Annotated in this window: 55 protein-coding genes (1 of these 55 running past the window's edge); 35 read left to right on the top strand and 20 right to left on the bottom strand. The window is 40.6% G+C overall.

What is annotated here, in order from left to right; all coding sequences use genetic code 11:
* Positions 1–62 carry the 3' end of an MOSC domain-containing protein gene (locus tag LMH66_RS15235; protein WP_229371006.1) on the top strand. It extends 379 nt beyond the left edge of the window, so 62 of the gene's 441 nt are visible here — the last part of the coding sequence; its start codon lies off the left edge, out of view; it ends in the stop codon at positions 60–62.
* Positions 63–424: 362 nt separating this feature from the next.
* On the top strand, positions 425–3,613 hold the full coding sequence (locus LMH66_RS15230) for an amidohydrolase family protein (RefSeq protein ID WP_229371004.1): 3,189 nt from the start codon (positions 425–427) through the stop codon (positions 3,611–3,613).
* A gap of 82 nt (positions 3,614–3,695) precedes the next feature.
* Here the strand turns inward: LMH66_RS15230 and LMH66_RS15225 are convergent, their stop codons facing one another.
* Entirely contained in the window at positions 3,696–4,256 is a 561-nt protein-coding gene (locus LMH66_RS15225; RefSeq protein ID WP_229371001.1) for a DNA-3-methyladenine glycosylase I, read from the bottom strand.
* A gap of 120 nt (positions 4,257–4,376) precedes the next feature.
* On the opposite strand from LMH66_RS15225, the gene glyQ reads away from it, so the two are divergent.
* A complete protein-coding gene (glyQ, locus tag LMH66_RS15220) occupies positions 4,377–5,282 on the top strand; it encodes a glycine--tRNA ligase subunit alpha (RefSeq protein WP_229370999.1) in 906 nt (301 codons plus the stop codon).
* 9 nt (positions 5,283–5,291) lie between these two features.
* Positions 5,292–7,361 carry a glycine--tRNA ligase subunit beta gene (gene glyS / locus LMH66_RS15215; protein ID WP_229370997.1) on the top strand — a complete coding sequence of 690 codons (2,070 nt, stop codon included), beginning with the start codon at positions 5,292–5,294 and terminating at the stop codon, positions 7,359–7,361.
* 98 nt (positions 7,362–7,459) lie between these two features.
* Here the strand turns inward: glyS and LMH66_RS15210 are convergent, their stop codons facing one another.
* Positions 7,460–8,536 (bottom strand): HDOD domain-containing protein, encoded by a 1,077-nt coding sequence (locus LMH66_RS15210; protein ID WP_420709431.1) that lies wholly within the window; start codon positions 8,534–8,536, stop codon positions 7,460–7,462.
* A 330-nt stretch (positions 8,537–8,866) separates the two neighbouring features.
* Between LMH66_RS15210 and LMH66_RS15205 the strand changes: the two genes are divergently transcribed.
* Positions 8,867–9,397 (top strand): RNA polymerase sigma factor, encoded by a 531-nt coding sequence (locus tag LMH66_RS15205; RefSeq protein WP_229370995.1) that lies wholly within the window; start codon positions 8,867–8,869, stop codon positions 9,395–9,397.
* 2 nt (positions 9,398–9,399) lie between these two features.
* On the top strand, positions 9,400–9,786 hold the full coding sequence (locus LMH66_RS15200) for a DUF6768 family protein (RefSeq protein ID WP_102529112.1): 387 nt from the start codon (positions 9,400–9,402) through the stop codon (positions 9,784–9,786).
* Positions 9,787–9,926: 140 nt separating this feature from the next.
* Here the strand turns inward: LMH66_RS15200 and gyrB are convergent, their stop codons facing one another.
* The 4 genes from gyrB to dnaA form a co-directional block, all read right to left on the bottom strand.
* Entirely contained in the window at positions 9,927–12,344 is a 2,418-nt protein-coding gene (gene gyrB / locus LMH66_RS15195) for a DNA topoisomerase (ATP-hydrolyzing) subunit B (protein ID WP_229370993.1), read from the bottom strand.
* A gap of 15 nt (positions 12,345–12,359) precedes the next feature.
* Positions 12,360–13,442: a DNA replication/repair protein RecF gene (gene recF, locus LMH66_RS15190; protein WP_229370991.1), complete on the bottom strand. Its 1,083-nt coding sequence runs from the start codon at positions 13,440–13,442 to the stop codon at positions 12,360–12,362.
* A 112-nt stretch (positions 13,443–13,554) separates the two neighbouring features.
* On the bottom strand, positions 13,555–14,655 hold the full coding sequence (dnaN, locus tag LMH66_RS15185; RefSeq protein WP_102529115.1) for a DNA polymerase III subunit beta: 1,101 nt from the start codon (positions 14,653–14,655) through the stop codon (positions 13,555–13,557).
* Positions 14,656–14,674: 19 nt separating this feature from the next.
* Positions 14,675–16,063, bottom strand: a complete 1,389-nt coding sequence (gene dnaA, locus LMH66_RS15180; protein ID WP_102529116.1) for a chromosomal replication initiator protein DnaA — start codon at positions 16,061–16,063, stop codon at positions 14,675–14,677.
* 448 nt (positions 16,064–16,511) lie between these two features.
* Here dnaA and rpmH point away from each other — a divergent pair, with 448 nt between their 5' ends.
* The 6 genes from rpmH to LMH66_RS15150 all read left to right on the top strand — a co-directional run bounded on the left by rpmH (position 16,512) and on the right by LMH66_RS15150 (position 20,968).
* Positions 16,512–16,649 carry a 50S ribosomal protein L34 gene (gene rpmH / locus LMH66_RS15175; protein WP_011867659.1) on the top strand — a complete coding sequence of 46 codons (138 nt, stop codon included), beginning with the start codon at positions 16,512–16,514 and terminating at the stop codon, positions 16,647–16,649.
* Between the two features lie 16 nt (positions 16,650–16,665).
* On the top strand, positions 16,666–17,022 hold the full coding sequence (gene rnpA / locus LMH66_RS15170) for a ribonuclease P protein component (protein ID WP_102529117.1): 357 nt from the start codon (positions 16,666–16,668) through the stop codon (positions 17,020–17,022).
* Entirely contained in the window at positions 16,989–17,243 is a 255-nt protein-coding gene (gene yidD / locus LMH66_RS15165; RefSeq protein ID WP_102529118.1) for a membrane protein insertion efficiency factor YidD, read from the top strand. Before rnpA ends, yidD begins: the two co-directional genes overlap by 34 nt.
* Before the next feature lie 3 nt (positions 17,244–17,246).
* The gene (gene yidC / locus LMH66_RS15160) at positions 17,247–18,875 is read left to right on the top strand and encodes a membrane protein insertase YidC (RefSeq protein WP_102529119.1); all 1,629 of its coding nucleotides are present in this window, start codon (positions 17,247–17,249) and stop codon (positions 18,873–18,875) included.
* A gap of 82 nt (positions 18,876–18,957) precedes the next feature.
* Positions 18,958–20,316 carry a tRNA uridine-5-carboxymethylaminomethyl(34) synthesis GTPase MnmE gene (gene mnmE, locus LMH66_RS15155; RefSeq protein ID WP_229370989.1) on the top strand — a complete coding sequence of 453 codons (1,359 nt, stop codon included), beginning with the start codon at positions 18,958–18,960 and terminating at the stop codon, positions 20,314–20,316.
* A 25-nt stretch (positions 20,317–20,341) separates the two neighbouring features.
* Positions 20,342–20,968, top strand: coding sequence for a PolC-type DNA polymerase III (locus LMH66_RS15150; RefSeq protein WP_229370987.1), 627 nt, complete (start codon positions 20,342–20,344; stop codon positions 20,966–20,968).
* Positions 20,969–21,061: 93 nt separating this feature from the next.
* Here LMH66_RS15150 and LMH66_RS15145 read toward each other — a convergent pair whose 3' ends face one another.
* Together LMH66_RS15145 and LMH66_RS15140 are read right to left on the bottom strand one after the other, a co-directional pair.
* Positions 21,062–21,796: a substrate-binding periplasmic protein gene (locus LMH66_RS15145; RefSeq protein ID WP_229370985.1), complete on the bottom strand. Its 735-nt coding sequence runs from the start codon at positions 21,794–21,796 to the stop codon at positions 21,062–21,064.
* A gap of 144 nt (positions 21,797–21,940) precedes the next feature.
* A complete protein-coding gene (locus tag LMH66_RS15140) occupies positions 21,941–22,588 on the bottom strand; it encodes a TetR/AcrR family transcriptional regulator (RefSeq protein WP_102529122.1) in 648 nt (215 codons plus the stop codon).
* A gap of 134 nt (positions 22,589–22,722) precedes the next feature.
* Here LMH66_RS15140 and LMH66_RS15135 point away from each other — a divergent pair, with 134 nt between their 5' ends.
* Positions 22,723–23,592, top strand: a complete 870-nt coding sequence (locus LMH66_RS15135) for a LysR family transcriptional regulator (RefSeq protein WP_229370982.1) — start codon at positions 22,723–22,725, stop codon at positions 23,590–23,592.
* 145 nt (positions 23,593–23,737) lie between these two features.
* Here the strand turns inward: LMH66_RS15135 and LMH66_RS15130 are convergent, their stop codons facing one another.
* The 3 genes from LMH66_RS15130 to LMH66_RS15120 form a co-directional block, all read right to left on the bottom strand.
* The gene (locus LMH66_RS15130) at positions 23,738–24,091 is read right to left on the bottom strand and encodes a cytochrome c3 family protein (RefSeq protein ID WP_229370980.1); all 354 of its coding nucleotides are present in this window, start codon (positions 24,089–24,091) and stop codon (positions 23,738–23,740) included.
* Positions 24,092–24,115: 24 nt separating this feature from the next.
* The gene (locus LMH66_RS15125) at positions 24,116–25,636 is read right to left on the bottom strand and encodes a flavocytochrome c (RefSeq protein WP_229370978.1); all 1,521 of its coding nucleotides are present in this window, start codon (positions 25,634–25,636) and stop codon (positions 24,116–24,118) included.
* 214 nt (positions 25,637–25,850) lie between these two features.
* Positions 25,851–26,726, bottom strand: a complete 876-nt coding sequence (locus tag LMH66_RS15120) for a LysR substrate-binding domain-containing protein (protein ID WP_229370976.1) — start codon at positions 26,724–26,726, stop codon at positions 25,851–25,853.
* Between the two features lie 129 nt (positions 26,727–26,855).
* Here LMH66_RS15120 and LMH66_RS15115 point away from each other — a divergent pair, with 129 nt between their 5' ends.
* Positions 26,856–27,986, top strand: a complete 1,131-nt coding sequence (locus LMH66_RS15115) for an S-(hydroxymethyl)glutathione dehydrogenase/class III alcohol dehydrogenase (protein WP_229370974.1) — start codon at positions 26,856–26,858, stop codon at positions 27,984–27,986.
* Between the two features lie 77 nt (positions 27,987–28,063).
* Positions 28,064–28,906 carry an S-formylglutathione hydrolase gene (fghA, locus tag LMH66_RS15110; protein ID WP_229370972.1) on the top strand — a complete coding sequence of 281 codons (843 nt, stop codon included), beginning with the start codon at positions 28,064–28,066 and terminating at the stop codon, positions 28,904–28,906.
* Positions 28,907–29,001: 95 nt separating this feature from the next.
* On the opposite strand, the gene LMH66_RS15105 is transcribed toward fghA, so the two are convergent.
* Positions 29,002–30,387, bottom strand: a complete 1,386-nt coding sequence (locus tag LMH66_RS15105) for an alanine/glycine:cation symporter family protein (RefSeq protein ID WP_229370970.1) — start codon at positions 30,385–30,387, stop codon at positions 29,002–29,004.
* Between the two features lie 112 nt (positions 30,388–30,499).
* On the opposite strand from LMH66_RS15105, the gene mioC reads away from it, so the two are divergent.
* The 18 genes from mioC (at position 30,500) to LMH66_RS15015 (ending at position 48,209) form a co-directional block, all read left to right on the top strand.
* The gene (mioC, locus tag LMH66_RS15100; RefSeq protein WP_229370968.1) at positions 30,500–30,940 is read left to right on the top strand and encodes an FMN-binding protein MioC; all 441 of its coding nucleotides are present in this window, start codon (positions 30,500–30,502) and stop codon (positions 30,938–30,940) included.
* A 478-nt stretch (positions 30,941–31,418) separates the two neighbouring features.
* On the top strand, positions 31,419–33,308 hold the full coding sequence (mnmG, locus tag LMH66_RS15095; RefSeq protein WP_102529130.1) for a tRNA uridine-5-carboxymethylaminomethyl(34) synthesis enzyme MnmG: 1,890 nt from the start codon (positions 31,419–31,421) through the stop codon (positions 33,306–33,308).
* Positions 33,309–33,427: 119 nt separating this feature from the next.
* A complete protein-coding gene (gene rsmG / locus LMH66_RS15090) occupies positions 33,428–34,051 on the top strand; it encodes a 16S rRNA (guanine(527)-N(7))-methyltransferase RsmG (RefSeq protein WP_102529131.1) in 624 nt (207 codons plus the stop codon).
* A gap of 57 nt (positions 34,052–34,108) precedes the next feature.
* On the top strand, positions 34,109–34,891 hold the full coding sequence (locus LMH66_RS15085) for a ParA family protein (protein WP_102529132.1): 783 nt from the start codon (positions 34,109–34,111) through the stop codon (positions 34,889–34,891).
* Positions 34,892–34,906: 15 nt separating this feature from the next.
* Positions 34,907–35,800, top strand: coding sequence for a ParB/RepB/Spo0J family partition protein (locus LMH66_RS15080; protein ID WP_102529133.1), 894 nt, complete (start codon positions 34,907–34,909; stop codon positions 35,798–35,800).
* 225 nt (positions 35,801–36,025) lie between these two features.
* Positions 36,026–36,409 (top strand): ATP synthase subunit I, encoded by a 384-nt coding sequence (locus LMH66_RS15075; protein WP_102529134.1) that lies wholly within the window; start codon positions 36,026–36,028, stop codon positions 36,407–36,409.
* Positions 36,410–36,421: 12 nt separating this feature from the next.
* Positions 36,422–37,243, top strand: a complete 822-nt coding sequence (gene atpB, locus LMH66_RS15070) for a F0F1 ATP synthase subunit A (RefSeq protein WP_102529135.1) — start codon at positions 36,422–36,424, stop codon at positions 37,241–37,243.
* Positions 37,244–37,276: 33 nt separating this feature from the next.
* Positions 37,277–37,534: a F0F1 ATP synthase subunit C gene (gene atpE, locus LMH66_RS15065; protein WP_012157432.1), complete on the top strand. Its 258-nt coding sequence runs from the start codon at positions 37,277–37,279 to the stop codon at positions 37,532–37,534.
* Positions 37,535–37,561: 27 nt separating this feature from the next.
* Complete coding sequence (gene atpF / locus LMH66_RS15060; protein ID WP_055025454.1) at positions 37,562–38,032, top strand: F0F1 ATP synthase subunit B; 471 nt, start codon at positions 37,562–37,564, stop codon at positions 38,030–38,032.
* Positions 38,033–38,048: 16 nt separating this feature from the next.
* Entirely contained in the window at positions 38,049–38,582 is a 534-nt protein-coding gene (atpH, locus tag LMH66_RS15055; protein WP_102529136.1) for a F0F1 ATP synthase subunit delta, read from the top strand.
* A gap of 14 nt (positions 38,583–38,596) precedes the next feature.
* Positions 38,597–40,138 carry a F0F1 ATP synthase subunit alpha gene (gene atpA / locus LMH66_RS15050; RefSeq protein ID WP_102529137.1) on the top strand — a complete coding sequence of 514 codons (1,542 nt, stop codon included), beginning with the start codon at positions 38,597–38,599 and terminating at the stop codon, positions 40,136–40,138.
* A 51-nt stretch (positions 40,139–40,189) separates the two neighbouring features.
* Positions 40,190–41,050, top strand: coding sequence for a F0F1 ATP synthase subunit gamma (atpG, locus tag LMH66_RS15045; protein WP_229370966.1), 861 nt, complete (start codon positions 40,190–40,192; stop codon positions 41,048–41,050).
* Positions 41,051–41,084: 34 nt separating this feature from the next.
* A complete protein-coding gene (gene atpD, locus LMH66_RS15040; RefSeq protein ID WP_102529139.1) occupies positions 41,085–42,476 on the top strand; it encodes a F0F1 ATP synthase subunit beta in 1,392 nt (463 codons plus the stop codon).
* A gap of 33 nt (positions 42,477–42,509) precedes the next feature.
* Positions 42,510–42,938 (top strand): F0F1 ATP synthase subunit epsilon, encoded by a 429-nt coding sequence (locus LMH66_RS15035; protein WP_102529140.1) that lies wholly within the window; start codon positions 42,510–42,512, stop codon positions 42,936–42,938.
* A gap of 183 nt (positions 42,939–43,121) precedes the next feature.
* The gene (gene glmU / locus LMH66_RS15030) at positions 43,122–44,486 is read left to right on the top strand and encodes a bifunctional UDP-N-acetylglucosamine diphosphorylase/glucosamine-1-phosphate N-acetyltransferase GlmU (protein ID WP_102529141.1); all 1,365 of its coding nucleotides are present in this window, start codon (positions 43,122–43,124) and stop codon (positions 44,484–44,486) included.
* A gap of 142 nt (positions 44,487–44,628) precedes the next feature.
* Positions 44,629–45,399 (top strand): DeoR/GlpR family DNA-binding transcription regulator, encoded by a 771-nt coding sequence (locus LMH66_RS15025; RefSeq protein ID WP_229370964.1) that lies wholly within the window; start codon positions 44,629–44,631, stop codon positions 45,397–45,399.
* Between the two features lie 57 nt (positions 45,400–45,456).
* A complete protein-coding gene (glmS, locus tag LMH66_RS15020) occupies positions 45,457–47,286 on the top strand; it encodes a glutamine--fructose-6-phosphate transaminase (isomerizing) (protein ID WP_102529143.1) in 1,830 nt (609 codons plus the stop codon).
* A 146-nt stretch (positions 47,287–47,432) separates the two neighbouring features.
* Positions 47,433–48,209, top strand: coding sequence for a sulfite exporter TauE/SafE family protein (locus tag LMH66_RS15015; protein ID WP_229370962.1), 777 nt, complete (start codon positions 47,433–47,435; stop codon positions 48,207–48,209).
* Positions 48,210–48,435: 226 nt separating this feature from the next.
* On the opposite strand, the gene LMH66_RS15010 is transcribed toward LMH66_RS15015, so the two are convergent.
* The 5 genes from LMH66_RS15010 to LMH66_RS14990 form a co-directional block, all read right to left on the bottom strand.
* Entirely contained in the window at positions 48,436–48,687 is a 252-nt protein-coding gene (locus LMH66_RS15010) for a hypothetical protein (RefSeq protein WP_102529150.1), read from the bottom strand.
* 136 nt (positions 48,688–48,823) lie between these two features.
* Entirely contained in the window at positions 48,824–49,573 is a 750-nt protein-coding gene (pstB, locus tag LMH66_RS15005) for a phosphate ABC transporter ATP-binding protein PstB (RefSeq protein WP_102529151.1), read from the bottom strand.
* Between the two features lie 69 nt (positions 49,574–49,642).
* On the bottom strand, positions 49,643–50,518 hold the full coding sequence (gene pstA, locus LMH66_RS15000) for a phosphate ABC transporter permease PstA (RefSeq protein ID WP_229370960.1): 876 nt from the start codon (positions 50,516–50,518) through the stop codon (positions 49,643–49,645).
* 2 nt (positions 50,519–50,520) lie between these two features.
* Positions 50,521–51,426, bottom strand: a complete 906-nt coding sequence (gene pstC, locus LMH66_RS14995; RefSeq protein ID WP_102529153.1) for a phosphate ABC transporter permease subunit PstC — start codon at positions 51,424–51,426, stop codon at positions 50,521–50,523.
* Between the two features lie 99 nt (positions 51,427–51,525).
* The gene (locus tag LMH66_RS14990; RefSeq protein WP_229370958.1) at positions 51,526–52,335 is read right to left on the bottom strand and encodes a phosphate ABC transporter substrate-binding protein; all 810 of its coding nucleotides are present in this window, start codon (positions 52,333–52,335) and stop codon (positions 51,526–51,528) included.
* Positions 52,336–52,879: 544 nt separating this feature from the next.
* On the opposite strand from LMH66_RS14990, the gene LMH66_RS14985 reads away from it, so the two are divergent.
* Complete coding sequence (locus LMH66_RS14985; protein ID WP_102529155.1) at positions 52,880–54,079, top strand: potassium/proton antiporter; 1,200 nt, start codon at positions 52,880–52,882, stop codon at positions 54,077–54,079.
* A gap of 32 nt (positions 54,080–54,111) precedes the next feature.
* Here LMH66_RS14985 and LMH66_RS14980 read toward each other — a convergent pair whose 3' ends face one another.
* The 3 genes from LMH66_RS14980 to LMH66_RS14970 form a co-directional block, all read right to left on the bottom strand.
* Positions 54,112–54,324, bottom strand: coding sequence for a DUF2061 domain-containing protein (locus LMH66_RS14980; RefSeq protein ID WP_102529156.1), 213 nt, complete (start codon positions 54,322–54,324; stop codon positions 54,112–54,114).
* A gap of 261 nt (positions 54,325–54,585) precedes the next feature.
* Complete coding sequence (locus tag LMH66_RS14975; RefSeq protein WP_229370956.1) at positions 54,586–55,488, bottom strand: 1,4-dihydroxy-2-naphthoyl-CoA synthase; 903 nt, start codon at positions 55,486–55,488, stop codon at positions 54,586–54,588.
* Between the two features lie 84 nt (positions 55,489–55,572).
* Positions 55,573–55,920 carry a hypothetical protein gene (locus LMH66_RS14970; protein WP_229370954.1) on the bottom strand — a complete coding sequence of 116 codons (348 nt, stop codon included), beginning with the start codon at positions 55,918–55,920 and terminating at the stop codon, positions 55,573–55,575.
* Between the two features lie 171 nt (positions 55,921–56,091).
* Between LMH66_RS14970 and ccoG the strand changes: the two genes are divergently transcribed.
* Positions 56,092–57,519 carry a cytochrome c oxidase accessory protein CcoG gene (gene ccoG / locus LMH66_RS14965; protein WP_102529159.1) on the top strand — a complete coding sequence of 476 codons (1,428 nt, stop codon included), beginning with the start codon at positions 56,092–56,094 and terminating at the stop codon, positions 57,517–57,519.
* Positions 57,520–57,671 lie beyond the last annotated feature (152 nt).

Here is a 57,671-nt window from a genome sequence, read left to right as displayed (position 1 = left end):
TTACCTGTAAAGTTGTCACAGAAGGGCTAATTCAAGTAGAGGATACAGTTCGTATTCGATAAGGTCACTTATTAATAAAAGCTGATTAATAAAAGCTGATTAACAATAAAACCGTTTAACAACACACTGGACCAAAAACGAAAACCCACAATATTTTTTATTCCAATCAGCATGCCCATTAATTATTCATCAAGCTAAAAACGACTCTTCAACGTCTAACCAATAAGCTAAACCATCAACCCCCTTCTGTATTAATCCTCAATAATTCAAATAGCTTTTGTACTGTCATCATTTGAAACAGAAAAACTGTTTAGTTCTTGGTTAATTTATGCGATAAATATCATCAGTTTTATAACTCGCAAACAACACTCGATTAATAAAAGTATAACTCGACCTTATAACGATAATCATAAATGGACTGTGCATGTTTACCTCAAAAATAAAACCTCTCTACACTGCTATTGCGCTTAGCTTAGCGAGTGCTTCTTTAGCTGTTAACGCAGCAGATGAAACCGAAAAATGGCAAGTGAATGCGCCAGCTAATGCGCCTTTAGAAAAACTACAAATTGATGTTACTGAAGGTACGTGGATGAATGTCAGCGTTTCACCTGACGGCAAAACCATCGTATTTGACCTATTAGGCGATATTTATCAGATGCCTATTAGTGGCGGAGAAGCTAAAAAGCTCGCCTCAGGCATTGCTTGGCAAATGCAACCTGTCTATAGCCCTGACGGCAAACAAATCGCTTTTACATCGGATGAAGATGGCGGCGATAATATTTGGGTAATGAATGCAGATGGCAGTAACCAAAGAGCAGTCACCTCAGAAACATTCCGTTTATTAAACAGTCCTGCATGGAGTCCTGACTCACAATACCTTGTTGCACGTAAACACTTTACCGCCAGTCGCAGCTTAGGTGCAGGTGAAGTTTGGATGTATCACGTTGCGGGTGGCGAAGGTGTAAAACTGACAGAGCGCCCTAACGATCAAAAAGATTTAGGCGAACCCGCTTACTCTCCTGATGGCCGATATATTTACTTCAGCCAAGATGCTACGCCAGGTAAAACGTTCCATTACTCAAAAGATTCTGTAAAAGGAATTTATAAAATTAAACGCTACGATACTCAAACTGGTGATATCGAAGTCTTGATTGAAGGTACTGGCGGTGCAATCCGACCTACGCCAAGCCCTGATGGCACTAAGCTCGCCTATATTAAACGTGATGGTTTCCAGTCGACGTTGTATTTATTGGATTTAAAATCAGGTAAACACACTAAACTTTACGATAATCTTGATCGTGACATGCAAGAAACATGGGCTATCCATGGCGTATACCCAACCATGTCTTGGACTCAAGATAACGAAGAAATCGTATTTTGGGCAAAAGGGAAAATTAATAAACTCAATGTTGAAGACAAAGAAGTCAGTAATATTCCTTTTTCAGTTAAAACAGAGTTAGATGTTCAACCTTCTGTTCGTTTTACTCAAAATCTAGATCAAGATGAGTTTGATGTAAAAATGCTACGTATGGCACAGGTATCACCTAATGGTGAAAAAGTGGTATTCGAAGCATTGGGTAAGCTGTGGGTTCGTGATATTGAAGACGGAAAACGTAAACGCTTAACTCGTTTAGATGACGATGTTAATGAACTATTCCCGCAATGGTCACGTGATGGTAAGAACATTGTCTTCACGACTTGGAATGACCAGGATCAAGGCACTGTCAGTATTGTCAGTGCTAAAGGTGGCCGTAGCAAAGAGTTAACCAGTGAGCCGGGCAAGTACGTTGAACCTACCTTTTCTCCTGATGGTAAAACGGTTGTATACCGCAAAGCCAAAGGCGGCTATATGACGCCTCGTACTTGGTCACAAGAACCAGGTTTATATAAGGTAGATTTAAAGAAAAAGAACAACATCAAAATAACCGCTAGTGGTTACCAACCGCAATTTGGTGCTGACTCAACACGTGTATTCTTCATGGATTATGGCGAAACACCTGAATTATCTTCTATCAGTTTAGATGGATTTGAAAAGCGTACTCATTATACCAGCGAGCATGCAACGGAGTTCCGTGTATCACCTAACGGTGAACATTTAGCATTTTCTGAACGTTTCCGTGTATACGTTACGCCATTTGCTAAACATGGTGAAACAGTTCGGATTAGCCCTAAAGCAACTAACCTACCTGTAACTCAGTTAAGTGTACGCGCAGGTGAAAGTATTAGCTGGAACAATAAGAGTAACGAACTTTATTGGACCCTTGGCCCAGATCTATATCAAGCCGCTATTGATACCCAATATGCTAAGACAGAAGATGAAGTTAAACCAAGCATTACTGCCATTGGCTTCAAAGAAAAAGCAGATGTTCCACGTGGAACAATCGCTTTTGTTGGCGGCAAAATCATTACTATGGAAAACGACCGAGTCATCGATAATGGTGTTGTCATCGTTACAGACAACAAAATTGTTAGTGTCGGTGATGCCAACGTGACAATTCCTAAAGATGCACAAGTTATCGATATTAAAGGCAAAACATTAATGCCTGGTTTATTCGATGCTCACGCACATGGTGGACAAGCTGATGATGAAATTATTCCTCAGCAGAATTGGCAACTATACTCTGGCCTGTCTTTAGGTGTTACAGCAATTCACGATCCATCAAATGATACCACTGAGATTTTTGCAGCTTCAGAGCAGCAAAAAGCCGGTAACATTGTTGGCCCACGTATATTCTCGACTGGTACAATTTTATATGGTGCCAATGCTCCTGGTTATACGTCTCATGTTGACTCACTGGATGATGCCAAGTTCCATTTGGAGCGCTTAAAGAAAGTCGGTGCTTTTAGTGTGAAGAGTTATAACCAGCCACGTCGGAACCAACGTCAGCAAGTAATCCAAGCTGCACGTGAACTTGAAATGATGGTTGTGCCTGAAGGCGGAAGCTTGCTTCAACACAATTTATCAATGATTGCCGATGGTCATACGACAATCGAACATTCACTTCCAGCAGGTTCAATCTACAGTGATATCAAACAGTTCTGGAGCCAAACTGAAGTTGCTTACACGCCGACATTAGTTGTCGCTTATGGCGGTATTTCAGGAGAGCATTACTGGTATGACAAAACTGACGTATGGGCTCATCCTCGCTTAAGTATGTACGTACCAAGTGATATCTTGAATGCTCGCTCAATGCGCAGAACCAAAGCACCTGATGAACATTACAATCATTTCAATGTCGCCCGTGTCGCCAATGAATTAAATGAAATAGGTATTCATCCAAACATTGGTGCTCATGGTCAACGTGAAGGTTTAGCAGCACATTGGGAAATGTGGATGTTTGCCCAAGGCGGGATGAGCAATATGGATGTATTGAAAACAGCCACAATTAACCCAGCGAAAACCTTTGGAATGGATCATCAGATTGGTTCAATCAAAGAAGGAAAATTAGCTGATATCATTGTTATTGATGGTGATCCACTAGCGGACATCAGAGTGACTGATAAAGTGACTTATACCATGGCAAACGGCAAATTATACAATGCTGAATCCATGAACCAGTTAAATGGCGATGAAGTTAAGCGTAAACCATTTTTCTTTGAAACCACTAAATAGTAACTATCCAGCTACTAGATAACAAAAAGGGATGTTCCACGTGGAACATCCCTTTTTTATATTAAGAGAATCGACCTAAAAATCACTTTCCATAACGAAAACAGTCTGTTGTATGGTCATTAATCATCCCTACCGCTTGCATAAATGCATAACAAATTGTCGGTCCGACAAAATTAAAACCGAGCTTTTTTAAGGCTTTAGACATGGCTTCAGATTCAGGCGTTTGCGCTGGCACTTCTGACATAGTAGCGAAGTGATTGATTTTCGGCTCACCTCCGACAAACTCCCACAGAAATTTTGAAAAGTCATTTCCTTGTTCCACAAAAGCCAAATAGGCTTTAGCATTTTTAATGATAGAATTCACTTTCAAACGGTTTCTAACTATCCCAGGGTTAAGTAATAACTTCTCTACTTTAGCATCGTCAAAAGTGGCAATGACTTTAGGATCGAAGTTAGCAAACAAATCTTGGTAATTATGCTGCTTCTTTAAAATAGTTATCCAAGATAATCCAGCTTGTTGGCCATCAAGGCACAGCTTCTCAAATAACACGATGGGATCATAAACAGGCCTTCCCCAAACGTTATCATGATAATCGATATAAAGCGGGTCGTTACTCAACCAAGTACAGCGTTTCAGATCCATTTGTATAGCCCATTTAAATTTTTAATCTCTACGTTAAAAAATAACCTACATCTGTATTAATCTACAAGGTATAATCAAAACCATTTTCTATTTTTAGCCTCAACCAGTAGATAAGCGGACATGACGACGAAACACGACGTAAAGACATTCCAGGGCTTCATTATGACCCTGCAGGAATACTGGGCGCAGCAAGGTTGCGCAATCGTTCAACCATTGGACATGGAAGTGGGTGCAGGTACATTCCACCCGATGACATTTTTGCGTTCATTAGGCCCAGAGCCAATGAGCAGCGCATATGTGCAACCATGTCGCCGACCTACCGATGGCCGCTACGGTGAAAACCCTAACCGCCTACAACATTACTACCAATTCCAAGTAGTGCTAAAGCCTTCTCCAAGTAACATTCAAGAGTTATATCTTGGTTCTCTAGAAGCACTAGGTGTGGATATGGGCGTTCATGACGTGCGTTTTGTTGAAGATAACTGGGAGTCGCCAACACTAGGTGCTTGGGGCTTAGGTTGGGAAGTTTGGTTAAACGGTATGGAAGTATCGCAATTTACCTATTTCCAACAAGTCGGTGGTATAGAGTGTAAGCCAGTCACTGGTGAAATCACCTATGGTCTAGAACGTCTTGCGATGTATATCCAAGAAATTGACAGTGTTTATGATCTTGTCTGGACTGACGGCCCGATGGGCAAAGTGATGTACGGCGATATTTTCCATCAAAATGAAGTGGAGCAATCAACTTATAACTTCGAACACGCTGATGTTGAAGTGCTATTTAAGCAATTTGATGATTGTGAAAAAGCCTGCCAGAAATTATTAACGCTAGAAAAGCCTTTACCATTGCCTGCTTACGAGCAAGTAATGAAAGCCTCTCATGCATTTAACTTACTTGATGCGCGCCATGCAATTTCGGTTACAGAACGTCAACGCTATATTTTGCGTGTACGTACTATGGCAAAAGGTGTTGCTGAATCTTATTACCAAGCACGTGAAGCGCTTGGTTTCCCAATGTGTAAGTAGAGGTAGAATATGAACGTTGAAAACTTACTCATTGAAGTGGGTACAGAAGAATTACCACCAAAAGCATTACGTAAACTTGCAGAGTCATTTCTAGCAAACTTTACCGAAGAGTTAACTAAAGCAGAATTAGCTTTTTCCGATGCTACTTGGTACGCAGCGCCTCGCCGTCTAGCTATTCGTATTGAGCAACTCGCTGTCGCTCAAGCAGACAAAGTTGTTGAAAAACGTGGCCCTGCAGTTGCTCAAGCATTTGATGCTGAAGGTAACCCAACAAAAGCCGCTATGGGCTGGGCTCGTGGTAACGGTATTACCGTTGAACAAGCTGACCGCCTTAAAACAGATAAAGGCGAATGGTTATTACATCAAGCAAAAGTGGTTGGTGTTGAAACTAAGTCACTTATTGCAACGATGGCGCAAAAGTCACTTGATAAGTTACCTATTCCTAAGCCTATGCGCTGGGGTAGCAATACCACACAGTTTATCCGTCCTGTTCACACCGTAACCATGTTATTAGGTGATGAGTTAGTTGCTGGTGAATTATTAGGTATTGAATCAGCACGCACGATCCGTGGCCATCGTTTCATGGGTGTGGATACCTTTGAACTAGACCATGCAGACAACTACTTAACCGAGTTAGAAACGCAAGGTAAAGTATTAGCTGACTACCAACGTCGTAAAGACATCATTAAAGTGAATGCTGAAATTGCAGCCAAACAAATCGGCGGCGTGGCAGAACTTGAAGATGAACTACTTGAAGAAGTCACAGCATTGGTTGAATGGCCGGTTGTGTTGACTGCAAGCTTCGAAGAAAAATTCTTAGATGTGCCAGCTGAAGCCTTGGTTTACACCATGAAAGGCGATCAGAAATACTTCCCAGTATTTGATAAAGCGGGTCAGTTATTACCGAACTTTATCTTCGTCACCAATATAGAATCTAAAGATCCACAGCAGATTATTTCGGGTAACGAGAAAGTCGTTCGCCCTCGCCTTGCTGATGCTGAGTTCTTCTTTGAAACTGACAAAAAACAGTCTTTAGAAACACGTTTATCCAGCTTAGAGTCTGTTGTTTTCCAAAAGCAATTAGGCACGATTAAAGCCCGCGTTGAACGTATTTCAGCTATGGCGAGTTTCATTGCCACCAGCATAGGTGCAAATAGCGAAGAAGCTGCGCGTGCAGGTTTATTGTCTAAGTCAGACTTGATGACCAATATGGTGATGGAATTTACCGACCTTCAAGGCACTATGGGCATGCATTACGCACGCTTAGACGGTGAAACTGATGCGGTTGCTGTTGCCCTTGCTGAGCAATATAAACCTAAATTCTCTGGCGATACTGTGCCTACAGCACCTATCTCAATCTGTGTCGCATTAGCTGAAAAGCTTGATACTTTAGTGGGTATTTTTGGTATTGGCCAAGCACCAAAAGGCGCAGCTGATCCATTCGCACTTCGCCGTGCTGCTATCGGTATTTTGCGTCTTTGTTTAGAGAACAATTTACCGTTAGATTTAGTTGATTTGATTGCTAAAGCAAAAGAATTACATGGTGAAAACCTGACTAACGATAAAGTATCTGAGCAAGTACTTGAGTTCTTTATGGGCCGCTTCCGTTCTTGGTATCAAGATCAAGGTGTGGGTGTTGATGTGATTCTTGCGGTCTTAGCACGCAAACCGACTGCCCCTGCAGATTTTGAAAGTCGCATTAAAGCAGTGGCTCACTTCAGAACTTTAGAGCAAGCATCAGCGCTTGCTGCTGCCAATAAGCGTGTGTCTAATATCTTGGCTAAAGTTGAAGGTGAAATCCCATCTACTATTGATTCAGGGCTTTTAGTTGAAAGTGCTGAAAAAGCATTAGCAGACAAATTAGTAGCGCTACAACCTCAGCTTGCTCCTTTATTTGCTGCCGCTAACTATCAAGAAGCACTAGCTTTACTAGCAAATCTACGTGAAAGCGTTGATACCTTCTTTGAAGATGTGATGGTAATGGCTGATGATGCAGCACTTAAGAATAACCGTTTAGCACTGTTAAATAGCTTACGTGAACAATTCTTACATGCTGCGGATATTTCATTACTTCAGTAATGAATATGTCTAATAAGCACTTATAAAAAACGCGCCTTTCGGCGCGTTTTTTATTGTTCATCAAGCATTAATCACGTCGAAGTTAGATCGACTTATGACTATAAACTCAGCAATTTTTGATGCAGCACTTCAAACTGCTCGGCATCTATTTTCACTTGAGACAAAAGCTGTCCCTGCGCCTCAACAGTTAATTTATTCACCTGCTTTAGCATAGAACATTCACTGACAATATTGGCTCGCCATACCGCGATTGCTAATGGATCACTAGGTTGATGAAGAGAGTTAGCCAGTTGCGCTAATGGCTGTTCAAATTGAGCTGGTAACTGCCAATGTTTAACCAGCAATGCACTTAAGCTTAATGATTTAGTGGTCATGACTTGCTTAAACAACACTGAGCTAGGCTGTTCACCCGGTTCTGCTTGTCGAAAAGCTTCAATCATCATTTTAAAAATGGCAATTTTACCCACATCATGCAATAAACCGAGAAAAAACGCTGTGTCACCATCCTCGTCAGCAAACGCCTTCGCAAGAAAGGCAACCTGCATAGAATGGCGCCAAATTTCGGCACCAAAACGCCTGAAGTAAATAGGCTTAATATTTATCATTTCTTTCATCAAACTAGTACGTACAAACAACTGCAGCTGCTGCAAACCAATTTGAACCACAGCTTGCTGTAAGCTAGTAATCTCTTTGTCAGAACGTTTAAAGGCACTGGAATTACATAGTTTTAAAACCTCGATACTCAAAACAGGATCTTGTTCAATCATGCCGAGCAAATCTTTAGTATCAATATCTTCTTGAGCCAACTTTCTATCTAACTCAGATAGACGGCTTGGCAATTTAAGTACCTTCTCTGCAATCACTTTTGGCGAACTAAAAGCCTGCTCAATTTTAGATAGAACATTGCGCTCTAAACTATTGGCCATAGCGCCAGTGTCTTGATCGCTTACAGGAAACAATAAGCTGTAGAACAAAGCTGAAGAGTCGACAGCGATTGCCATAGTTGCCGCTGGCTGATTTGTAGACTGGTGTGTCGCCGTTTTGCTCACCGCATGTGATGCGTTTACAGAAGCCGTTTTAGATAAAAGACTGTTTTGCGAATTTAATGCGCTAGCAGCATTCACCTCTTTCTTAGAGCGAATATTAAATATCTTATTAAATAATGCTTTAACCACTTGTATGACCTAAGTAAAAGTAATAACCACTAAACCGAGAGTAATCCTTTACTGTGTTCTAGTATAAAGTATAGCGACCGCAAGGGATCAAGAACGTAACCACTTCACACATTTGGAAATATAAAAAGATATCTCCCAATAATGTCTAAAAGTGAACGTAACATTATATCCAAACAAACAAATTTATTTTATCCCTTTAAAGGATAATGATTTATAACCCTTTGCTTATATCATTACCTCTATGAGTCATCACAGTAAAAATAAATAATAAAAAACCGAACCATTCAATGTTGTCTCTCGTCTTTACTCTACATCTTGTTAAAACCTTACATGGAGTATCTATTTATCCGACAAGCACAAATAGAACTTTGGGTACTTGAAGCGCAAGCTGGAAATTTAAAAGCGTTTGATCAGCTCTATCAGCACTTTTATCCGCAAGTATTGTCGTTTGCATATAGAACAACCAGCAACAAAGGGCTAGCTCAGGATGCTGTTCAAGAGGCATGGCTTAAGCTTTCAACAACAATGAATAGAATAAATGATCCTGCAGCATTTAAGACTTGGTTATTTAAACTAACTCATTGGCAAGTTTTAGATATGGTCAAAAGCAATAAAAAGCATATGTACACCCCACTTGATGCAGTAGGTGAGATAGCAGCAGAAACCAAAACCGATACATCAGAGTTAGCACAAGCAATGAAGCATTTAAGCTTAATTGAGCATCAGGTCATTCATTTATTTTACTTAGAAGGCTTCAGTCTCAGTGAAATAAGTCACATTTTAAACATTGCTTCAGGCACAGTTAAATCAAGATTGTTTCGAGCCAGAGCAGCGTTAAAACAAGTATTAGATAAGGATTAATTATGAGTTTAGATGACAAAATACGTGAACAGCTTGAGCATGAAAATGAGTTATTAAAAGCCCAAATAAATCGAGACCCCAATTTGTGGAGTATGCTGGCAAGTGCCTATCAAGGTAGGCTAGGTGGCTGGATGATCATATCGACTATTGTTGCATTTGGTCTTTCTGCTCTGATGTTGTGGTGTGGCTATGAATTCTTTTTTGTAGAGTCATCAATGGCAACTAAACTGCAATGGGGAGTGGGCCTACTACTGAGTAGTATGATGCAAATAGCAATAAAAATGTGGACCTTTAATGAGATGAACCGCAGTGCAACCCAAAGAGAGATTAAAAAGCTAGAAATTGCGATTCAGACATTGAGTCAGCAAATCACAGAGAAGCAGAAATAGGTTTTGTGCAAGTAGGTGTATGTGTATGTGTATTGGGTAAATGTATTGGGATGGGCATGCTTGAGTGTGACACTGAGATGTAGGCACAAAAAAGGGAAAGCAAAGCTTTCCCTTTTAATTTAAGACTTAACGAATAATTGTTACACGTCTAAGTTAGCTACGTTCAATGCGTTAGTTTCAATAAAGTCACGACGTGGCTCTACTTGATCACCCATTAACGTTGTAAATAGTTGATCAGCACCTACAGCATCTTCAATCGTCACACGCAACATACGACGTGTTTCAGGATCCATTGTAGTTTCCCACAATTGCTCTGGGTTCATCTCACCCAATCCTTTATAACGTTGGATATAAAGACCACGTTTAGCTTCGCTCATCGTCCATTCAAGCGCTTCTAAGAAAGTTTCCACTTCCTTCATACGCTCACCACGTTTGATGTAACCGCCTTCTTCAATCATACCGTCCAACGCTTTACCTAACTTGGCAATCTGCGAGTAGTCGTTTGACTGGAAGAAGTCATAACTAAACAAGTAATTCGTATCAATACCGTGCTTACGAATCGTTAAGCTAGGTAGATAAGCTTTACGCTCTGGATCTAATACTGGCTCAATGCTGTAAATCACACCGTCAGACTCAAGTTCAATTAAGTCTGCCACGAATGCATCACACCACTGCTTCATTTGACCTTCATCAGATAGCATTTCATTGCTCACACCTGGATGATGGATCATACGATTAGTAATAGACTCAGGGTAACGCTTAGCTAAACGCTCAATGATTGCTTCAACTTCACGATATTGGCTCACTAAACGTTCTAAAGGTTCACCAGTCATACCTGGAGCGCCTTGAGTCGGATAAATATGAGTGCCATCTAACGCTTGAGTAGTTAAGTATTCAGTTAACGCTGGCTCATCTTTAAGATACTGCTCTTGCTTACCTTTTTTAACTTTAAACAAAGGAGGCTGTGCAATATAGATAAAGCCACGCTCAATTAGCTCAGGCATTTGACGGAAGAAGAAGGTCAATAGCAAGGTACGAATGTGCGAGCCATCGACGTCGGCATCGGTCATGATGATGATGTTATGGTAACGCGTTTTCTCTGGGTCGTAATCGTCACGACCGATACCACAACCTAGTGCAGTAATTAACGTTGCCACTTCTTGCGAAGATAACATTTTATCAAAACGTGCTTTTTCAACGTTTAAGATTTTACCTTTAAGCGGAAGAATCGCTTGGTTTTTACGGTTACGTCCCTGCTTGGCAGATCCGCCAGCAGAGTCCCCTTCCACTATGTAGATTTCAGAAAGACCAGGGTCTTTCTCTTGGCAATCTGCAAGTTTACCTGGCAAACCACCTAAATCTAATGCGCCTTTACGACGAGTCATTTCACGAGCTTTACGCGCTGCTTCACGGGCACGTGCAGCATCAACAATTTTGCCAACAATTAACTTAGCATCAACTGGATTTTCTAATAGGTAATCATTTAACTGCTCACCCATTGTTTGTTCAACAGCGCCTTTCACTTCACTTGAAACCAATTTATCTTTGGTTTGTGAACTGAACTTTGGATCTGGTACTTTTACAGAAATAACTGCGGTCAAACCTTCACGAGCATCATCACCCGTTGCGTTGGTTTTGCCTTTCTTATTGAAGCCTTCACGCTCCATGTAGTTATTTAAGTTACGTGTTAATGCACCACGGAAACCCGCTAAGTGAGTACCACCATCACGTTGTGGAATGTTATTGGTAAAACAGAAAATGCTTTCTTGATAACCATCATTCCACTGCATTGCGACTTCAACGGTAATGCCATCTTCACGTTCTTGAGTAAAGTGGAATACGTCTTTGTTGATTGGTGTCTTGTTACGGTTCAAGTAATCTACGAATGCGCTAATACCGCCGTCGTATTTAAAGAATTCATTGCGCTCATCACGTTCGTCAACAAGACGGATACCCACACCTGAGTTCAAGAATGATAATTCACGTACACGTTTGGCAAGAATATCAAAATGGAACAAGGTATCTGAGAAGGTTTCAGCACTTGGCCAAAAACGGATATGAGTCCCAGTCTTTTCAGTATCACCAACTGGTGCGATAGGCGCATCTGGAACACCCATAGTGTAGAACTGTTCATAAATATGACCATCACGACGAATGATCATTTGCAGTTTTTCAGATAATGCGTTTACTACCGAAACACCTACACCGTGCAAACCACCAGAAACTTTGTATGAGTTATCATCGAACTTACCACCAGCATGAAGTACGGTCATAATCACTTCTGCAGCTGAAACCCCTTCTTCTTCATGGATTGCAACTGGAACACCACGGCCATCATCTGTAACAGATACAGAACCATCAGCATGAATGGTGATAGTAATGTCATTACAGTGACCTGCTAAGGCTTCATCGATAGAGTTATCGACCACTTCGAATACCATGTGATGAAGACCCGTACCATCATCTGTATCGCCGATGTACATCCCTGGTCTCTTACGAACTGCATCAAGGCCTTTTAAAACCTTAATACTCGAAGAATCATAACTATTCTCTGACATATTTCTCTCTCGTTTTTATTCAACTACCGTGACTTGCCCGTGTTCCACATGAAACATTTTACTTGGCGGGCTTGCCAGCGAATCGACTATTGCAACAGGATCAATCGCTGTGACAAAAATTTGTGCACCGGTTTCGGTTAACTGTTTTAGCAATAGCTGCCTATGTTGTGCATCCAACTCAGATGGAAGATCATCCACAAGGTAAATACTATGCTTGTTCTGTTGTTCTTGAAGCAATTTGCCTTGTGCAATACGCAGTGCACAGACTAATAATTTTAACTGTCCTCGGGATAACGCATCTTGCACGGGTAGGTTGCCAACACGTAATCGCAAATCTGCTTTGTGTGGTCCACTACCTGTATTACCCGATGATAAATCTCGGTGATATTGAGTTTCGAGTAACTCGGAAAAATCCGTTTTGCTATCCCAGCCACGAGTAAAGGAAACTTTAATATCAACTCGTGGTAAAAACTCTTCGATTATACCCTTAAGTAGCTCATTTAACGAGTCTACATAGTGATTTCGTATCGAAGTAACTTGTTCAGCATACCGCACCAATTCCTTATCCCAAAATTGAATTGTGGCATAAGAAGATCCATCTCTAAGTAGCTGATTTCTTTGTTTTAAAATTCTTCTCGTATTTACCCATGCTTGATAAAAATTAACGTCAGCATGAAAAGCGCCCCAATCAATGAATTGACGGCGGGCTTTTGGACCTTCAAATAGCAAAGAAAAACTTTCAGGGGTGATAACTTGAATAGGTAACGTTTCAGCTAAAACAGATAATCGCTTCACTTTATCGCCATTCATTTTGACATCAATGTCGCCATTTCTAAAACGTCTTAGGCCTAATTTCGCTTCACCCGACTCCATTTCGAGTTCGGCAAATAACGTTAGGCTGTCTTGCTCAATATTAATCACCCTTTGCGATAAGTGACTTCGAAAAGAACGCCCCATTCCCAAAAAATATATAGCTTCTAATATACTGGTTTTTCCACTGCCATTTTCACCATAAATCAAGTTTAAACCTGACGCTGGGATTAATGACGCCGAAAGAATATTACGAAACTGGGCGATATTAAGACGGGTTAAACTCATGAGTGGTAATTTCTCAAACCTATCAACAAAGACATAAAACTAAAAAAGGTGCCTTAATGTAGCACCTTCTTGGGATAAAAACGTTTCGGTAATCTATTTAGTTCAATAGAAACTATAAACGCATAGGCATCACGACATACATTGAATCTTCTTCGGCGTGGTTTTCTATTAACGCACTCGAGTTTCCATCAATAAGCGTGATTCTGACGTCGTCACTGGCTAAGTTATTCAATACATCTAGCAAATAGCTTACGTTGAAGCCAATTTCTAAATTTTCAGCGTTATATTCAACATCGATAATTTCTTCAGCTTCTTCCTGCTCAGGGTTATTGGCAGTAATGCGCAATAAACCAGGCTCAAGCTGAATACGCACCCCACGGAACTTCTCATTAGATAAAATAGAAGCTCGTGTTAATGCTTGTTTTAAGTGGTTTCGACTAGCAACGACAATCTTATCACCACCTTTTGGCAATACCCGGCGATAATCAGGGAAGCGTCCATCAACTAACTTACTGGTAAATACTGCATTGTCAGTGGTCGCACGTATAGCACTATCGCCAATAGCAATATTAATTTCTTTGTCTTCACTTTCTAGCAAACGAGACATTTCTACCACACCTTTACGCGGCACAATGACTTGCTTTTCAGGTAGTGCAATACCAATGTCACGATGACTTAATGCTAAACGGTGTCCGTCAGTCGCAATCGCTTTTAATGAAGTACCAGACGTTTCAAATAACAAACCATTCAGGTAATAACGCACATCTTGGTTAGCCATTGAAAATTGAGTTGAATCAATAATCGACTTAAGCGTGCCTTGTTTAAGGCTAAATTCTATTTCAGCTTGGAATGCTTCAACATTCGGGTAATCGGATGCTGGTAAGGTTGCTAAAGAAAATCGGCTTCGGCCTGAGCGCAATAACCATTTGTTTTCTTGTTGCTCAATCTTGATTTCGACTTGTTCTGGAAGTGACTTAACAATGTCTAATAGCTTTTTAGCAGGAACTGTCGTACTGCCCACTTCAACTTCACCTTGAATAGGAGCTTGACCAACAAGCTCAACCTCTAAATCCGTACCTGTAAGCTTAAGTGAGTCCTCACTAACTTCGATTAGCAAGTTGGATAAAATAGGTAAATTGTGACGTCTTTCTACTGCGCCACACACTAATTGAAGTGGTTTTAATAGGGCATCCCTATCAATTGAAAATTTCATTCGACTCAATTTCCTGATATTAAGAAGATAATGTACGTATCAAGTTAGCATAATCTTCTTTAATGTCATGACTTTCTTCACGCAATTGGGCAATTTTTCTGCATGCGTGTAATACGGTAGTATGATCACGACCCCCAAAGGCATCCCCAATTTCAGGTAAGCTTTGGTTTGTTAGTTCTTTTGATAATGCCATCGCGACTTGACGAGGTCTCGCAACACTGCGAGAACGACGCTTAGATAACATATCAGCCATTTTAATTTTGTAGTATTCAGCAACCGTCTTTTGAATATTATCAATGGTCACTAATTTTTCTTGCAGTGCTAATAAATCACGTAATGCTTCACGGACAAAATCAATTGTGATGGGTCTGCCGGTAAAGTTAGCGTTGGCAATCACGCGGTTTAATGCGCCTTCCAATTCACGAACATTAGAACGTAAACGCTTAGCAATAAAGAAAGCCACTTCATCAGGAAGGTTAATACCACTCTCTTCTGCTTTACGCATTAAGATTGCCACACGGGTTTCCAGTTCTGGAGGCTCAATCGCCACCGTTAAACCCCAACCAAAACGTGATTTTAAACGATCTTCTACCCCATCAATTTCTTTAGGGTACTTATCAGATGTCAGAATGATCTGATGATTACCTTCTAATAGTGCATTGAAGGTATGAAAGAATTCTTCTTGTGAACGATCTTTATTGGCAAAGAATTGAATGTCATCAATAAAGAGTGCATCTACACTACGGTAATAACGCTTGAAGTCTTCAATTGCATTATTTTGCAATGCTTTAACCATATCCTGAACAAAACGCTCAGAATGCATATAAACCACTTTAGCATTGGGATTATTTTTAATAATGCCATTACCCACAGCATGTAATAAATGGGTTTTACCTAAACCGGTGCCGCCATATAAAAATAATGGGTTGTATGCTCCACCAGGATTTTCTGCTACTTGCAGTGCCGCCGCTTTACCTAATTGGTTTGATTTACCTTCAACAAAATTATCAAACTGGTAAGTTGGGTTGATGTTACTGCGATGGTTCGCATGTTCAACTGGCTCTGCTTGCGTATTAAATGCAGTGCTAACACGTGGCTTAGCTTGAGTGCTTTGCGGTTGTCTTACCTCTGCCTTTACAGGTGCAGGTGTTCTGACCGCTGACGGACGGCTACCAATATCAAAGCGCAGCTTAGGGGCATTTCCACCTAACTGTTCGGTAAAAAATTGATTGATGATATTGATGTACTTATCTCGAACCCAATCGAGTACAAAACGATTAGGTGCATAAAGTACCAAAGTATCGCCATCCATTTCAGCCTGTAACGGACGGATCCACATACTGAATTGCTGCGCAGAAAGTTCGTCTTGCAGCCTGCCGATACATTGTTGCCAAAGTGAAACCGCCACTTAAAATTCCTTAATATCGTTTGTTGAAGGAGGGGTATTCTATCGTTAGATCTCAATGATCGCTATCGATAAAAAAATATTTATCCCCAGCCTGATCATTGTATGTGGATATCTGTGATCTTTAAAGATCAAAAACGATCCAATTAATCGTATTTGTTCGCAGATCCTGCTTTATTAACCGATCACTCTTGATCTATAATAGCCACAGTTTGATCTCGTAAAACTGCCTTTGATCCACTACATGTAGTGTTGATTCACAGAGTTATCCACATCCTGTGGTGCATTTTTGGCGTTTAACGAAAAACTAATTAGGTAAAAATTGTTCATATAGCTACTTTCCTTGTTGACGGTAGTGATTAAAGTGATTACAATTCGGCCTCTTTTTTGCCCTTACCTCTTATTTTAAGAATGTAAGGTTTATTAACTACTAAATATACGGATTGCCAAAATGAGTAAACGTACTTTTCAACCAAGCAACCTGAAGCGTAAGCGTTCTCACGGCTTCCGCGCACGTATGGCCACTGTAGGCGGCCGTAAAGTGATTGCACGTCGTCGTGCAAAAGGTCGCGCTCGTTTATCTGCTTAATCGGTAGATATTCATAGTGACTAGCTATGCTTTTACGCGGGAGTTACGTTTGTTAACTCCCGCGCAATTTAAATCTGTATTTTCAAATCCCATCAAAGCATCTTCTGCTGAAATAACTCTGCTCGCTATACCTAATTCAGAACAACATCCTCGTATTGGATTAACAGTTGCTAAACGTTTTGTTAAAAATGCCAGCGACCGTAATCGTATTAAGCGAATAATCAGAACAAATTTCCGTTTAAGTCAGCATGACATCCCAAATCTTGATATTGTAGTCTTGGTTCGAAATGGCGTGGTCGATATGGAAAATGCAGAACTACATAAATTAACAGAGAAGTTATGGCGCAAGCTCAGTCGCCGTTACAATGGCTAGCCACCAAGGCTATTCGTGGTTATCAACTTCTTATCAGCCCCATGCTGGGACCTCGCTGTAGATTCAACCCAACGTGCTCTTATTATGCAATTGATGCAATAAAAACGCATGGAACTGCGAAAGGTTGTTGGCTTGCAGCGAAACGCATACTAAAATGTCACCCTTTACATCCCGGCGGAAGTGATCCCGTCCCCCCTAAAAACGACAGGTGTAACAAATAGGCTATGGAATCTCAACGCAATTTAATGCTTATCGCACTACTGTTTGTCAGTTTTTTACTTTGGCAAGCATGGCAAGACGATAAAGCACCACAACCGACAGCAACACAATCAGTTGTTCAAACGAATAACGTACCTTCGTCAAACATTGGCGATGTACCCGATGCTGATTCAAGCATGCCTGTTCAATTACCGGCGACGCAAAACCTCATTTCAGTAAAAACTGATCAGCTAGATATCAAAATCGACCCTGTCGGTGGTGATATTGTTTACGCAGCGCTGGTTGACCATAAAGTTGAAATCGACAGTGATGACTCATTTGTTCTATTAGAGCAAAACGGTACATTCAACTATATTTCTCAAAGTGGTTTAATCGGTCGTGATGGTATTGATAGCAGTACTCATGGACGTGCGCATTTTTCTGCTGAATCAGAAGAATATGAATTAGCGGCTGGCCAAGACTCTTTATCTGTACCATTAAGCTATGTAGATGCAAATGGCGCAAGTTACACCAAAGTATTTACCTTCACTCGTGGCCAATATGATGTGACTGTTGATTACAACGTAAACAACACCACTGCAGCTCCGCTTCAAATGCAAATGTACGGTCAAATTAAACAAACCGTTCAAGCATCTGAAAGCAGCATGATGATGCCAACATACCGTGGTGCAGCATTCTCTACTCAAAACGTGCGTTACGAAAAGTATGATTTTGAAGATATTGCTAAAAGTAACCTGAACCAACAAACACTGGGTGGTTGGGCTGCAATGCTTCAACATTACTACGTGTCAGCTTGGGTACCACCAGCAACTGATTCAAACACTATTTTCACTAGCATGAGTGCGGGTGGACAAGCGAACATTGGTTTCCGTGGTGCTGTTCATGATATTGCTCCTGGTACACAACAAACCATCAGTGCGCAGTTCTTTGTAGGTCCTAAAGACCAGAAAGCCCTTTCTTCTATTTCAGAAACCCTGAACTTAGTGGTCGATTATGGTTTCCTTTGGTGGTTAGCTATTCCAATTTACAAACTACTGATGTTCTTCCAGTCGATTGTAACTAACTGGGGTTTGGCAATTATCTTAATTACGCTTTCTGTTCGTGGTCTGTTATATCCACTGACTAAAGCGCAATACACCTCAATGGCAAAAATGCGTAACCTACAGCCAAAACTTGCTGAACTGAAAGAACGTTTTGGTGATGACCGTCAGAAGATGGGTCAAGCAATGATGGAGCTTTACAAGAAAGAGAAAGTTAACCCAATGGGTGGCTGTCTTCCTATCTTGCTGCAAATGCCAATTTTCATCGCATTATACTGGGTATTACTAGAAAGTTATGAATTGCGTCACGCACCATTCATGCTTTGGATTGACGATTTATCGGTTCAAGATCCTTACTACGTACTACCGTTACTAATGGGTGTGTCAATGTGGTTAATGCAGAAAATGCAACCAATGGCACCAACCATGGATCCTATGCAAGTTAAGATGATGCAGTGGATGCCGGTTATCTTTACTGTGTTCTTCCTATGGTTCCCATCAGGCCTAGTACTATACTGGTTAGTGGGTAACTTAGTGGCGATTACACAACAAAAGATTATTTATGCAGGTCTTGAGAAAAAAGGCTTAAAATAAGTCATAGCTCAAACTGATATAATTTTTAAAGGCGGCTATTAAGCCGCCTTTTCCTTTACTATTTTCAACAAGGTTTTCCTCAATGACAGACACTATCGTGGCACAAGCAACCGCACCAGGTCGTGGCGGCGTCGGTATCATTCGTGTATCAGGTGATAAAGCAACTGAAGTCGCGCACAGCGTTCTAGGCCACTTACCTAAAACTCGTTATGCCGATTACTGTGACTTTAAAAGTGCTTCTGGAGAAGTCATTGACCAAGGAATTGCCTTATTTTTTAAAGGACCTAATTCCTTTACTGGTGAAGATGTATTGGAACTACAAGGCCACGGCGGTCAAATCGTACTAGACATGCTGATTAAGCGTGTGATGGAAGTTGAAGGACTTCGTATTGCTAAGCCAGGTGAGTTTAGTGAACAAGCCTTTATGAACGACAAGCTTGATTTAACCCAAGCTGAAGCCATTGCCGATTTAATTGATGCCACCAGCGAACAAGCTGCTAAAAGCGCCTTAAACTCGCTCCAAGGTGAATTCTCAGATGAGGTACATCAACTCGTAGAGCAAGTCACCAACTTGCGCTTATACGTTGAAGCAGCGATTGATTTTCCCGATGAAGAAGTCGATTTCTTATCAGACGGTAAAATTGCCAACTCACTGTATAAAATCATCGATAAACTTGATTCAGTCCAAGCGAGTGCGAAACAAGGCTCAATTATCCGTGAAGGCATGAAAGTCGTTATTGCAGGCCGTCCGAATGCGGGTAAATCGAGTTTACTGAATGCATTAGCAGGTAAAGAGTCTGCCATTGTGACTGAAATAGCAGGTACGACTCGTGATGTGCTACGTGAACATATTCACCTTGATGGTATGCCACTGCATATTATCGATACTGCGGGTTTACGTGACACCGTTGATACCGTAGAAAAAATAGGTATTGAGCGAGCTTGGGATGAAATAGCCACTGCAGATAGAGTGTTATTTATGGTTGATGGCACAACCACTACTGATGTTAACCCTCATGATATTTGGCCTGACTTTATCGACCGTCTACCATCAAGACTTGGCGTCACTGTTGTACGTAACAAAGCTGATTTAACCGGCGAGCCCGTTATGACCACAGATGAACATGGTTATAACGTTTACCGCATTTCTGCTAAAACAGGTTTAGGCGTTGAAGAACTTAAACAGCACCTTAAGACATTAATGGGTTACCAAAGTAACCTAGAAGGCGGCTTTATCGCCCGTCGTCGCCATTTAGAAGCATTAGACTTAGCATCAAGTCACTTACAGCTAGGTAAAGAACAGCTGGAAGTGTATTTAGCAGGGGAGTTACTGGCAGAAGAACTGCGCATGGCACAAATGGCGCTATCTGAAATTACCGGTAAGTTCACCTCTGATGATCTATTGGGTAAAATCTTTAGCTCATTTTGTATTGGTAAATAAGTTCCACATTTAAAAGAGAAATTCAGTGTCTATAGCATCAAGCACATTAGCAAATACCGTCATCGTTCTCGACTTTGAAACCACAGGTTTATCACCAGATAATGGTGACCGCGCAATTGAAATTGGTGCCGTAAAGCTAGTTGATGGTGTGGTAGTTGATTCATTTCAAGAATTGATGAATCCAGGTCGCCGTGTAAATAGTTTTATTGAAAACTACACAGGTATTAGTAATCAAATGCTGCAAACAGCCGATGACTGCGAAACGGTCATGGCGCGGTTTGCTAATTTTATTGAAGACTTCAACCTTGTAGCCCATAACGCTAGCTTTGATAAGAAGTTTTTAGATGCTGAATTCGAGCGAATTAATTACCAATACTCTGGACAGTTTGCTTGTTCTTTATTGCTATCACGCAGAATTAACCAAGATGCGCCCAATCATAAATTAGGGACCTTGGTGGATTATCATCAATTACCCAATGATGGTGTATTTCACCGCGCGTTAGCCGATGCCACCATGACAGGCCATTTATGGCTTCACCAGCTTGAAACGATTGAGCTACACCGTCCACATCAAGTCATAACGTTCGATAATGTTCAAACAATCACTCGTTTACCCAAAGCCAAAGTGATGGATTTTATCAACAAAATATAATGACGAGTTTTTAATAAAAACACGATATCGTGTATTCAGTTTAGAATTTATGCCAGCTTGAATGTTGGCATTTTTGGGTTTTATCACTGTAATCTATTCAATAATTTGTTCAGGCACTTCTAATCCATATCGTTCAAAGTACTGATTTATCTTACCTGTGTCGCCATACTCTTTTATCAATCTAGCCACGTCAGAATACAATTTAACTGCTTTAGACTTTTTAGGTATGCTGATATACATAGGATTTTCAAAAGTATCTACAAGAGTAATTTTTTCAAACTTACCCTCAAATAACTCAACATTATGAGAAGCTGAGGTAACGGCAACATCTATACGATTCCTTTCTAACATTCCCACCAATTGCTGTGTTTTACCCACCAGAGTTAATTCCCTACTCTCGAAAGTTGAAAATGTTGGTGAATAAAAATTACCTCGAATAGCACCAACTCTATAATTATCGAGTTCTTTATATGATTTTATATCTATGTCTAACCTAGGAGATTTATAAAAATTCAGATTTCTTATGTAATAACCGTATGCGATTGGGTATAGAAATACTTGTCTTGCTTCAGTCATAGAATGGCGAACTAATAGATCTACCTTGCCACTTTCAGCCTCTTTAATAGAACGGATCCATGGTACATTTTCCCAGTTAATCTGATGTCCTAGCTCAATAAAGATATCAGTCATCATTTCAGGAACGACACCTTTGCATTCGCCATTTTCAAAAAATAACTCAGGAGGGTAATTGCGGCAATGTGCAGTGAATGTTTCAGCAAAGATATTCGAGGAAAAAAATCCAACAAAACAAATGATCAATATTTTCATACGCCTCCTTTTTCATCTAATACTTGCAATAAAGTCACACTTAAACAGTGTAGTTCAAACAAGCTAATTAGGAATAATATGCGGAGACTTTATCAAGGCTAAGCCTGTATCGAGTGCAGAGTTTTACTCTCCCCCTTACTTAACCTATGCCGCACACTGTTGCTGCGGCATGTTATTTAACCACTCTTGAAATTTAGCTATCCCAGGTAAACGCTTATCTGAATGCCCCAATAACTGCACAATGGCGTAGCAATATTGATAATATAGTTGAACATCATTACCATCTTTATCGGCATCATCAGTGTTAATTATTGCGCCGCGTAAATAGTTAATCACTAACTCACCTCGATTAAAGCCTTCAACTTTACCAATTCTAGCAATCATCTCATTGAACCATACAAAGTAAGCATCGTAGCTTTGCTTATATGCTAACTGATAAACTTCACTTGCCTGTGATAGCACCTCAGAGTTAGGCATAACTCTTTCAATAACAAAAGTCTTATTCACTAAAGTGTCGTGTAATCGCCAACATTGATGAGCTAAAAATTGAATGAGAGGATCTTGATAATCCTGTTTATCAAGTTCAGCTTGAGCACTCCAGCGATTTAAATCATTAATAGCAACCGCGACCATTAAATCAGCCTCTGTCGGAAAGTGATTATAAATAGTCCCTTTTGAAATCTGGCTCGCTTTGACTAAATGTGAACGGCATAAATCAAAAGTTTTATGTCCTTTTAAGCATCGTTGTGACACTTCAACTAGGTATTCACCTCTTTGTTGCCAACTTCCCATGTTACATTCCTTACTTCATATCAAAATTATGTTATCAGTTCACATTCACACGATAACAAGCTTTTTACGACTTCGATATTAAGTAATACTGATACCACTATGAACATTATCAATAGCCAGTTTTTCTACAGCCTATGTTAAAAATTGAATTACTAGAAAGCTTCATTGCCGTGGCTGAAAATGGCAACCTTTCGAAAGCAGCTGAGCAAATTTGTCGAACTCAATCAGCATTGAGTTTGCAAATAAAAAAGTTGGAAGAGAGTGTCGGCCAGCCATTATTAATACGCGATAATAAAGGGGTAACACTGACAGAGTCTGGTGTCACTTTACTCAATTACGCCTATAAAATGATGCAACTGAATTCACAAGCTTTAGATGATTTAAAAGATAGTCAAAACCGTGAAATCATCCGTCTTGGCGTGCCAACAGACTATATAAAACGTTATCTAAGTAGCTGTTTACTTGAATTTATTCGTGAATTCACTCGTATAGAATTAGTGATTGATACAGACGTGAGTGGCAACCTTTACAAACGCCTAAAGCAAGGTGAGTTTGATGTGATAGTCGCGACACATTGGCAAACACCGGCCAACGGTGAATTACTGTTTGAGCGACGTTTTCATTGGGTTGCTGCTAAAAATGGTAATGCTCATAAACGTAGTACGATTCCAATGGCTTTATACCCAGAAAACTGCCCTATTCGTGCCCAAGTATTTGCTAACCACCAACTGACAATGCGCTCGATCAACGTATTACTTTCAACGCCCTCACCGCAAGCCTTATGTATGGCGGTTGAAAATGATCTGACTATTGCACCCGTTGCCGAATTTAGGATCAACGATAAAATGCAAATATTAGATCCCGTTGAACATGGCCTACCCATTTTACCTGTGTTCAATGAAGCGCTATATCTCAATCCAGATACTCAAACAGATGCTACCCAGCAACTGATCACTCTAATCAAAGCCAATGTTGAAAACTTAGCAGAAGTGGCTGATAGCTAATAATTCAAAACGATTAAAAAACAAAAAGCCCCTAACCAGATAGTTAGAGGCTTTCAGAAGACTTCATAAATGAATTTAAATGGGGAAATTAATAACTCATTATTTGTACTAACTCAATCTTCTTTTGAGGCGTGACAATTAAGTATTATTTTTTGTGCTTATCATACTTAAACGTATGACAGTCACTACAAATCGGCTCTTTCGCTTTATGTTCACCATGACATTCCTGACAAGGTAACTCTTTACCGTAATGTAAGTTGCTATGTGGGTTTTGCCACTTATCCTCTTCACTACGGGCAGTTGTTTCAGCTAATTCATCCACATCATGACATTGTTGACACGCTTGGTCTGATGGAAATTGTTTAATACCATTGTCATGACAAGCTTTACAATCTTTGCCGATAACGTCTTGATGGTAAGCTCTGATTTCTACCGCTTGTACTGTTGCACTACTTAAGCAAAGTAATCCCAATGCAAGCATCATCTTTAATGTTTTCATCAATAATTCCTCTTGTTAATTGGGTTAAGCTTTCATTGTGCTACGGGCGGCTGTCATACCCATAACCATACATTCAGGGATAGAACAACTACCTAAACGGCTCACACCATGGATACCACCACACACTTCACCTGCGGCATATAACCCCTTGATAGGGTTACCTGTAAAGCTATCTTTCACTTCAGCTTTAGTAGTAATTTGCACGCCGCCTTGGCAGTAATGCACTTTTGGCCATAAACGAACCACGGTAAATGGTGCTTCAATATACTTATCTTTCGCTTTGGTCATGTTCTTGCCAAACTGAGTATCTTCACCAGATTTAACGTACTGGTTATATTCTTCAATTTGGGTTTTAAGTGCTTTTAATGGCACTTTGAAATGCGCAGCTAATTCTTCGACAGAATCAAACTTCCAGCCGATGTTATACTTAATGACCTTTTTAGTATTAGGATGCTTTTTAGAATCCTTATAGCTGGTAATTAAGATTGGTGGTAATGCATTGCCTTTTTCATCACGACAAGCTAACTCAGCATCAGCACGGGTTTTACGGTCGGCAATTTCATTCATGAAGCGCTGACCAGTTAAACGGTTAATCGCAATTGAATGTGGAAAGTTATAAATAGAGTAGTTAGACACATAGCCAAATCCACCTTCATCAGGTGATGCCCAAGGGCCAGATTGAATATGCGCTAAATGGACAGGTACCGCGCCTAAGCGGAACATTTCATACATCCCCTCACCTGTAGCACCAGGCGCATTGGTACAACCCACTTCAGAGGTTAATGTTGGATCTTGCGCCATACGTAAATTAACGTTTTGAGCAAAGCCGCCAGTTGCCATTATCACACCGCGTTTTGCGCGGATATTAATAATTTTTCCAGGTTGATCTTCGCCAAAGTGGTAGTTATCACGCATTTTAACGCCTACAACTTCACCTTTATCACCAATCAAGAAACCTTCAAATTTCGAGCGATTATGGGTATGAACACCCAATTCACGACACTTATGTAATAAAGGCTGAGTGATACCCGCGCCACAACTCACAGTTGTTTGGTAAGTACGCGCAACCGAGTGACCGCCAAGTTGCTGTAAATATGGATGGTATTCAGACCCCGCATCAAAGGTCATTTGCAACGCTTCCATTGCATGTTCTGCAACATGGCGTAATAAAGCTTCATCAGCGATACCACGTCCAGCAGCCATTTGATCAGCAACCATGCGCTCTACTGAGTCATTCACGCCTTCTTTAGATTGCATTGGCGTACCAGGGGCGGCAAACAAGCCACCATTAATCGCCGAATTACCACCAAAATAAGACATTTTCTCGAAAATATGGACATCTTTAGCGCCTAGTTTAGTCGCTTCAATTGCGGCGGCTAATCCTGCGAAACCCGAACCAATAATGACAATTTCAATTTCCTTGTCCCACTTAACACCGTCTGCCTTTTCAGAAACAGCCATCGCAGGTGCTACCATTGCAGCCCCTGCTGCTACACCTAGTCCAGCAATAAATTTACGGCGTCCTAACAGATCTACATTACTCATAGGTCATCACCCTTTGTTTAAATTGACCCTTTCATCATAAAGATGGAATCAATTCCAAAAAGGGAATTAGGCAGCAGTTAGCTATATCTAAAGGAGTAGATATTCGAAAATAAAATGTAGCTCATAATTTAATCAAATATGGATGTGAGTTACCGATTTGGAATAGGTTCCAAATCGGTAACTCACAATAAAATCGAGGGAAATAACAAGTAAATTACTGCTGAGTAAGAGAAACTGTCAATTTATCTACTAACAACCTTACTTTAGGAGACAAATGACGGTTTTGTGGGTACAAGGCCCAAATACCTTCTTTTTCTTGTTGAAACGGTGCCAGTAATACCGTTAACTTATTATCGTTAATAGACTGCTGAACGTAATATTCTGGCAGTTGTACAATACCTAAGCCTTTTAATGCCGCATCAAGTAAACTAATGCCACTACTACACTGCAAGTTCCCTTGCACTTTTATACTTCTATTTTTACCTGATTCAGTAAAGTGCCAATGGGATAGTGAGCCGATTAAGCAATTATGCTGGCTCAGTTCTGATAACGAATAAGGTGCACCAAAACGGCTAATATACTCAGGCGAAGCGCAAACAAATTGTTCTCGGCTAGTTAATCGTTTAGCCATCATGCTTGAGTCTGCTAATCGGCCTAAACGAATAGCAAGATCATAGCCGCCTTCTACCAAATCTAATTGTCGATTGGTTAACTCACATATAACTTCTACATCTGGATATTGCTGCATATAGTCAGTCACAATCGGCATAATAAATTTTTCACCGTAAGTTACAGGCGCTGTCAGTTTAATCAGGCCTTGAGGCTTATTCTGTAAACTGGTTATCGCCCGCTCAGCTTCTTCAAGACCATCGATAACTTGACGGCAATGACGATAAAAAACCTGTCCTTCTTCGGTTAACGATACTTTTCGTGTCGTGCGATAAAACAGTTTGGTACTTAGTCTATTTTCAATTTGACTAATTTGACGACTGACTTGTGCTGTTGAAATCGACAAACGCTTACCCGCAGCAGTAAAGCTATCCGTTTCAGCTACTGCAACAAATTCATAAACTCCTTCCCATGGCAACATTATTACTCACTCGTAAAAGTCATTTGTAATTTAAGCTTATTATCAACTGACAGAAAATAAATACAATAGACTTATCTTCTACACTGTGTAGATCCACATTTTTATCGTCACGCCAAAAGGACAAACACAATGTCAGCACAATATATAAAATCTAAAGCCGCTGTTGCATGGGGAGTGGGACAACCATTATCAATTGAAGAAGTGGATGTCATGTATCCAAAAGCGGGTGAAGTCATGGTTAAGATTATTGCTTCTGGTGTTTGTCATACCGATGCTTTCACCTTGTCAGGCGATGATCCAGAAGGTATTTTCCCGGTCATTTTAGGTCACGAAGGTGGCGGTATTGTGGAAATGGTCGGTGAAGGCGTTACCAGTGTACAAGTAGGTGACCACGTCATTCCGCTATACACAGCCGAGTGTGGTAAATGTAAATTCTGTACTTCAGGTAAAACCAACCTATGTAGCGCAGTACGTGAAACCCAAGGCAAAGGTTTAATGCCTGATGGTACGACACGCTTTTATAAAGATGGTCAGCCAATTTTCCACTACATGGGCTGCTCAACCTTTTCAGAATATACCGTGCTTCCAGAAATCTCTTTAGCAAAAGTGAATCCAAAAGCCCCACTTGAAGAAGTGTGTTTATTAGGCTGTGGTGTAACAACAGGTATGGGCGCCGTATTTAATACCGCTAAAGTGCAAAAAGGCGACACTGTGGCCATTTTCGGCCTAGGCGGCATTGGTTTATCAGCCATTATTGGTGCCACAATGGCTGGTGCGAGTCGCATTATTGGGGTTGATTTAAACGAATCAAAATTTGAATTAGCCACTAAATTAGGTGTGACTGATTGTATTAATCCCAAAAATTATGACAAACCAATTCAGGATGTCATTGTGGAAATGACGGATGGCGGGGTAGATTTCTCGTTTGAATGTATTGGTAACGTTAATGTCATGCGCAGTGCACTTGAGTGTTGTCATAAAGGCTGGGGCGAATCGGTTGTTATTGGTGTTGCCGGTGCAGGCCAAGAAATTTCAACCCGTCCATTTCAATTGGTCACTGGTCGAGTTTGGAAAGGGAGTGCATTTGGCGGTGTTAAAGGCCGTAGTCAATTACCCGGTATTGTTGAGCAATACTTAAATGGTGAATTTAAGCTGGATCACTTCATTACTCATACCATGGGTCTTGAAGGAATAAATGATGCCTTTGATTTAATGCATAGCGGTGAAAGCATCCGTTCAGTCATTCACTTCGATAAGTAAATATTATTGTTGTGTTGGATTAATATCATGCCCTTAACCTTATGCTAAGGGCATTTTTATCATAAGCGATCAATCAAATGACTTTAGAAAACGTCAGTAGTAATAAAATGTTCGGCGGCTGGCTAAAGCAATATCGCCACCATTCAGATACGCTAAATTGCCACATGCGCTTTGCTATTTATCTGCCGCCACAAGCCGCTTCACAAAAAGTTCCTGTGCTTTATTGGCTGTCAGGACTCACCTGCACCGACGAAAACGTCATGCAAAAATCAGGTATTCAGCGTGTTGCCGCAGAATTAGGTATCGCCATAGTTGCCCCAGATACCAGTCCACGTGGTGAGAATGTCGCAGATGATGAATCTGCAGCCTATGATTTTGGATTAGGAGCAGGGTTTTACCTCAATGCTACCCAAGCCCCCTTTAATACTCACTATCAAATGTATGACTATGTGGTGAAAGAGCTGCCAACATTAATTGAGCAGCATTTTCCTGTCAGTAACATGCGCAGTATTAGTGGTCACTCAATGGGCGGCCATGGTGCTATTTCGATTGGCCTTAAAAACCCTGAGAAATATCAGTCAATTTCAGCATTTAGTCCGATTTGTAACCCTATAAATTGCCCTTGGGGACAGAAGGCCTTTAATGGTTATTTAGGATCAGATCAAACCACCTGGGCTGAGTACGATAGTAGTGAATTAATGAAAAATTCGACGGTTAAACTGCCTATGCTGGTGGATCAAGGCACTGAAGATAACTTCTTAACCGAACAACTAAAGCCTGAAACCTTAGTTGATGCCGCCAAAACTCAGCAATCCCCACTGACATTACGCATGCAGGAAGGTTATGATCATAGCTACTTCTTTATCAGTAGCTTTATAGAAGATCATCTTCGGTTTCATGCAAAGTACTTATTAAAGTAAGTCATTATTTGTTATGACCGAACACAAAAAGGGAGTGAATAATCACTCCCTTTTTGATCCGTTATAATGAATATATTTTAGAATTCACGACACATTTATGAATTATTTTGCGCCAATTTTGCAAAGTACTTCTTAGAAGCAGCTCTGACTTTAGGGGCTAATAAAATTGCAGAGGTCATGGTTGGAATCGCCATTAAGGCATAAGCAGCATCAATAATATTAACGATTTCTTGAATTGTGGCTGTTGCAGCAAATAAGATCGCCAGCAAGAAAAAGCACTGATATAAACGTAGTCTTTTACGGCCAAATAAAAATGCAAAACATTGCCCACCGTAAAAAGCTTGCGTGAAAATGGTACTAATACTGAAAAACACCACACAAAGGATCAGTAAATAGGGACCAACGCCAGGCATAGTCACTTCAAATGCTTGAGCTGATAAGTTCACACCTTGCGCTTCCCCGCCTTGCCAAACCCCCGATATTAAAATGATCATAGCCGTTGCGGTGCACACAATTAATGTATCAATAGCAGGGCCTAACATGGCTACTAAGCCTTCTTTAACTGGTTCATTAGTTTTGGCACTCCCGTGAGCCATTACCTCAGTACCAATGCCCGCCTCATTAGAAAAAGCAGCTCTGCGGATCCCAATTAACATGGTACCTAATATGCCTCCTCCCACAGAATTAAGTGAGAAAGCTTCACTAATAATCAGCTCAAAATAACCGGGAATATCAGTTAAATTAGTGGCAATCACATAAAAAGCACAACCCATATAAATGAAGATCATTAATGGCACCACTTTAGATGCCACCGATGCTATACGTTTGATCCCACCTAAAATGACGCTTGCGACAATCAACATCACTACAATACCCAGGGAAAGATCGACCCAAAAAGTTGATTCACCAGCTGGAAAATGTCCCGGTTTCACGATTAGCCATTCACGAATGATCTGCACTAATTGATTGGCATTAAATAATGGAAAGTTGCCCACTAAGCCTACAACACAGAAAAATACCGCTAAAAAGTGCCATTTCTTAGACAGTCCTTGGGTGATAATGTACATAGGTCCACCTTGTACATCACCATTTTCATCTTTACCGCGATACATAATAGCCAAGGTACAAGTAAAGAATTTCGTCGCCATCCCCACAATCGCACTGATCCACATCCAAAAAATAGCACCAGGTCCACCCACCATTATAGCTACGGCGACACTACCAATATTGCCCATTCCCACAGTGCCTGCCATCGCACTGGATAACGCACCAGCATGTGTAATATGGCCTTTAGCCCCTTTTTCAGGGTATTTCCCTCTGACTATATTGATGGCATGACCAATATAACGAAATGGGATAAACCTAGAATAAATAAGGAAAAAAAGACCACCACCGACTAATAGAACCAGCATGTGTGGCCCCCATGCTAAATCAGCAATTTCAGCCGTAATAGAAACAAGAGACATAGATAAGTTACGCATTTGTTAAAAGTTATCTTTGAAAATACGGACAAAAAGCGCTTTGTGCAATGACAAATCTGCGTAAACTATGCTTAAAACTATGGTTAATCGTAGCCAAAAATAAGGTGTTCACATGGCAAAAGTAGAGATATTAGTCGGTACAACGCAAGGCGGAACCGAGTACGTAGCAGATGATATGGCGGCTCAATTGACCGATATAGGCCACCAAACTCAAATACATTTAAGCCCAAATCTAACTGATTTAGACCCAGATTCACTGTGGTTAATTGTCTGTTCAACACATGGAGCTGGCGATCTTCCAGACAATATTGAGCCCTTTTATCGGCAATTATTTGGTAATAATGGCGATCTTAAGTCGTTAAAATATGCTTTATGTGCCATTGGTGATTCAAGTTACGATACTTTTTGCCAAGGACCTGAAAAAATAATTTCTGAGCTAGATCGTTTAGATGCAAAGCCAATTGTGAATAAGATCCAAATTGATGTACAAAGGGATCCTGTGCCTGAAGATGCTGCTTTAGCTTGGTTATCTGAGTGGCAAGCAAGTATTTAATCAATCAACTTAGTTAATATCTTCATTTATACTCACAATATTACCCAATCTTATCCACAATAAGTTAATTTAGAAGATAACTATGTGGATAAGCTATTATTTTATCCGATCATAACTTTGTATTGATCTACACCCGATCTTGTTAATGATCCCCCCTGTGGATAACTAGGCGATCTATCCCCAAGTTATATTGAAATAGATCGCAGCTAGATCACAGGATCGTTTTGACGTTACCTAATGATTATAAACAAAAAATAAGGTTTTCCACAGAAAAGGGCGATCCTAATAGTAATAGTAATAAAAAGATCTATTTAAAGATCTTAAGATCTATTAAGCGAAGCGTGTCTGATCAAAATGAGAAAATTGATCATTCCCGAAAGGCAAAGCAAGTGCTAAAATACTCGGCTGAAACAGTCTTTCGATTTAAATTCTGATTTAACTGTAAATTAGAAAAATTACTTTTATCCAAGGTTACAAAATGCATTTTCATGAACGGTTTGATGTAATTGTTGTTGGCGGTGGTCATGCCGGAACGGAAGCGGCACTTGCAGCAGCAAGAATGGGATCAAAAACCCTCTTACTGACTCACAATATCGATACCCTCGGACAAATGTCTTGTAACCCAGCCATAGGCGGAATTGGTAAAGGTCATTTGGTTAAAGAAATTGACGCTTTAGGTGGAGCAATGGCAACAGCCACTGATTTCGCTGGTATTCAATTTAGAACCTTAAATTCAAGCAAAGGCCCAGCGGTAAGAGCTACTCGTGCACAAGCTGATAGAGCGCTTTATCGTCAAAAGATCCAACAAATTCTTCAACACCAACCTAATTTACGTATTTTCCAACAAGCAGTAGATGACTTAGTTGTTGAAAATAATAAAGTTATTGGTGTAGTTACTCAAATGGGATTAGCATTTGAGTCTCCAAGTGTTGTACTGACAACAGGCACTTTTTTAAGCGGAAAAATCCATATTGGATTAGAAAACTACAGCGGCGGACGTGCTGGTGATCCACCAGCTATCGCATTAGCAAACCGTTTAAAAGAATTACCAATTCGTGTAGGACGTCTTAAAACAGGCACACCACCAAGAATCGATGCAAACAGCATTGATTTTGACAAGATGCAAGAGCAAAAAGGTGACACGCCATTGCCGGTAATGTCGTTCATCGGTGATGTAAGCCAACACCCGCAGCAAGTCTCTTGTTATATCACTCATACCAATGAAAAAACACACGATATTATTCGTGGAGGACTTGATCGCAGTCCAATGTATTCTGGGGTTATTGAAGGCATTGGCCCAAGATACTGCCCATCGATTGAAGATAAAATTAATCGTTTTGCTGACAAGACTTCGCATCAAATATTTATTGAACCTGAAGGTTTAACGACTAATGAGATCTACCCAAACGGGATCTCAACCAGTTTACCATTTGATGTTCAGCTAAATTTAGTCCGATCAATTCAAGGTATGGAAAATGCTGAGATCATTCGACCAGGTTATGCCATTGAATATGATTATTTTGATCCACGAGATCTGAAGAATTCATTAGAAACCAAAAATATTGATGGTTTGTTCTTTGCTGGACAAATCAATGGTACAACCGGCTATGAAGAAGCCGGTGCACAGGGTTTACTTGCTGGTATGAATGCTTCATTACAAGTTCAAGGCAAAGAAGCTTGGTGTCCAAGACGTGATCAAGCTTATATTGGTGTTTTAGTTGATGATCTATCAACTTTAGGGACAAAAGAGCCTTACCGCATGTTCACTAGCCGTGCGGAATATCGATTATTGCTGCGAGAAGACAATGCTGATTTACGTTTGACTGAAAAAGGTCGCGAACTTGGCCTTGTTGATGATGAACGTTGGCAGAAATTTAATGAGAAAAGAGAATCGATTGAAACTGAATTACAGCGTTTACGCAGTAATTGGGTTCATAACAATTCACCTTTGTTAGATGTATTAAATCCTGAATTAAATACGCCTATTTCACGTGAAGCTTCGTTTGAAGATTTATTGCGCCGTCCAGAAATGGATTACCAAAAGCTCATGAGCTTAGAAGGTTTTGGCCCAGCGATTGAAGATCCACGCGCTGCAGAACAAGTTCAAATTCAAGTAAAATATTCGGGCTATATCCAAAGACAGCAAGGTGAAATCGATAAAGCCATTCGTCATGAAACCACTAGTTTACCGTTAGATCTTGATTATCAAGAAGTGGCAGGCTTATCTAATGAAGTCATCGCTAAGATGAATGAGCATAAGCCAGAAACCATTGGCCAAGCTTCTCGGATCTCTGGAATGACGCCTGCTGCGATTTCTATTTTACTTGTTCACTTAAAAAAACGCGGTTTATTGCGTAAAAGCGCCTAAATAGCAGTAAAAAGTTGTGTTTTAACTAATAAGGGAAGCTTTGAGGCTTCCCTTAGTCATTTCTGCCATTCATAATACCCGATGATTTATGATTCCCTTTGATTTTGAGGTCACTTAGCGTGCTAGCCGATCAACTTAAAACTTATCTAGCTGAAACCAATATTTCAGCGACTGAAACTCAACAGCAACAATTGGTTGGGTTTGTTACCATGCTAAATAAATGGAATAAAGCCTATAACCTGACATCAGTCAGAGATCCTGAACAGATGTTAATCCGTCATGTTATGGACAGCTTGGTGGTTTCTCCTTATCTTAAAGGGCAAAGGTTCATTGATGTCGGAACGGGACCAGGTTTACCAGGGATCCCATTAGCCATTTTAAATCCCGACAAAGAATTCGTATTACTGGACAGTTTAGGAAAACGGATCCGTTTTCAAAAACAGGTTCAGTTTGAATTAAAAATTAATAACATTACGTCAGTTGAAAGCCGTGTTGAGGCTTATGAGCCTGAGCAGAAATTTGATGGTGTGATCAGTCGTGCATTTGCGTCAATTGAAGATATGTTGACTTGGTGTCATCACTTACCAGCTGACAATGGTCAATTTTATGCGCTAAAAGGCCAATTGAGTGATGCTGAGTTAACCAGTATTCCTGCTGGGTTTGACGTGGTTGAAACAATCACGTTAACAGTACCAAGGTTAGATGAGCAAAGACATCTGTTAAAGCTAGTGAAGCAAAAATAGCACTAGCAATAGAATAAATATTATCGGACATCGTAAATATGTCCTTAGGGTGAACACGTGGGTAAAATCATTGCCGTAGCTAACCAGAAAGGTGGCGTAGGAAAAACAACAACTTGTGTTAATTTAGCAGCCTCACTTGCGGCCACAAAACGCAAAGTGCTGTTAATCGATCTTGATCCACAGGGTAATGCCACTATGGGCAGTGGTGTCGATAAGTACGAAGTTGAAAATACGGCTTACGAGTTACTTGTCGAAGAAAAGCCTTTTGCCGAAATAGTCATTAAAGATACGACGGGTAAATACGATCTTATTGCCGGTAATGGTGACGTTACTGCTGCAGAAATCAAACTCATGGAGTTTTTTGCCAGAGAAATTCGATTAAAGAATGCACTTGCAGAAGTTAAAGATGATTATGATTTCATCTTTATTGACTGTCCACCTTCATTGAACATGTTGACGGTGAATGCCATGTCTGCGGCAGACTCTGTATTGGTGCCAATGCAGTGTGAATATTATGCCTTAGAAGGCTTAACAGCCCTGATCGATACCATTACTAAATTAGGCGCAATGGTAAATCCTACGTTAAATATCGAAGGGATCTTGCGTACTATGTACGATCCTCGAAATCGATTATCAAATGATGTATCTGATCAACTTAAACAGCATTTTGGTGAAAAAGTTTATCGCACAGTGATCCCACGAAATATTCGTTTAGCTGAAGCGCCGAGTTTTGGTGCGCCAGCAATGTATTACGACAAGTCCAGTGCAGGTGCAAAAGCCTATTTAGCTTTAGCCGGAGAAATTATTCGCCGCGCTGAGCAACAAACAGAATCTAAGTAAGCGTAAGGGAATAAAATGACGTTAAAAAAACGCGGTTTAGGTAAAGGCTTAGATGCTTTGTTAAGCAACAGCAACGCTGCGAGCCGAAAAACTGAACAGACTCAAACAGAAGCAAAAGTAACCCAATCGCCACAGGAAGATGGCTTACTGATGCTCGATTTAGATTTATTGCAGTCTGGCAAGTATCAACCGCGTAAAGATATGTCACCTGAAGCGTTAGAAGAGTTAGCAGAGTCAATTAAGTCACAAGGGGTGATTCAACCTATTGTGGTGCGTAAAGTTGATGCTGAAAAGTATGAAATTATTGCTGGTGAACGACGTTGGCGCGCATCACAAATTGCTCAACTAGACAAAGTCCCTTGTATTGTTAAGCAGGTACCTGATGAGTCAGCGGTTGCTATAGCGTTAATTGAAAATATTCAACGTGAAGACCTAAATGCAATGGAAGAAGCGATTGCATTACAACGTTTACTCGAAGAGTTTGAATTAACTCACCAGCAAACTGCCGATGCGGTCGGTAAATCTAGAGCAAGTGTGTCTAACTTATTACGTTTAAATAGTTTAAATGAACCTGTGAAGCGTTTATTAGAGTATGGCGATATTGACATGGGTCATGCTCGCGCACTGCTGGCAATTGAAGGTGAAGAGCAAACTAATTTAGCTCGATTGGTCGCTTCTAAAGAAATGACAGTTCGAGAAACTGAACGATTAGTTAATAAAGCACTAAATCCAGCTAAAGAAGCTGAAAAACCAACTAAAGATCATGATGTAACCCGCTTAGAGCAACAGTTAATTGAAAAACTAGGTGCTAAAGTGGCTATTAATCATGGCACTAAAGGCAAGGGTAAAATTGTAATAAACTACCAAGATCTTGCTGAATTAGATGGAATACTTAGCAAAATTCACTAAATCCCTCAACAAAGTCATTTCAATAGTAACTTTGTAACAAGGCGTAATTTTGAGTTTTTAGAAATATAAAGCCAAATCACGCCTAATATCACTGTTTAACCTCTCATCAAAGTTGCAAACAAGGTGTGAAAAGGTATACTTTGCATGCTTTTTTTCCTGTCTGAGTCGTTAATGATCACATTAATGGCCTAGTGGAAAAATAAGTACTAATGCGGAGATTCAAAATTGAGTAAGGTTTTAGCGCGTCGTGGCCGGTGGTCAGCCTATCGAATAGTGTTGTTACAGGCGGCGGTAGCTGGGGGAACTTCAATTTTCTTTTTCGCTCTGTGGGGAGCTCAGTATGGCTTATCTGCTTTGGCAGGTGGTCTCATTGCTGTACTCCCTAATTTTGTATTCGCAACCCTTGCTTTCTCTCATGCGGGAGCTAAAGCGTCAGGAAAAGTCGTTTGGATGTTTTTCTTGGGGGAAGCGGTAAAGTTGCTGCTAACCATTGTGTTGTTTGCCATCGCATTTGGCATGCTAAAAACGCCATTTTTGCCGTTATTTAGCTGTTATTTGTTGGCATTACTAATACCTTGGACAGCCCCTTTATACTTCAAGCAAAATTAAGTGAGATTAATCATGGCGACAACTGGTGAAGCATTAAATGCTTCCGAGTATATCCAGCATCACCTGACTAATGCGAAAATGTGTTCTGCTGATGGCGGAATTGCTTTTAATCATGCATGTCAAGATGCCGGTTTTTGGACTTGGCACATTGACTCACTTTTGTTTTCAGTAGGTCTTGGGGTTCTATTTTTGTGGGCATTCTTCAAAGTAGGACAAAAAGCAACAACTGGCGTTCCAGGTAAATTTCAATGTTTCGTTGAAATGTGCGTGGAAGGTGTAGATAAAATCGTTAAAGACTCATTTCATGGGCGTAACGCTGTTATCGCACCATTAGGTCTGACTATCTTTGTCTGGGTTTTCCTGATGAATTTAATGGACTTAATTCCAGTTGACTTTGTACCTGAAGCCGCAAACAGATTTTTAGGTGTTCCTTACCTTAAAATTGTACCAACAACCGACTTAAACGTAACTCTAGGTCTAGCCTTGAGTGTGTTCGCGTTGATTGTTTTTTACAGTATTAAAGTAAAAGGATTTGGTGGTTTCACAAAAGAAATGACCTTACAACCTTTCAATCATTGGTCTTTGATTCCAGTAAACTTAGTATTGGAAACAGTGACTCTGATTGCGAAACCGATTTCATTATCGCTTCGTCTGTTTGGTAACCTGTATGCAGGTGAGTTGATCTTTATTCTGATAGCACTGATGCCTTGGTGGGCTCAGTTTGCACTATCAGTGCCTTGGGCTATTTTCCATATTTTGGTTATTGTGCTGCAGGCGTTTATCTTCATGATGCTTACGATTGTATATCTAAGCATGGCACATGAAGAACATTAATTTATTTAAAATTAGTTATTTATCGGAGATAAAATGGAAACTGTAATTAGCTTTACAGCAATAGCTGTTGCGATCATGATTGGCTTAGCAGCGCTAGGTACTGGTATTGGTTTTGCTATCTTAGGTGGTAAATTCTTAGAAGCTTCAGCTCGTCAACCAGAACTAGCTCCAGCATTACAAACTAAGATGTTCATCGTAGCTGGTCTACTTGATGCGATCTCAATGATTGCAGTTGGTGTTGCATTATTCTTCGTATTCGCTAACCCATTCTTAGGTCAATTAGCTGGCTAATCGCCCCCCTTAGAAGGAGTTGTCGTTATGAGTATTAACGCTACCCTGCTAGGCCAAGCGATTTCTTTTGCACTCTTCGTGTGGTTTTGCATGAAGTTTGTATGGCCGCCATTGATGAACGCTATCGAAGAACGCCAGAAGAAAATTGCCGATGGGCTAGCTGATGCAGGACGTGCTGCAAAAGATCTAGAGTTGGCTCAAGCGAAAGCTAATGAGCAACTAAAAGAAGCGAAGGCGACTGCTAATGAAATTATTGAGCAAGCTAATAAGCGTAAAGCTCAAATAGTTGAAGAAGCTAAAATTGAAGCTGATACAGAGCGTGCGAAAATCATCGCTCAAGGTCAAGCTGAAATTGAAAACGAACGTAATCGCGTTAAAGATGACTTGCGTAAGCAAGTTGCTACTCTTGCCGTAACTGGTGCAGAGAAAATTCTTCAACGTTCGATTGATCCAGAAGCTCACAGTGACATAGTTAATAAACTTGTTGCTGAAATTTAATTAAGGAATCGGAGTTATGGCTGAAATAAGCACCATTGCTCGTCCTTATGCAAAGGCAGCTTTTGATTTTGCTGTTGAACATAAAGCAATTGAAGATTGGGCAGAAATGCTGAACTTCGCGGCATTGGTAAGTGAAAACGAATCAATTAAACCGTTGCTTGGTGGTTCATTGGCTAGTGCGAAACTTGCCTCACTATTTATTGAAGTATGTGGTGAGCAGGTCAATGCACAGGGTCAAAACCTTATAAAGGTTATGGCTGAAAACGGTCGTTTAGAGATACTGCCATCAGTATCTTTACTTTTTGCTGAATATCGCAATGAGTGGGCAAAAGAAGTTGAAGCAACTGTTGTTTCAGCGACTGAGCTAAGCTCTGAGCAGCAAGAGCAAATTAGTGTTTCTCTTGAGAAACGTCTCGCACGCAAAGTTAAGCTGAATTGTAGTGTAGATGCAGCGCTTATTGGCGGTGTAATTATTAAATCAGGCGACTTAGTCATTGATGGCTCTGTTAGCGGTAATTTATCGCGCTTGTCTGATAAGCTACAATCGTAATTGGGAGTTTGAGCATGCAACTGAATTCCACTGAAATCAGCGATCTGATTAAACAGCGGATCGAGCAGTTCGACGTCGTTAGTGAAGCTCGCAACGAAGGTACAATCGTTGCAGTAAGTGACGGCATCATTCGCATTCACGGCCTTGCCGATGTAATGCAAGGTGAAATGATCGAACTGCCTGGTGGCCGTTTTGCAATCGCGTTGAACTTAGAACGTGATTCTGTCGGTGCCGTAGTAATGGGCCCTTATGCTAATTTAGCTGAAGGCGCAAAAGTTAAGACTACTGGTCGTATTCTTGAAGTACCAGTAGGTCGTGGTTTATTAGGCCGCGTTGTTAACACTCTTGGTGAGCCAATTGATGGAAAAGGACCAGTCGATAACGATGGTTACTCTCCAATCGAAGTGATTGCTCCTGGTGTTATTGAACGTCAGTCTGTAGATCAACCAATCCAAACTGGTTATAAAGCCGTTGATGCCATGATCCCAATTGGTCGTGGTCAACGTGAATTGATCATTGGTGACCGTCAGACTGGTAAAACAGCGATGGCTATCGATGCAATTATTAACCAGAAAGATTCAGGCATTAAATGTGTATACGTAGCTGTAGGGCAAAAAGCTTCTACTATCGCTAACGTTGTACGTAAGCTTGAAGAGCACGGTGCATTAGCTAACACTATCGTTGTAGTAGCAACAGCTTCTGAAGCTGCAGCATTACAATACTTAGCACCTTACTCTGGTTGTTCAATGGGTGAATACTTCCGTGACCGCGGTGAAGATTCTTTAATCGTATATGATGATCTATCTAAGCAAGCAGTTGCTTACCGTCAGATCTCTCTACTATTGAAGCGTCCACCAGGACGTGAAGCATACCCAGGTGATGTATTCTATCTACATTCTCGTTTATTAGAACGTGCTTCACGTGTAAACGAAGTCTATGTAGAGAAATTCACTAACGGTGAAGTAAAAGGTACAACCGGTTCTTTAACTGCGTTGCCTATTATTGAAACCCAAGCAGGTGATGTATCTGCATTCGTACCGACTAACGTAATTTCTATTACTGATGGTCAAATCTTCCTTGAAACTGATTTATTTAACTCAGGCTTACGTCCTGCAGTTAACCCAGGTATCTCAGTATCTCGTGTTGGTGGTGCGGCTCAGACTAAGATCATTAAGAAACTGTCTGGTGGTATTCGTACCGCGTTAGCACAGTATCGAGAGCTTGCTGCGTTCTCACAATTTGCATCTGATTTAGATGATGCAACTCGTGCTCAACTTGAGCATGGTGAGCGTGTTACCGAACTTATGAAGCAAAAGCAATATGCTCCTATGAGCATTGCTGCCCAAGCTATCTCAATCTTCGCAGCTGAAAAAGGCTACTTGAAGACTGTAGAACTAAGTAAAATCGGTAGCTTCGAAGCTGCTCTGCTTTCATTCATGAACAGCGAACATGCTGAGCTTGTTAATACTATTAATGCTTCTGGCGATTACAACGCAGACATTGAAAGTCAATTAAAAGCGGGCATGGACAAGTTCATTGAAACCCAAACCTGGTAATAATTATCGAGGTGTCTTTGGGCACCTTCGGTCCCAGATTGGAGAGTAGAAATGGCCGGCGCTAAAGAGATTAAAACCAAGATCGCGAGTGTTAAAAACACTCAAAAGATCACTTCTGCAATGGAAATGGTTGCTGCCAGCAAAATGCGCAAAGCGCAGGAACGTATGGCATCTAGCCGCCCGTATGCAGAACATATGCGTAAGGTGATCGGTCACGTAGCGCAAGGTACTCTTGAATATAAACATCCATATTTGGAAGTTCGAGATGCCAAGCGGGTTGGTTACATTGTTGTGTCAACCGACCGTGGCCTTTGTGGTGGTCTGAACGTTAACCTTTTCAAAAAGGTTGTGTCAGACGTGAAAGACTGGAAAGACCAAGGGGCAGATGTTGAATTTTGTCCTATTGGTGCACGTAGTGTTCAGTTTTTCAAAAGCTTTGGTGGAGATGTTTCTGCCCATGCCTCAGGTTTAGGCGATGCGCCTAAGTTAGCCGATTTAATCGGTACCGTGAGAGTTATGCTACAAGCTTACAACGAAGGTAAACTGGATCGTCTGTTTATTGTGTTTAACAAATTCGTTAATACAATGACTCAGACTCCTGTGATCGAGCAGCTGCTACCTTTGCCTAAATCGGAAGAAGAAGTAGCTAAGTACCCTTGGGATTATATTTACGAGCCAGATCCAAAAGATATTTTGGAAGTATTACTGACTCGTTATGTGGAGTCTCAAGTTTACCAAGGTGTTGTCGAAAATATTGCGTCTGAACAAGCTGCCCGTATGGTAGCTATGAAGGCAGCAACAGACAATGCGGGCGATTTGATCAGCGATTTGCAGTTAGTTTACAACAAGGCACGACAAGCCGCGATTACGCAGGAATTGTCGGAGATTGTTTCAGGCGCTGCAGCGGTTTAGGTTAGGTAACGAAATCAAGTTTAGAGGATTAATCATGAGCACAGGTACTGTTGTCCAAGTAATTGGCGCGGTTGTGGACGTAGAGTTTCCACAAGATTCTGTACCTCAGGTATATGACGCTCTGAAGATCACAGGTGAAGGAACTTGTAATGGTTTGGTGCTGGAAGTTCAGCAGCAACTAGGTGGTGGTGTTGTTCGTGCCATCGCTATGGGTTCTTCTGATGGTCTGCGTCGTGGTCTAGAGGTAGTAAACTCGGGTTCACCAATTTCTGTTCCGGTTGGGGTTGCAACCCTTGGCCGTATCATGAACGTATTGGGTGAGCCTATCGATGAATGTGGCGACATTGGTGAAGAAGAGCGTTATGAAATTCACCGTGAAGCTCCTTCATACGAAGATCAGTCAAGCTCAACAGAACTTTTAGAGACTGGTATCAAGGTTATTGACCTTGTATGTCCATTCGCTAAAGGTGGTAAAGTTGGTTTGTTTGGTGGTGCTGGTGTTGGTAAAACCGTCAACATGATGGAATTAATTAACAACATCGCAAAAGCACACTCGGGTCTTTCTGTATTCGCTGGTGTTGGTGAGCGTACTCGTGAGGGTAACGACTTCTACTACGAAATGAAAGATTCTGGTGTTCTCGACAAAGTAGCCATGGTATATGGTCAAATGAACGAGCCTCCAGGAAACCGTTTACGCGTAGCATTGTCAGGTTTGACAATGGCTGAAAAATTCCGTGACGAAGGTCGTGACGTACTGTTATTCGTTGATAACATCTACCGTTACACTTTGGCCGGTACTGAAGTATCTGCACTTTTAGGCCGTATGCCTTCTGCAGTAGGTTACCAACCAACACTAGCTGAAGAAATGGGTGTTCTACAAGAACGTATTACTTCAACTAAGTCTGGTTCTATTACCTCTGTACAAGCGGTATATGTACCTGCGGATGACTTAACCGATCCGTCACCAGCAACAACCTTCGCTCACTTAGATGCGACTGTTGTACTGTCTCGTAACATTGCTTCGCTAGGTATTTACCCAGCGGTTGACCCACTGGATTCGACTTCACGTCAATTAGATCCATTAGTAGTTGGTCAAGAGCATTACGATGTAGCAAGCGGCGTACAAACTGTACTTCAACGCTACAAAGAGCTGAAAGACATTATTGCTATTTTGGGTATGGATGAATTATCTGATGAAGATAAAACAACTGTATTCCGCGCACGTAAGATTGAGAAATACTTATCTCAACCTTTCTTCGTAGCAGAAGTCTTTACAGGTTCTCCTGGTAAGTACGTTTCTCTTAAAGACACTATTCGTGGCTTCAAGGGCATCTTGAGTGGTGAGTTCGATCACATTCCTGAGCAAGCGTTCTACATGGTTGGTTCTATCGACGAAGCTGTCGAAAAAGCTAACAAAAAGAAATAACTGAGCATTAGCTTAGTATTTTAGGAGATCTTGATGGCAGCCATGACAGTCAAACTTGATATAGTAAGTGCAGAGAACAGCATGTTCAGCGGTACTGTAAGCTTCTTAGAAGTGAGCGGTACTGAAGGCGAGTTAGGCATTATGCCTAACCATGCTCCTTTGCTAACTAAGATCAAACCTGGCATGGCGCGCATGATTAAGGAAGATGGAAGTGAAGAAGTGATGTATCTTTCAGGTGGTATCCTGGAAGTTCAACCTGATTCAATTTCTGTTCTTGCTGACGTCGCAATGCGTGCCGATGATATTGATGAGCAAGCTGCACTTGAAGCTAAGCAACAGGCTGAAGCGAAAATCGCTAATGCAGGTGCTGACTTCGATTATGAAGCTGCAACAATCGAATTAGCTAAGTCTTTAGCTCAACTTCGTGTTGTTGAAACCATCAAAAAGAACATTGCCAGATAAAGGTTATTGTTTTAAAAAGGCGACCCTAGGGTCGCCTTTTTTGTGCTTGAAATTCATGCTCTATTTTTGTCAAGTTATCAAATTGATGTAAATGATCTCTAATTTCAAATCATGCTTTCAACCGCCAACTAAACTGCGTTAAAATTAACGTATTAAAACTGAATAGTTGTTCAAGGAATCCCGATGTCATTAAATGTTGTTATTTTAGCTGCTGGTAAAGGAACACGGATGCGTTCTGACTTACCGAAAGTGCTTCATCCTATTGCCCATAAAAGTATGGTGCAGCATGTGATTGATACTGCTAATTCATTAGGAAGTGACGCTATTCAATTAGTTTATGGTTACGGTGCGGATAAACTTAAGAATGTATTAGGTGAACAATCAGTCAATTGGGTACTACAAGCTGAGCAGTTAGGTACAGGTCATGCTGTAGCGCAAGCAAACCCAAATATTAATGATGAAGATACCGTATTGATCCTTTATGGCGATGTGCCTTTAATTCAACAATCTACTTTAGAAAAGTTATTAGCTGCACGCCCACAAGATGGCATGGCAATTTTGACTGTTAATTTGGATAACCCAACGGGATATGGGCGTATAGTTCGTGAAGGTGGCAATGTAGTCGGTATTGTTGAGCAAAAAGATGCTGATGCTGAACAGCTGCTTATTGAAGAAGTGAACACAGGTATCATGGCGGTACCAGGTAAGCAGTTAAAGTCTTGGTTAGGCCGATTATCTAATTCAAATGCCCAAGGCGAATACTATCTAACAGATATTGTTGCGATGGCGAAAGAAGATGGAGTTGCAATTGATACTGCACAACCAGAATCCGCTGTTGAAGTTGAAGGGGCAAACAACCGAGTTCAACTTGCGCAATTAGAACGAGCTTATCAAGCACGCGCTGCTGAAAAGCTCATGCTTGAAGGTGCTAATCTTCGCGATCCTGCTCGTATTGATATCCGTGGTGAAGTCACAGTAGGCATGGATGTGATGATTGACATCAATGTAATTGTTCAAGGTAAAGTCACCATAGGCAATAATGTCACTATTGGTGCTGGTGCAATTTTGATTGATTGTGATATTGCTGATAATGCTGAAATTAAACCTTATTCTATTGTCGAAGGTGCTAAGTTAGGTAAAGCTGCAAGTGCTGGACCTTTTGCACGTTTACGTACTGGTGCAGAGTTAAAAGATGATGCCCATATTGGTAACTTTGTCGAAATGAAGAAAGCAGTATTAGGCGTCGGTTCAAAAGCCGGGCATTTAGCCTACTTAGGTGATGCAACTATTGGTGCTGGCGTGAATATTGGTGCGGGTACCATCACTTGTAACTATGATGGCGCAAACAAATTTCAAACAGTGATTGAGGATAATGTCTTTGTGGGCAGTGATTCACAACTAATTGCCCCAGTTACCATTGGTAAAGGGGCGACACTTGGTGCTGGCTCTACTATTGCAAAAGACGTCGGTGAAGGAGAGTTAGTTATAACTCGGGTTAAGCAGCGACATATTGCTGGTTGGGCGAGACCGGTTAAGCGTCCTAAATAAAAACTAAACTTTATAAAAACGGCCTGTTATTTAACAGGCCGTTTTTTTATGTCTGATCAAAATTTAGAAAAACTGATTGAAATATTGTCAATAAAGTTTCGATTGATTATAATTATCTTTCGAAACGAAACTTTTGGTAGTTATGAATAAACGTAATACACAGCAACGTAGACATAATATTATTAGCATTTTATCTCAGCAAGGTGAGGTAAGTGTCGATGAATTATCGTTACGCTTTGAAACTTCAGAAGTTACCATTCGAAAGGATTTAGCAACGTTAGAAGAAGCTGGATTACTGCTGCGCCGTTATGGTGGTGCGATTGCTGTGCCTGATGAGGTTACGCAGCAATTTAGCGCTAAGATTGCGCCGAATAAGCTATCGATTGCCAAAAAAGCCGCGCAGCTTATTAATGATCATAATCGAATTCTCATTGATAGTGGCAGCACTACATCGGGTTTGATCCAGCAATTAGACAATAAGCGTGGCTTATTAGTTATGACTAACTCATTGCAACTCGCCAATGCCATCAGAGAGCTGGAGAATGAACCAACATTATTGATGACCGGCGGCACCTGGGATCCCCACTCTGAATCCTTCCAAGGGCAAATAGCTGAACAAGTATTACGTTCTTATAATTTTGACCAACTGTTTATTGGAGCTGACGGCATTGATCTTGAGCGTGGGACGACTACGTTTAATGAATTAACAGGCTTAAGTAAAGTGATGGCTGAGGTTTCTCGCGAAGTGATTGTCATGCTTGAGTCAGATAAATTTGGCCGCAGAATCCCTAACTTAGAGTTAGCTTGGGAAAACATCAGTGTTCTGGTATCAGATGACCGACTATCAGACGATATGGTCGAAAAAATTACTCAATATGGCGTCAAAGTATTATTGGCTCCATATAAAAAATAAATCAAATTACTTTTATTATTAGATTTCTAAATTAAGTGCAAAAATAGGTATTAAATTATGTGCGGAATTGTTGGCGCGGTAGCGCAAAGGGATGTTGCTGAAATTTTAGTTGAAGGTTTGAAACGCCTTGAATATCGCGGATATGATTCTGCAGGTGTAGCTATTATTAACCAAGGTGAATTGGGTCGCACTCGCCGAGTGGGTAAAGTTCAAGAACTTGATGATGCTTTGACTGAACAATCGTTAGTTGGTGGCACTGGTATTGCTCATACTCGTTGGGCAACTCATGGTGAACCAAGTGAGCGTAATGCACATCCACATTTATCTGAAGGTGATATTGCTGTAGTACATAACGGTATTATTGAAAATCACAATAAATTACGTGAGACGCTCAAAGGCTTGGGTTACAGCTTTAGCTCTGACACTGACACAGAAGTTATTTGTCATCTCGTACATCATGAATTAAAAACACATGACACCTTACTTGCAGCTGTTCAAGCGACTGTAAAGCAACTTGAAGGTGCTTACGGAACTGTTGTTATCGACCGTCGTGACAGCGAACGTATGATTGTTGCTCGTAGTGGTAGCCCATTAGTTGTGGGCTATGGACTAGGTGAAAACTTTGTTGCTTCAGATCAATTAGCATTATTACCAGTGACACGTTCTTTTGCATTTTTAGAAGAAGGTGATGTTGCTGAAATTACTCGTCGTGAAGTGAGTATCTTTGATGTTGATGGCAATGCGGTTGAGCGTGAAGTAAAAGAGTCAGAAGTGACTCATGATGCCGGCGATAAAGGTGAGTATCGTCATTACATGCTCAAAGAAATTTATGAGCAACCAACAGCGATAGCACATACACTTGAAGGTAGAATTGCTGCAGGTAAAGTATTGGACTCAGCTTTTGGTGAAAATGCTGCTGAGTTTTTAAAAGATATAAAGCATGTACAAATTATTGCCTGTGGCACGAGTTATCATGCTGGCATGGCCGCTCGTTATTGGTTAGAAGATTGGGCAGGTGTATCTTGTAACGTCGAGATTGCATCAGAGTTTAGGTACCGTAAGTCGCACATGTTCCCAAATAGCTTACTTGTCACCATTTCACAATCTGGCGAAACAGCTGATACGTTAGCGGCTATGCGTTTAGCTAAAGATATGGGCTACAAAGCCACATTGACGATCTGTAATGCACCAGGTTCTTCTTTAGTTCGTGAGTCTGATATGGCTTACATGATGAAAGCCGGTGTTGAAATTGGTGTGGCATCTACTAAAGCCTTTACAGTCCAACTTGCTGGCTTACTCATGTTGACTACAGCTATTGGTCGTCATAATGGTATGACTGAAGAGATGGAAACTGAAATAACTCAAAGCCTACAATCTATGCCAGCTAAAGTAGAACAAGCACTAAGCTTGGATGATGCCATTGCTGAATTAGCAGAAGACTTTGCTGATAAACATCACGCTTTATTCTTGGGTCGCGGCGATCAATATCCTATCGCGATGGAAGGTGCATTAAAGCTTAAAGAGATTTCCTACATTCATGCCGAAGCTTATGCATCTGGCGAATTAAAACATGGTCCACTTGCATTAATTGATGCGGATATGCCAGTCATTGTCGTTGCACCGAATAACGAACTACTGGAAAAGCTTAAATCAAACGTAGAAGAAGTCCGCGCTCGCGGTGGCCTTATGTATGTATTTGCAGATAAAGATGCGGAGTTTGAGTCTGACGACACCATGAAGGTTATTCCAGTACCACACTGTGATGAATTTATGGCGCCGCTTATCTACACTATTCCATTACAGTTATTGTCTTATCATGTTGCCTTAATTAAAGGGACGGATGTAGACCAACCACGTAACTTAGCTAAATCAGTGACAGTTGAATAAATTTAGCGTTTAAAGGTAAGTTTTAAAAAAAAGCAGCCATTTATGGCTGCTTTTTTGTTTTTACTTTATAACCTGAAACACATATGGTTATCAGAATTTTAAAGTTGATTTGCACAAGTAACTACCCATAAAAATAAGGCTATAAAGTGATATTTGAGATAACACTGTTGTTCGTTGCTGGGATAATCGGCGGAATACTTAATTCTGTGGCGGGTGGCGGTAGTTTCGTGACATTTCCGGCATTAATGTTTGTCGGGGTTCCCCCTGTGATAGCTAATGCGACCAATACTTTCTCCTCTTTTTTTGGCTACCTTAGTGGCGTTTTCGCCTTCAGAAAAGAACTAAAAGGTCACGGCAAAGAAATTAAAATCATTGTTTTAACGAGTTTCATTGGTGGCGGGGTTGGTGCATGGCTGTTGCTTTGGGCATCAGAAGACGTTTTTCAGAAAGCGATTCCATGGTTACTATTGTTTGCTACTTTGCTGTTTATATTCGGCAGCCAGATTAACCGTTTTGCTAAACAATTATCAAACCAAAGCCAATATGCTTCTAAGTTGGGTGCTGGCTTGTTGTTTCTAGTGTTATTGGCTATCTGTGTTTACGGTGGTTTTTTTAATGCTGGTTTAGGGATAGTGGGGTTAAGTTATCTAGCGCTAGCTGGTCACACGAACATTAACGTCATGAACGGCATTAAGCTGGTTATTTCGTCTTCAGTGTCGCTTATTGCTATCATTTGGTTCATTTATAATGATGCAATAGCATGGTTTGAGGGGGGAATAGTGATGGTAGGTACACTTATTGGTGGTTATATATCTGCTGGTATTTCAATGCGTATTCCACAAAAGTTGATGCGCCAATTTGTCATTGTTATGAGTTGTCTCATTACGGCTTACTTCTTTATTAAGACCTATTTAATGAGTTAATTTCTTCATTTTATTTTTAAAAATCTTCTAGAAAAGGTTTTTTATCTTTTCTTTATTACCAAATATAAATGTTGTGTCGTTTTTTAAATAGTATCTTAAAATTAGATTATCAGCGTAGAAATAGAATGACTGCTAGTCAGCAGGTGTTGCTTTTCTATCATGTACTTGAGCCGTTTTATAAATAAGTGCAGTAGATTGGTTTAAATAGCTCCAGATTACAGCTTTTCTATTTCATGGTGACTTTACCGCCAATCATTTTAAATGCAGGGGTGCCACGGACTAAACAATCTCTAGCAAAGGTGATGCTGCAATTAGGGCAGACACAAGCAGTTTTGGTGTAGTCATCGACAATGCGCTCTTTAAAGCACTTCACTAACGCACCTTTTCCGCCTTTGCGGTACTTAAACAGCTGGGCTTTACATTTAGCACAGAAAATATCAACGGTGCGGCTTGGGCCTTTCGGGTTGGGTTTTGCCACTTTGAGCTCATAAGGAAAATAGTTAATGACTAAATGGTAAAGCAAAGCTTGCTATTAGTATTGTGTTTGATATTAAAAAAGCCTCCATTCTGTGGAGGCTTTATAGCTTTATTAAGGCTCAAGCTATCGGAATAGGTTAACCAAACTCACCGCTAACATACCCTTGAGTACGTGAGTCTTGAGGGTTATTAAATACTTGATGTGTTTCGCCTTGTTCAACCAACTCACCCATCCAAAAGAACGCGGTTCTATCTGAGATACGCTTTGCCTGGTTCATTGAATGGGTCACAATTACAATGGTGAACTTTTTGCGTAACTCATCCATTAACTCTTCAATTTTATGGGTCGCAATTGGATCAAGCGCACTGGTTGGCTCGTCCATTAAGATGACCTCTGGCTCCATAGCAATAGCACGGGCAATACAAAGACGTTGTTGTTGACCACCAGAAAGACCAAATGCAGGTGTATTAAGACGGTCTTTTACCTCTTCCCATAATGCTGCGCCGCGAAGTGATTCTTCTACTACTTGATCAATTACTTTTTTATCTTTAACGCCTTGAGCTTTTAGACCAAAAGCAATGTTTTCATAAATACTCATTGGGAATGGGTTTGGTTTTTGAAAAACCATACCAACACGCATTCTTAAGTTTTTAACGTCTACATCGGCATAAATATCTTCGCCTTCAAATGCGACAGTACCAGTGATTTTTACGCCCGCAACCAAATCATTCATTCGATTTAAAGTACGAAGTAGCGTTGATTTACCACACCCAGAAGGACCAATTAATGCAGTGACTTGGCGTGATGGGATATTGATTGAAATATCTTTTAGTGCGTGGTTCTCACCGTAGAATAAATCTAAGTTGTTTACTTCAAGTTTGTTCATTTTCAGGCCTTTATCTAACACGACTTTTTACGTGTTATTGCTATTTGTTTATGACTATTTGCGTATTGATTAAGATTGTTTATTTAATCGGGTCGCAATCACTTTGGTTGTTAAATTCAATACCAGCACTAATACAATCAATATGGTTGCAGTTGCGTAGGCTTGATCCCACTCATGTTGAGTAAATAACTCTTGGGTTAACTTATATAAATGAACGGTCAATGTTCGGCCTGAATCTAATACTGATTCAGGAATTTGAGTCACCATACCGGCGGTTAAAAATACCGGTGCAGACTCTCCAATAACGCGGCCAGTACTTAAAATGACTGACGTGACAATACCTGGTAAAGCGCTCGGTAAAATGAGGCGCCAAATGGTGTAGATTTTACTGCTTCCTAGCGCATAACCGCCTTCACGGTAACTCATAGGAACAGCCATTAGTGCTTCTTCAGTGGTTCGGATAATCACGGGTAAAATGAGCATTGCGAGTGTTAGTGCACCTGAAAGGATAGAGAAACCAAGTCCTAAGGTAGTCACAAAGAACGTCATACCGAATAAACCGTAAACAATAGAAGGAATACCCGCTAATGATTCAGTACAAAAACGGATAACTTGCACGAACTTACTGCCAGGAGCCGCGTATTCAGTTAAGTAAATTGCCGTCATAATGCCTATAGGCGCAGCAAAAGCTAATGAAAGTAGCACCATATAAACGGTTGAAACAATCATTGCCCATATACCTGATGCTTCACCGATTCGGGTATAAGAACCAGTGATAAATTCCCAGCTTACATGGCTTAAACCATTAGATAAGATGTGCCATACCACCCATAGTAAAAATAAGATGGTGATGCCTGCAGCTGCCCAAATAGCGCCATGCAGCAATTTATCTTGGTTTTCTCTCGATAGTAATGATTTCGAGTTTGATTGAGTAAACTTAGACATGATTAGTAAGCTCTCTTGCGGTTTAGATATAACAGTGAACCGTTAAGCAATACGATAAATGCTAATAGCACGATACCGGTAGCATATAAGGCACTTGAATGGATGCCTGTTGCATAGGACATTTCCATCGCGATATTTGCAGTTAATGTTCTTGCTGGTTCAAGCAATGAGCCTGGCATTGCTGGTGCATTCCCCATCACCATGATAATTGCCATCGTTTCGCCAATAGCGCGCGCAACGCCTAAAGCTACACCAGTTAAGATGCCACTTTTAGCCGCGGGGATGAGTACTTTAAAAATGCTGTAAACATGTGATGCCCCAAGTGCTAATGCGCCTTCTTTGTATACCGAAGGCAATGCTCTAATTGAGGTTTCTGAAATAGTAATTACAGTTGGCAATATCATAATCGCCAACACAATGATCCCCGCTAAAACTGTGTTACCTGCAGGAATATTAAATAGGGTTTCGATAGCTGGAACAATAATCACCAACCCGAAAAAACCGTAAACAACAGATGGAATACCTGCCAGTAACTCTACGGCTGGTCTTACTAAGTCTGCTAGCCATTTAGGTGCTATTTCAGCAAGGAATACCGCAGTAAGGATGGCAATAGGAACACCGATAATAACTGCGCCTGCAGTTGAGATTATCGAGGCGACTATCATTGGGAAAATGCCGTATAGCGCTGGTGGCAACCACTCTTTACCTGTTACAAACTCGGTTACTCCAGCTTCTTTGAATGCTGGTAAACCTTCATTAAATACAAACCATCCAATGGTAGAAACGGATAGAACGCCAACCATAGCGCAACATAGGAATAGACCATGAAAGAAGATTTCTTTTATGTCCACGGTGTTCTTAGGTGCAAGTTGTAGTCCAGTAGATTGGACTTTAGTTGCTGTATTCATCATATGCCTCAGGGTCGTACTGATGATTAAATCATTTAAATATTTGTAGAAACTACAAAAGAGGAGCGCAAGCTCCTCTTAAAAACTTAGTTGTAATTATTACTGAACGCGGATGTAGCCTTCTTCAGCAACAATGCTTTGACCATCTTCAGACATGATGAAGTCGATAAAGCCTTCTGCGTTCGGGTGTGGTTTGTTATTCACTAATACGATGAAAGGGCGAGCAATTTGATAGTCGCCAGCTGCGATGTTTGAATCACTTGCTTCAACACCGTCAACATTTAAGGCGCGTAGTGAGTCATCAACACTGCCTAATGAGATATAGCCGATTGCAAATGGGTTGTTAGCAACGATGGTCTTGATCATACCGTTACCGTTACCTACCTGAGCAGTTGGTGTAATAGCCGTTACTTTGTGGCCATTAACCGTACGTTGTAGCTTCATGATTTCTTCAAATGCGCCACGAGTACCTGAACCGTTTTCGCGAGTAACGACAACGATTGGGCGAGACTCACCGCCAACTTCGCTCCAGTTTTTGATTTCGCCGCGATAGATTTTTGAAATTTGTTCTTGAGTTAAGTTCTGAACAGGGTTTGCTTTGTTTACTGCCGCAGCAATACCATCACGAGCAATAACGATTTCTTTTGTTGTATCGTTTAACTCATTCTCTTTAACGTTACGAGAAGACATACCAATCATGCTGGTGCCGTCTTTCGCTGCACGAATACCAGCAGAAGAGCCAGTGCTTTGTACTTCAACGTTCTTTTTAGCAGTGTTTTGATAGTTCTCTGCTAGCACTTCCATAACGTGTGCAACAGATGTTGAGCCAGATACTGTTACTGTACCAGCTTGAACAAGAGGTGCCGTCATTAAGCCAACAGCAGTTAATAAACCAATCACTTTTTTCATCACAAATTCCACTTATTATTTGTTTCAATATCCGTCTTGGATATCTGAAGTTAGGGTGCTTCTTTCAACGCTGTAATTTGAAGCGAGTGCATTAAGACAGATCAATATGACAGTAAAGTTACAGTGGAATGGGGTGCTTTATTTTCTATGTGGCGTATCTAAGGTTATGTTTTTTATATGTTACCTAAATGTTGGTGCTTGTGATTTGTTAACTATAATTTAGCAAAAAGATATGAGGTTTTCTTAAGTGAGGCTAAAGTTTTGTAGTGCGCAGCCTGGCTGTTTTTTTGTCCGTTAGGTGTAGAAATTTAACTGACTGAATAGTTTTGTGTTAATGGTTGTTTAAGGCTATTTTAAGCTTAGCTGTAAGAAAAGTGCTATATTGTGCGCAAACTAATATTGGTTAATTATTTTATTAAAGTTTTATTACAGTCGTGCTTTATAGTCCGTTAAGTTATAAAATTCTCTACCCTTATAACTTTGGCTTTTATTCCAAAAAGCTAATCCATCAAAATACGCTTATTCAATTCCTAAAGGTGGCTTTATGACAACCGAGATGATCATGATTGGAATGTCTATTCTGATTGTTATTGGCATTCTATTACATCACCCATCTCGTACGCTTGGTATTCCGTCGCTATTTATCTTCATGGGCGTTGGCTTATCACTGGGTAATGGTGAGTTTAACTTTGTATATGACAATTTAGACAAAACGGCTTGGATAGGTGGGCTTGCTTTAAATGTGATTGTTTTTGTGGGGGGCTTAAACACCTCAACAGCAAAAATTAAGGTGGCATATAAAGAGGGCGGAGTATTAGCCTCGTTTGGGGTTGTTTTTACTACGATTATATTTGCAGCAATACTTTACTTATTACTCGATTTTAATTTTATTACCTGTTTATTGTTCGCGGCAGTCGTGTCATCAACCGATGCTGCAGCTGTGTTTTCAATTTTGGAATCTAAAAAGCTCAAGTTAAAAGAAGAAACCGATACGGTTTTGGAGTTTGAATCAGCAACCAATGACCCTGTAGCAATGTTAATGGTGATTGTGCTGACAGAAATGGCGCTTTCATCGACGCAATCAGTGACACTGTCGTCGTTAAGCTTAGATTTAGTCACTCAGATATTGGTTGCGGTAGTTGTAGGCTTTTTGATTGGTAAAATTGCAGTGACCTTATTGAGTAAAATAAGCTTATCTGAATACGGGCTCATTCCTGTGTTTGTCTTGGCGAGTTTTATTATTGCGACTTATGGTGCGGAATTAATGGGAGGCAATATTCTATTGGCTTCTTACATTGCTGGCGTGGTGATTGGTAATGGGATTAAACGGGGTCAGCAGGTTAATTTGCACTTCTTTAACAGCCTATCGTGGTTAGCACAGGCATTGATGTTTATTGTATTGGGACTACAGATTTTCCCACAAACATTAATGACCGTATTTTGGGCGTCTATTATCCCAGGTTTATTATTAATTTTTGTCGCAAGGCCATTAGCCGTGCAACTGTGCTATTTACCTTTTGTAAAAGCAACGTGGAAAAAACGACTATTTATATCCATGATCGGGTTAAAAGGCGCAACGCCAATTGTGTTTGCACTTATACCTGCAGCAGCAGGCGTACCTGGCGCGATTGATATCGTGCATATGGTGTTCTTTTTTGTATTGTTCTCTATCTTTATTCAAGGTGGCGCAATCGCACCGTTAGCTAAAAAGTTGGGTTTAGAGAAAGAAACTCCGCCAAAATAGCTTCGCTATAACGCTTTCAATCAGAACAAAGATTATGAAACAGCAATACTGGCTAAGTCATTATTAGCTGTTTCATTTGCTTCAATGCGATTCCAGACTTTGTCATGGAAATAAAACACCACTGTATTCACTGCAGGTTCAATTAAAGCGACCGCCCCACCAATGACAATACTGCCTGTTAGTAGGTAGGTAATCGTAAAAGCGACGCTGAAATGTAAAATTGCGAAAGAGATAGTTTTTTTCATGATTAAAGCCTTTTCAGTATTGGTGTTGATTTAAATGATAACAGTTCTTATTATCATTTAAAGTGTTTTTTACCAATTAAGACGAAAGGTTTATTCGATTAAGGTTTTGTAGGTGCATTTTTATACTAAAAACAAATAAAATCAGAGGTTTGGTGGGTTTTATTCATGTTTATGATCAGAAGAAACATTGGGAAGTTAGGTAAACCCTCTCAATAATTGCAGAGGGTTTATCTTTGAAGCTAGATTAGTGAGCTAGTGGCGTTAATAATGCCAAGGGAATTTAGAAAAATCCTGATCGCGTTTTTCAAGGAATGCATCACGGCCTTCTTGAGCTTCTTCAGTACCATAAGCAAGACGAGTTGCTTCACCTGCGAATAGTTGCTGACCCACTAAGCCGTCATCTGGCAAGTTAAAGCCATATTTAAGCATGCGCATTGCTGTAGGAGACTTACTATTGATTTCTTTTGCCCAAGATAATGCTTCAGTTTCTAGTTCGGCATGTGGGATAGAACGGTTTACCATACCCATATCAAATGCTTCATCTGCAGTATAATTAAAACCAAGGAAGAAAATTTCACGAGCGCGTTTTTGGCCAATCATTTTAGCTAAGTAAGCACTGCCGTAACCTGAGTCAAAACTGCCTACATCCGGATCAGTCTGTTTGAATACCGCATGCTCTTTTGAGGCCAAGGTTAAATCACACACCACGTGTAAACTGTGGCCACCGCCAACAGCCCAACCAGGAACAACAGCAATAACCACTTTAGGCATAAAGCGGATGAGTCGCTGTACTTCTAATATATGTAGACGCCCCATACGTGCGACATCAGGTTTACCTTCTTCTGCACCTTCATATTTATAGCCATCTTTGCCACGAATACGCTGATCGCCGCCAGCACAGAAAGAATGCTGTCCCTTAGCCGAAGGGCCGTTTCCAGTAATTAACACACAACCAACATCAGACCATTGGCGAGCATGATCTAGTGCGGTGTAGAGCTCGTCTACGGTTTTAGGGCGAAAAGAGTTAAGACAATCTGGACGATTAATCGCAATCCTTACTGTGCCTTGGTCTTTTGCGCGATGGTAAGTGATGTCTTCAAAGTCGAAGTCGCTTACTGTGTTCCAAAGTGATGGGTCGAAAATATCGGAAACCTGTTGAGTCATTTTACTAGCCTTTTTCAATCGAATATCCAAAGGCTAGGCTGAATTAAATCTCAGGTCAATTGACAGATGTCAGGAAAGTTAAATTTATATCTTGTCACAGATTAATTGCAGGTTTTCTTTGCCAATAACTGGGTGTCTAGCACCAAAGCCGCAGTAGTCATCTTTAAATGCTGCCACAGTACTATTATTAGTAAAGATAGCTTTGAATTCAGAGGCCTCTTTGTCTGAAAGTCTTTCTATTACACCTGAAGGAATTGCAATAACCTTCTCACTCTTTCTTATGATCTTTGTGCCTGTCATTGATGTCACCTTGTCATCAGCGCTGTTTATGACAGACTGAATTTCAGCAATAGGTTCATCTAATTTATCTGTTTCGGTCGCAAAGTAGTAAATAACACCGCCAATCAGTGCAATAAGGATCCAGCCTCTCATCATTTAGTCCAATTAAAGTGAATAACCATGAATAATACGAGTATAATATACTCAATTAACACTCTATATACGAGTGTGTAGCAGTTAATAGGTTTTTTTGACTAAAAACGATAACTTATATTTGGTAACTGCCACTTTCTTTGCCCCTTTTATAAGTAGTAAGGCATTAAGATGACACAAGAATCTACACCTAAAGATTACGCCAAACAAAAACGGATTAAGATCCACCAACCCGATGCCAGTAAGGCAGATAGATTTAATCCGAGTAATAGTATTTATGTTCGCGCAGTGACAGGTTTATGGACGACTGTTAGAAGGCGTATTGGCTGGGCAACCATGTCATTCTTTTTAATATTACCTTGGCTGCCTTGGGGAGATCGCCAAGCGGTTTGGTTTAACCTAGCAGAACAGAAGTTTCATATTTTTGGACTGACTATTTGGCCACAGGATTTAACCTTACTCGCAGCACTCTTTACGATTGCCGCATTTGGCTTGTTTTTTGTGACGACTTATCTTGGGAGAGTATGGTGTGGCTACACGTGTCCGCAAACAGTGTGGACCTTTATCTTTATTTGGTTTGAAGAAAAATTTGAAGGCGCACGTAATAAGCGCATTAAATTAGACCAAATGCCATGGAGCTTTAATAAGCTATGGCGAAAAACCGCCAAACACACCTCCTGGATACTTATCTCATTATTAACTGCAATGACCTTTGTGTCTTATTTCGTACCCAGTCGCGAGGTGTATATAGATGTATTTACCTTAAATGCTGATCTAAGCATTTATTTCTGGGTGGTGTTTTTTACCTTTGCTACTTACGGTAACGCAGGTTGGATGCGCGAAATTATGTGTATCCACATGTGCCCATATGCACGATTCCAAGCGGCGATGTTTGATAAGAACACTTATATAGTGGGTTACGATAGTAAACGTGGTGAAACCAGAGGGCCGAGATCTCGTAAAGCTGACCATAAAGAAATGGGCTTGGGTGACTGCATTGATTGTGACTTGTGCGTGCAGGTTTGCCCGACTGGTATCGATATTCGCAATGGACTTCAATACGAGTGTATTAACTGCGGAGCCTGTATTGATGCCTGTGATACTACAATGGAGCGCATGGGCTATGACAAAGGTTTAATTAGTTATACAACCGAAAATAAGCTGGAAGATGTAAAAGAGACGATCGTAAGACCAAAACTGATAGGTTACGGCGTAGCATTAACAGTGATGATATTAGTGTTCGTTTATGCCAGTGCCACAATCGCACCTTTGCGTATGGATGTGATTCGTGATCGAAACGCCCTTTACCGTATCACTAATGATGGTTTAGTTGAAAATACCTATACTTTGAAACTGCTCAACAAGACCGAACAAGCTCAAGAGTATCAACTCTCAATGGACGGTTTGGAAGGATATGAGTGGAATGGACCAAAACAAGTTGCAATCAAAGCGGGTGAAGTATTAACACTACCTATTAGTATTGCAGTAGATCCTGGCCAATTGGAACGAACAGTGACAAAAATTAACTTAGTCGTTGACGCCAACATTGAAGGTAAAGCAGTGACTATTAAACAAGAATCAAGATTCTTTGGTGAATAAATGCCTGCTATAGCTGGATTAGGGGACTATTTAGTCCCTTTTTTATGCGTTTCGTTTAAAAGTTCATCTGTCATTCATATTTCTGTCATTTTCTTTTAAAAAGCCCTTGCGCGAAAATCTGATTTGCCTATAATGCGCATCCACTGACACGG

Source organism: Shewanella sp. 10N.7, assembly GCF_020806285.1.
Taxonomy (GTDB): Bacteria; Pseudomonadota; Gammaproteobacteria; order Enterobacterales; family Shewanellaceae; genus Shewanella; species Shewanella electrodiphila.
This window is presented reverse-complemented; position numbering and strand designations above follow the sequence as displayed.

What these genes read in the sequence shown, in the direction of transcription:
- LMH66_RS15230 (WP_229371004.1), top strand. Translation starts at nt 425, where the DNA reads ATGTTTACCTCAAAAATAAAACCTCTCTACACTGCTATTGCGCTTAGC.
- LMH66_RS15225 (WP_229371001.1), bottom strand. Translation starts at nt 4,256, where the DNA reads ATGGATCTGAAACGCTGTACTTGGTTGAGTAACGACCCGCTTTATATC.
- glyQ (WP_229370999.1), top strand. Translation starts at nt 4,377, where the DNA reads ATGACGACGAAACACGACGTAAAGACATTCCAGGGCTTCATTATGACC.
- glyS (WP_229370997.1), top strand. Translation starts at nt 5,292, where the DNA reads ATGAACGTTGAAAACTTACTCATTGAAGTGGGTACAGAAGAATTACCA.
- LMH66_RS15205 (WP_229370995.1), top strand. Translation starts at nt 8,867, where the DNA reads ATGGAGTATCTATTTATCCGACAAGCACAAATAGAACTTTGGGTACTT.
- LMH66_RS15200 (WP_102529112.1), top strand. Translation starts at nt 9,400, where the DNA reads ATGAGTTTAGATGACAAAATACGTGAACAGCTTGAGCATGAAAATGAG.
- gyrB (WP_229370993.1), bottom strand. Translation starts at nt 12,344, where the DNA reads ATGTCAGAGAATAGTTATGATTCTTCGAGTATTAAGGTTTTAAAAGGC.
- recF (WP_229370991.1), bottom strand. Translation starts at nt 13,442, where the DNA reads ATGAGTTTAACCCGTCTTAATATCGCCCAGTTTCGTAATATTCTTTCG.
- dnaN (WP_102529115.1), bottom strand. Translation starts at nt 14,655, where the DNA reads ATGAAATTTTCAATTGATAGGGATGCCCTATTAAAACCACTTCAATTA.
- rpmH (WP_011867659.1), top strand. Translation starts at nt 16,512, where the DNA reads ATGAGTAAACGTACTTTTCAACCAAGCAACCTGAAGCGTAAGCGTTCT.
- yidD (WP_102529118.1), top strand. Translation starts at nt 16,989, where the DNA reads ATGGCGCAAGCTCAGTCGCCGTTACAATGGCTAGCCACCAAGGCTATT.
- yidC (WP_102529119.1), top strand. Translation starts at nt 17,247, where the DNA reads ATGGAATCTCAACGCAATTTAATGCTTATCGCACTACTGTTTGTCAGT.
- mnmE (WP_229370989.1), top strand. Translation starts at nt 18,958, where the DNA reads ATGACAGACACTATCGTGGCACAAGCAACCGCACCAGGTCGTGGCGGC.
- LMH66_RS15145 (WP_229370985.1), bottom strand. Translation starts at nt 21,796, where the DNA reads ATGAAAATATTGATCATTTGTTTTGTTGGATTTTTTTCCTCGAATATC.
- LMH66_RS15140 (WP_102529122.1), bottom strand. Translation starts at nt 22,588, where the DNA reads ATGGGAAGTTGGCAACAAAGAGGTGAATACCTAGTTGAAGTGTCACAA.
- LMH66_RS15135 (WP_229370982.1), top strand. Translation starts at nt 22,723, where the DNA reads ATGTTAAAAATTGAATTACTAGAAAGCTTCATTGCCGTGGCTGAAAAT.
- LMH66_RS15130 (WP_229370980.1), bottom strand. Translation starts at nt 24,091, where the DNA reads ATGAAAACATTAAAGATGATGCTTGCATTGGGATTACTTTGCTTAAGT.
- LMH66_RS15125 (WP_229370978.1), bottom strand. Translation starts at nt 25,636, where the DNA reads ATGAGTAATGTAGATCTGTTAGGACGCCGTAAATTTATTGCTGGACTA.
- LMH66_RS15120 (WP_229370976.1), bottom strand. Translation starts at nt 26,726, where the DNA reads ATGTTGCCATGGGAAGGAGTTTATGAATTTGTTGCAGTAGCTGAAACG.
- LMH66_RS15115 (WP_229370974.1), top strand. Translation starts at nt 26,856, where the DNA reads ATGTCAGCACAATATATAAAATCTAAAGCCGCTGTTGCATGGGGAGTG.
- fghA (WP_229370972.1), top strand. Translation starts at nt 28,064, where the DNA reads ATGACTTTAGAAAACGTCAGTAGTAATAAAATGTTCGGCGGCTGGCTA.
- LMH66_RS15105 (WP_229370970.1), bottom strand. Translation starts at nt 30,387, where the DNA reads ATGCGTAACTTATCTATGTCTCTTGTTTCTATTACGGCTGAAATTGCT.
- mioC (WP_229370968.1), top strand. Translation starts at nt 30,500, where the DNA reads ATGGCAAAAGTAGAGATATTAGTCGGTACAACGCAAGGCGGAACCGAG.
- mnmG (WP_102529130.1), top strand. Translation starts at nt 31,419, where the DNA reads ATGCATTTTCATGAACGGTTTGATGTAATTGTTGTTGGCGGTGGTCAT.
- LMH66_RS15080 (WP_102529133.1), top strand. Translation starts at nt 34,907, where the DNA reads ATGACGTTAAAAAAACGCGGTTTAGGTAAAGGCTTAGATGCTTTGTTA.
- atpB (WP_102529135.1), top strand. Translation starts at nt 36,422, where the DNA reads ATGGCGACAACTGGTGAAGCATTAAATGCTTCCGAGTATATCCAGCAT.
- atpE (WP_012157432.1), top strand. Translation starts at nt 37,277, where the DNA reads ATGGAAACTGTAATTAGCTTTACAGCAATAGCTGTTGCGATCATGATT.
- atpF (WP_055025454.1), top strand. Translation starts at nt 37,562, where the DNA reads ATGAGTATTAACGCTACCCTGCTAGGCCAAGCGATTTCTTTTGCACTC.
- atpH (WP_102529136.1), top strand. Translation starts at nt 38,049, where the DNA reads ATGGCTGAAATAAGCACCATTGCTCGTCCTTATGCAAAGGCAGCTTTT.
- atpA (WP_102529137.1), top strand. Translation starts at nt 38,597, where the DNA reads ATGCAACTGAATTCCACTGAAATCAGCGATCTGATTAAACAGCGGATC.
- atpG (WP_229370966.1), top strand. Translation starts at nt 40,190, where the DNA reads ATGGCCGGCGCTAAAGAGATTAAAACCAAGATCGCGAGTGTTAAAAAC.
- atpD (WP_102529139.1), top strand. Translation starts at nt 41,085, where the DNA reads ATGAGCACAGGTACTGTTGTCCAAGTAATTGGCGCGGTTGTGGACGTA.
- LMH66_RS15035 (WP_102529140.1), top strand. Translation starts at nt 42,510, where the DNA reads ATGGCAGCCATGACAGTCAAACTTGATATAGTAAGTGCAGAGAACAGC.
- glmU (WP_102529141.1), top strand. Translation starts at nt 43,122, where the DNA reads ATGTCATTAAATGTTGTTATTTTAGCTGCTGGTAAAGGAACACGGATG.
- LMH66_RS15025 (WP_229370964.1), top strand. Translation starts at nt 44,629, where the DNA reads ATGAATAAACGTAATACACAGCAACGTAGACATAATATTATTAGCATT.
- glmS (WP_102529143.1), top strand. Translation starts at nt 45,457, where the DNA reads ATGTGCGGAATTGTTGGCGCGGTAGCGCAAAGGGATGTTGCTGAAATT.
- pstB (WP_102529151.1), bottom strand. Translation starts at nt 49,573, where the DNA reads ATGAACAAACTTGAAGTAAACAACTTAGATTTATTCTACGGTGAGAAC.
- pstA (WP_229370960.1), bottom strand. Translation starts at nt 50,518, where the DNA reads ATGTCTAAGTTTACTCAATCAAACTCGAAATCATTACTATCGAGAGAA.
- pstC (WP_102529153.1), bottom strand. Translation starts at nt 51,426, where the DNA reads ATGAATACAGCAACTAAAGTCCAATCTACTGGACTACAACTTGCACCT.
- LMH66_RS14990 (WP_229370958.1), bottom strand. Translation starts at nt 52,335, where the DNA reads ATGAAAAAAGTGATTGGTTTATTAACTGCTGTTGGCTTAATGACGGCA.
- LMH66_RS14985 (WP_102529155.1), top strand. Translation starts at nt 52,880, where the DNA reads ATGACAACCGAGATGATCATGATTGGAATGTCTATTCTGATTGTTATT.
- LMH66_RS14980 (WP_102529156.1), bottom strand. Translation starts at nt 54,324, where the DNA reads ATGAAAAAAACTATCTCTTTCGCAATTTTACATTTCAGCGTCGCTTTT.
- LMH66_RS14975 (WP_229370956.1), bottom strand. Translation starts at nt 55,488, where the DNA reads ATGACTCAACAGGTTTCCGATATTTTCGACCCATCACTTTGGAACACA.
- LMH66_RS14970 (WP_229370954.1), bottom strand. Translation starts at nt 55,920, where the DNA reads ATGAGAGGCTGGATCCTTATTGCACTGATTGGCGGTGTTATTTACTAC.
- ccoG (WP_102529159.1), top strand. Translation starts at nt 56,092, where the DNA reads ATGACACAAGAATCTACACCTAAAGATTACGCCAAACAAAAACGGATT.